The organism is Mesorhizobium sp. B2-5-3 (assembly GCF_006441005.1).
In the GTDB taxonomy this organism is placed as follows: Bacteria; Pseudomonadota; Alphaproteobacteria; order Rhizobiales; family Rhizobiaceae; genus Mesorhizobium.
In genome coordinates this window covers 278,424-332,749 of sequence record NZ_VFUS01000006.1, presented here as the reverse complement: position 1 = coordinate 332,749, position 54,326 = coordinate 278,424, and the positions used below count along the sequence as shown (strand labels likewise).

Genomic DNA, 54,326 nt, shown 5'->3' with positions numbered 1-54,326 from the left:
TCAGGATGACGGTCACCTGGATCTCGCCCGGCAGATTGGGGTCGTCGAACCTGTCGGTGTAGCGCAGGCGCTCACCGGGAACGAGTTCGAGATACTCGCCGCCGAAGGCATGGCTGTCGCCGGTGGTGAAGTTGCGGAACGACATCTTGAACGTGCCGCCCACCTTGCCCTCGAAGTGATGAACCGTGCAGGTGAAGCCGTTCGGCGGCAGCCACTTCGCCAGCGCGTCGGCCTCGACGAAGGCGCGATAGACTTTTTCCGGGCTGGTGGTGAGAACACGGTGCAAACGTACGGTGCCGGGCATATCATATCCTTTCATAATGCCTGTTCGATGCCCCAAGGACGAGCGGGGCCCGGCCAGTCCGACACCGGCTCCCGGAATTTTTTCAGAGCCTCGGCCGCGGCCTGCGCGACTGGCTTACGCCAGTTCAGCCTGGGTTGGGACTCGATTTTGCGGCGGCTGGCCCAATCGTCGAAAATGACGAACCGGATAGCCATTATGAGGAGACTGTTTATAACGGTCGCTGAGATCGCTGTGACCAAGGGGAGACGATGCGCTACATACGTCCACTTTCAATCGAAGATGCCGTTGGCCACTTGGCCGGATCGGCCGGAACGGCGGCCATTCTCGCCGGAGGCAGCGACCTGCTGGTGAGGATGAAGGGCGGCTTCATCGAACCCGAACTGATCGTCGACATCAAGGCGATCGCGGCCTTGAGCGAAATCAGGGAGACGGCCGACGGCTTCAGCATCGGTGCGGCGGTTCCTTGCGCGGTGCTGGGAGAGAACGCGGCCCTGAAGAAGGCCTGGCCCGGCGTCGTCGAGGCGGCCAAGCTGATCGGCTCGAAGCAGGTGCAGGGACGCTGCACCATCGTTGGCAATCTGTGCAACGCCTCGCCGGCGGCCGACAGCGTGCCGGCGCTGGTGGCCGCCGGCGCCAGGGCGGTGATCGTCGGTCCCGCGGGCAGGCGCACCATCGCCGTGGAAGCCGTGCCGACCGGACCGGGCAAGACGTCGCTCGCCAAGGGCGAGATCATCGAGGCGATCCTGCTCGACAGCCAAGCGCCGCGCTCGGGCGACGCGTATCTCAGGTTCATTCCCCGCACCGAGATGGATATCGCGGTGGTCAGCGCCGGCGTGAACCTGACGCTCGACGAGCAAGGTGTCGTCAAGGCGGCCCGCGTGGCGCTGGGCGCCGCCGCGCCCACGGTGCTTCTGGTGCAGGAGGCCGCCGAGGCCCTCATCGGCAGGACGCTGGACGAAGCCGCGCTCGAGCGGCTCGCCAAGGTCTGCTCCGGGGCCTGCCGGCCCATCGACGACAAGCGGGGCACGATCGAGTTCAGACGGAAAGTCGCGGGCGTGCTGGCCAGGCGGGCCGCCACGTCAGCCTACAAGCGTGCAGGAGGCAAGTGATGGCCGGTGTAGCAGTTTCAACCACGATCAACGGCGACAGTGTCGAGTATCTCTGCCAGCCCGACGAGACGCTGCTCGACGTGCTGCGCGACCGGCTCGGGCTGACCGGCGCCAAGGAAGGCTGCGGCACCGGCGATTGCGGCGCCTGCAGCATCATCCTCGACGACCGGCTGGTGTGCTCGTGCCTGGTGCTGGGCGCGGAGGCGCAAGGGCGCCGCGTCGAGACCGTCGAGGGCATGGCGCATGGCGACCAGTTGCATCCGCTGCAGCAGAAGTTCCTGGAGCACGCCGCGCTGCAATGCGGCGTCTGCACGCCGGGCTTCCTGATCGCGGCGAAGGATCTTCTGGCCAAGAACCCCGACCCGACCGAGGAGGAGATCCGCTTCGGGCTGGCCGGGAATCTCTGCCGCTGCACCGGCTATGACAAGATCGTGCGCGCCGTCCAGGACGCCGCAAGCGTGATGAAGGGAGCCTGACGATGAATTTCGATCCGCGTTTTTCCAATCGCAATTTCGCTTCGGTCGGCACGCGTCCCATCCGTCCCGACGGCGTCGACAAGGTGACCGGCCGGGCCCGCTACGGCGCCGACTTCAACATGGCCGGCCAACTGGTCGGGCGTGTGCTGCGCAGCCCGCACGCGCACGCCAAAATCAGGAAGATCGATACCTCGAAGGCGGAAAAGCTCGCCGGCGTGAAGGCGGTGATCACCGCGGCCGACCTGCCGGACCTCACCGACGGCGATGCCGCCATGTACGACATCCTCGACAATTGCATGGCGCGCACCAAGGCGCTCTATGACGGCCATGCGGTGGCCGCTGTCGCCGCGATCGACGCCCGCACCGCCAGGCAGGCGCTGAAGCTGATCGAGGTCGACTACGAGGTGCTGCCGCATGTCACCGATGTCGACCAGGCGATGCAGCACCACGCGCCCCTGATCAACGACGCCATTTTCACCGAGGGGCTGGAGGAAAAGCCGGTCAAGCCGTCCAATGTCACCAAGCGCAGCCAGTTCGGCCATGGCGACGTGCATCAGGGTTTTGGCCAGGCCGACTTCATCGTCGAGCGCTCCTTCAAGACCGAGCAGACGCACCAGGGCTATATCGAGCCGCATGCCTGCGTGGCCAACGTCAGCTCCGACGGCACGGCGGACCTGTGGGTGTGCACTCAAGGGCATTTCGTCTACCGCCAGCATTGCGCCCAGCTGCTGGGCATGGAAGCCTCGAAGCTGCGCGTCACATCCTCCGAGATCGGCGGCGGCTTCGGCGGCAAGACCCATGTCTGGGCCGAGCCGGTGGCACTCGCTCTGTCGCGCAAGGCCGGCCGGCCGGTGAAGCTGGTGATGACCCGCGACGAGGTGTTCCGCGCCTCGGGCCCGACCAGCGCCACCTCGATCGACGTCAAGATCGGCGCCCGCAAGGACGGCACGATCACCGCCGCGGAAGCGACGCTGCGCTACACCAGTGGCCCCTATGCCGGCACCTGGGCCGAGATCGGCGCCATGACGGCGTTCGCCTGCTACAGGCTGGAGAACGTCAAGACCGTCGGCTACGAAGTGCTGGTCAACCGGCCGAAGACCGCGGCCTACCGCGCGCCGTCGGCGCCGATGGCGGCCTTCGCGGTGGAAAGCGCCGTCGACGAGCTCGCCAAGGAGATCGGCATGGACCCGGTCGACTTCCGCATCAGGAACGCGGCGCAGGAAGGCACGCGGTCGTCCTACGGCCCGGTCTACGGCCCGATCGGCATCGGCCCGACGCTGGAGGCGGTGAAGAACCATGCCCACATGAAGGCGCCGCTGGGTAAGAACCAGGGCCGCGGCATGGCCTGCGGCTTCTGGTTCAATTTCGGCGGCCAGACCTGCACCGACCTCAACATCGGCATGGACGGCTCTGTCTCGCTTGCCGTCGGCACGGTCGATGTCGGCGGTTCCCGCGCCTCGCTGTCGCTGGTGGCGGCGGAGGAGCTGGGCATCGATTATTCGCAGGTCAAGGCCGTCGTCGCCGACACGTCCAGCCTCGGCTACAACGACATGACCGACGGCAGCCGCGGCACCTTCTCCTCCTCCATGGCGACCATCTCGGCTGCCCGCAACGCCATCAAGGTGTTGCGCGAGCGCGCCGCGCAGATGTGGGACATTTCCGTCGACGACGTGGTCTGGGAACAGGGCCATGCGGTGGCCAAGGGCGAGAAGCACGGCAATCTCGGCAAGCTGTCGCTGAAGGAGATCGCGGCGCAATCCGGCAAGACCGGCGGGCCGATCGCCGGCCATAGCGAGCTCGTCGCCGACGGCGCCGGCGTCTCCTTCGCCACCCATATATGCGACATCGAGGTCGACCCCGACACCGGCTCGACCAGGGTGATCCGCTACACGGTGGTGCAGGATGCCGGCAAGGCGGTGCACCCGACCTATGTCGAGGGCCAGTACCAGGGCGGTGCCGCGCAAGGCATCGGCTGGGCGCTCAACGAGGAGTATATTTACGGCAAGGACGGGCGGCTGCAGAACGCCGGCTTCCTCGACTACCGCATCCCGGTGTGCTCCGACCTGCCGATGATCGACACGCAGATCCTGGAAATCCCCAACCCCAACCACCCCTATGGCGTGCGCGGCGTCGGCGAAACCTCGATCGTGCCGCCGCTGGCGGCGATCGCCAACGCGGTGTCGAACGCGGCCGGCGTGCGCATGACCCACATCCCGATGTCGCCGCCACGCATCCTCGCGGCGATCGAGGCGGAACGGGAAGGCTGATGGTGCAAGTGACGCTCTGGGGGGCGCTTGCCGCGACCGCCGGAGGCCAGAGCAAGGTCGAGGTCGAGGCCAAGGACATCAGGGAGCTGTTCAGGAAACTGGTTGAACAGTATCCCGGCCTGGAGCCGTTGATCGACCGGGGGATCGCGGTGGCGATCGACGGGGTGATTTATAGGGATACGTGGTCGAAGAAGCTGCCAGAGGACGCGGAGATTTTTTTGTTGCCGCGGTTGGCGGGGGGGTGAGGGGAAGGCGTCTCTTGGCCTTAAGGTCCGAACGTCTTGTTAGGGACCGTAAGCGGATTGGCAGGTTTAGCTGAGGAACTCATGACAGCAGACGTTCAGTGTTCCCAGTCACGGGCCGGTATCGCATGATGGTCTTTGACGGGGCTTCCTACCTACGGGGATTATTCCCACAAACTGGCCTGGTCGACGCCGCGTCTTGCCCGGCGTGCGTGCTCCGTGTAGCTGAGCAGCGAAGGCCAGGCGGCAGGCGCGGGTACGTTGCGTTGCGTATGAAGCATTTCCCTGCGTCCGGCGTGGTGGACCCAGCGGCCCGCCACGGCAACGAAGGTATTGCTGCCGGCTTCGGTCTCCTGCAGGGTCTCCACGTCAAACCATGTCTCCCTACGGCGCGGCTTGACCTTTTCGTATATCGACGCGACCAGAGCCCGGTCGTTCCAGTCCCGGAAATATAGATTGGCATGGCCACGGACCGCCTGCAGGTCTTGAAAGCGGCCACGTCCGAAGCACGGTCGATGACGCCGAGTTCCCCCGACCGTTTCTCGAGGCGGTAGATAGCCGGGTCGAACGACAACAGCAGGAGGCGGGGTGTCAGTGGCATAAGAAGCATGGCACCGGGACTACCAAGGCCCGCCCCGCCCAGCACGCCCTTTTGCAGGTGAAAGCGGTTGGTGTACACTACCGGATCGTCGGACGTGAAAAACGGCATTGGCGTTCGAGTGAGTACAATCCGCGTCTGGAGGTGAGCTGTACTTTGGATGCTGTTCCTGAAGGCGCTTAGTGCCAGCTGAAGGGCCATTTCGTGTGTCACAACCAGGCTTTCCAGCAGTTCCGGTGTGGCCTCGTCGGCTACCATCGCGCGTTCCGCCTCGGCTAGCCGGATTTCGCCCTCGATCCACGCCGCGCTCCTATAGGACTGCAACAGCATGAAGCTGGATAGGGTCGAGATGTCTGTCCTTGTCGCTGCACGAGGATCGTCGACGACGCGCCGCATGATCTCGCCGTATTCACCTTCGGGCTCCTGCAGCGCCCGTTCCAGTTCGCCGTCGCGGCCGTAGAAATAAGGCCTAGCGCACTGTCCCTTCGCCGGTGCCGCCTCTATCTGCAACTCGCGAGCCATGTTGAACACATTGATGGCCGCGCCTTCACCGTCCGCGCAGAAAGCGCGGAGATAACAACGCGGGACGAAGTGCTGAGACTTGTTGGCGGGCATGGCCGCCGGATGATGTGTCGCTTCGGCCAAAGACGCAACGTGTTGTCCCCTGTCGGCGCGTCATACACGACGTCGCGGATATCAGGTCACAAACTTGCAGCAGCGACGAAGCCTTCCTCGGCCTCTCAGGCATAGGTGATGACCTCACGACACAAGCGCTCGTCTGGCTTATTAAAGCGACAAGAGCCAAACATCCTCAAGGTAGCGGCAGCGCATACTTCATGGCGCCTAGGCTGTAGGCTTTTTGAGACGCTCTTAGATTCTTTCATCACCTAGGGGGGTTCGTTCTTTGTTCTTTGCCGAACACACGTTAGAACGCTAAGCTCTGCGGATGAGCGTTATTCCGAAACCCCCTGCAAAGAAAACCAGAGCCATAGCTTCGTCAGGCGCAAGCCAGCGCGACAATTTTTCCGAGCCCACCAAGCGACTGCTGGCCCAGCGTGTCGGTTGGCTATGCTCCAATCCGGATTGCACGAAACCTACAGTGGGACCGCAAAAAGGCGGTCCCGGCACCATGAACATTGGAATTGCTGCACACATAACGGCCGCGTCTGAGGGTTTCGCCCGATATGACGCCCGTCTGACGCGGGAAGAACGAAAAGCGCCGGACAACGGCATATGGCTATGTAGCGACCATGCCCACCAGATTGACCACGACGAAAAGGCATTTCCGGTTGAATTGCTCCACAAATGGAAGAAGGAGGCGGAGGAGCGGGCGTTTGAGCAGCTGCTAACGGGCGGTCGTGCTCGCGTAGAATCTATGGGCGCCGAGCTTGCGGCGGCCCTTGAGTACCTTCGCCAGCAGCTTGGCATTCCGCAGGGTGAAGACTTGCCCGCCCTGGTGGAGAGAGCACGTTCTGCCGCGCTACTTCACATCGAGACGTTTGCCCACCAGGGTCCCGCGCATGCCGTGTCGCTTTCTTTGACGGCCGCCTCATCGCGAGGAAAATCATTCACCCACGTCGAAATGGCGGCAGCGCTCCGATCCTGTGGCATTCTGGATCTTGTGGCCGAACCGGGTCAAGGCAAGTCGACCACATTGATCCAGCTCGGTGCTAAGTTACTGGAAAGCGGTCCTGTGCCGCTGTTGATCCCGCTTGCCGAAGTCAGCCCGAGTGCGGACGACCTCTTTTCATGGATAGCTGGCCGCCAAGCTTTTGCAGGCGTGCGATCCGAGCACCTGAAGTTTCTCGCGGCACACGGCGAGTTGGCATTCCTGTTGGATGGCTGGAACGAGGTGACACCGGCCGCTCGGTTGGCTCTCATCAAAACCCTTCGGGCCCTTCGGCGTGAATTCCCGCTTCTGGTCATTTGCATAACCACGCGCCTCCAAGCCGTAGCGGTACCGTTTGTGGCTCGGACCATTCACATTGAGAGGCTCTCCGACGAGCAGCAGGAAGAACTGGCTTCCCAACATGGAGGTATCGGGCAGAATTTGCTTGATCGCGTCCGCAGAACGTCAGGTGTTCGGGACCTTGCCCGGGTGCCTTTTTATCTTCGGGCGCTGCTGCAGGTGGGAGGCGCCGGTGCCCTGCCTACAACCAAGGAAGGCACGATTTCGCTGCTGGTGGAGCAGCACGAGGATATTCCCGAACGCGCGGAGCAGCTACGACAAAGCATGCTGGGACAACACCGGCGCTATCTGAGTGACTTGGCCGTCTCTATGATGCGGGCGCGGACGACGGCGCTGGATGAGACGGCAGCCCGACAATCCCTGCGGATAACCAATACGAATTTGTCCATGGAAGGGCTGGTTCAGAACGCCCCGGAACCTGCGAGCATCCTCGAGACCCTTGTCGCCACCCACGTCTTGGTTCATGGCGAAGGCGACACGTACTCATTTCAGCACCAACAGTTCCAGGAGTGGTATGCCGCCGGGCATGTCGCGGCAATGATGTGTGGGCTTCCCAAGGAAGCCGGGATCGAAAGCACCTTTGCCCAAGAAATTCTGAACGACCGTATGTGGGAAGAGGCAATTCTGTTCGCCTGTGAGCGGCTGGCTGCAGATGAACCTGGTGTAGCCATCGTGGGACAGGTGGTGAGGCTCGCGATATCGGTGGGACCGATGCTCGCAGCTGAAATCGTGTACCGGTCAGGCGATGCCGTTTGGGACTCGGTGGCACCCGACGTGGAGGCTTTTGCACGTGCATGGCACCAGGCCAATCAGGTGGATTTGGCTGTCGGATTCATGATGAAGACTGGCCGGGGTGCCTTTGCCGACTTGGTTTGGCCGCTAGTTTCCAACTCTAGCGAACAGATCCAAAGCGAGGCCCTCCAAATGGGCGATCGTATCCGGCCATCTGTCTTCGGGACCCACCTGCGGGACGATTACGAGCATCTGGAGGAGCGGGTGCGGGGAAGACTCGTCTCCGGCCTCATCTTCGGCGGCGGCATCGAAGGTCTCGAGGTCGCGTTCGACCTCGCAAAGGGAGACCCTAGCGTGGCCGTAAAATCAGAAGCGGTTGAGGCCCTACTTTTTCGTGGCGCCCCCAGACAGGCGAGTTCAGTACTCGATGGCGCGGGTGTTGAGGTTTGGCGGCGCGTTGCCGAACAGGACTATTTCGATGGGCTAACCTCACCTCATGTCCTTAGCCGCCTGAAAGAGCTGCAGGAAGAGGATGCCAATTCCAACCCTAACCCGGCCCGTACCCTCAATCGAATGACCCGCAGGGCGGAACTATCGGGGGATGTCACGGACCTCGCTGCAATCCTCCGTGACGAAAACCTCGACCTCCGCGCAGACCACACCGCGGCCGCATTCCATCAGGCGAATAACGTGTTTCCCGAAGTCGTTGCGGCGGCGATGAAGGAACGGATTTTGGCCGGCTTGTCGTTGCCCTTCCGGGTCCAAGGATATCTTTCGCCGCAGCCAGTCAGCGAGGAAGCGGTCTTGTCGGAAATGATCGCTGACAGTCAGAAAATCGACGAGCAGACGAGCGGTGCTCTCTTCCTCGTGGGTTCGGGCATTATTACTGGAATGATAGGCGATTTTCTCGCGCTGAAGCCGAAGGTTTATGCGAGCGGCAGGCCTTCGTCAGTCGACTACGCACCTCTGGGGCTACTTCGGGACAAAATCTCCGGAACGCGCCCGGAAGCGTTTGTCGAAGCAATCGTGTCGTTTTCAGCCAACCAAGAACTTCGCGACATCGAGGCCCTCGCCGAGCTCATAACCGCCCACGGCAAACACGGAACGAACGAGGAAATGGACGACGTTTCGGTCAAAAGCCGTCGCAGGCTCGTCGAGACGTTGAACGGGTGGGCGGCTTGTCTGCTGAGTTCCGGCCAGCCTTCTCGGCACCACATGGCCGAAGTCGTGGATGCCATGCGGCGAGTCCCTGACCCATCCCAAATGAAATGGGTCTCGGCATTCCTGCATGAAGACCTTCAGCAGCGGGACGCTCTCAAGGCGTTGGCCAAGGACGGTCGCAACCAAGCGGCGCTTAATGAGTGGGGCACCAGCTATGCCCTGTCGTACCGGCAGGCGCTCTACGAAATTGGTTCGGACGAGGCGTATGAAGTCGCAAAATCGCTCTTGCGGCATCCGGAGTTTGGCCACGACGCAGCTATTGCACTCCGGCTCATCGCAATGCCTGTCCTCCTGGAGCAGAGATCCACTGTCTGGCCTGATCTGGATCGCGCTCAGGCCGCACGTAAAAGGCGGTTAAGCCAGGCCGATCTATCGCTTGATGCCGCAGAGAGCATGCTGCAAGTGACGGAAGAGCTAACAGCGGGCGAACCACCTTTTGGCCGCGCTGTGGCGGTTGCTGCGATCGCGGTGGTGATGCCGCACACAGCTCGGCCAGAGTTGATGGCGAAACTTGCCGGTTTCGAGGTGATGTCACACATCAAGCTTGACCTCTTTAACGGGATGATTGTCGGCGGACTTATTCCCTCGGCCGACTTAGTCCTTCAGGAATTTCGCAAGGTGTTGGCTGACAAGGAGAACAGGTGGTGGGATGACCAGACCTCCTACGCGATGTTCAGCTGGCTGAAAGTGTTTCCGAACACCGATCGTCCGGCCTCCGTTTTTGACGCCTTGTGTCTCATTCCCGAAAGGAACATTTCGAGGTGGCGGATAAGGGATATCCTTTCTCAACTGAGGCTCCTCGACGATGAAACCAGAGCGGGCATGCTGCGTGAGTTTGCCGTGAGATATCCCACGGTGCTGTCGGAGCATGAGTGGTTCGACCAAGTGCGAAAGCTGGGATTCCGCCCAGCAATAGACCTGCTTCTGCAGGGGGTAGAAGGCGATCTCGGCAAGGGCTTTGAACTCAGCGCGGGTCACTTCTTATTACCTGAACAACTTGCCTACGCCATGGCGGACGGCGACCTTCCGTATGCTTTCGAGAAGCTGGCTGCAGCGCGCTCCGAGGGCGCAAAGGCGCTGGTTTTCTCGGTCATTTTGAGGACCTCTTCTGTAGAAGGACTAATCGTCGCCACTGAGTCCCCGATGGGTCGGCAGACCGTACGCCGACAGGGAGAGCCCGGTGTACGGGATATGATTTATGCCAAAGAGCCTCACAACGCTGAGGGCACGTCCTATGAGCTTAGGCCGCGTAATGCTTCTGAGCTTAGGAAGCGACTGTTTGCGTTAACCATCTCTCCCGACAAGGATCAGGCGGCGTTCGCCGTCGATTACCTGACTCGCATAGACGCGCTGCGACACGACGATGGCGCAGCTGAGGATGAGCCTAGGCATCCTGATATCGGGAGTGGGCGGCCGTGGCCATTAAGACGAGGGTGACTGACTCCAATGCAGATCTCGTCATCAGATCAGCGACTGGCAGCTTTCGGGACGAAGCAGTTGGTCGCTGAACAGCGGAATGAGGTGCAAAGAAGCCGTGTAGATTTGATCCCCTTCACACCCCAACCACGGCGCCGTATTCACCTCCAGCGCTTCCTCCGCCGCGCTTTCCTCCCCAAGCACGTCCCCATGCACCGCCAGCGGCCGCCCGATCCAGATCGGGTCGACCAGGTGGTCGCGTTTGGGGTTGGTGGTGTTGGGATGGATGAGGATGCTCAGGCCGCCATGGTTCAGCATCAGCCAGGGAGCCAGCGTGGCGAAGATTTCGGGGGCGAAGGAGATTGGTACATGGCCTGCTGATGCGGGCCGACCGGCTCGTTGCACAGTTGCCCAGACGCACGCGGAACCGTTCGCCTATGCGCAGGCGCAGCCATTCGACCTGCTTGCCGCTCGGTCCGCCTGACATAGTAGATATGGGCGTGATAGTTGGCGATCTCCGAAGTGACTGAAATGGCCGTGTTCTCGCTCAATTGGAATCGACCTGACGGCAGACCTGTGTTCTAACTACCAGACCTTGGGAGGGGGAGCACAATGTATCGGGCTGTCATTTTGACTGCCGCGCTAGCACTTGCTGGCTGCGCAACTACATCCGAAATGCCGCTGGCGCCGAACGTGGTACGGTTGGATACTCACGCAAGCGGCGCCCTTTTTACCGGATCTGCAGGTGCGATCACGTTGAAGAAAGCAGCCGAGGCGACACTGTCTCGCGGCTATACACACTTTCGTTTTGACCAAGCCTCGACTGCCAGCGGTTCTCGGTTTGTCGGTATGTCCAGCAATACATTTGGGAATGCAAATGCAACAATCATGGGCAATACGGCTTACGGTACTTATAGCGGAACAACCATCAACACGCCCATGTATGCTCCGACGGCTGATATCGGTGTCACTGTAATAATGTTCCATGCCGATGAATCCGGCGCCCAAGGCGCGTTTGATGCCGCTGAAGTCCTCAAGAGAGGTGGACGGGTGTGACGGGGGCGATCGAAGACTCCAATAAGAGGCGACGCATCCTGTCCATCCAACCTTCAACTGACGAGGGCAATCACCGGCGCTAATTCACTCAGCTTCGTAGCCATTGCGTGATGCCGCTCGGTGCGCTTCTATCCATGCCGCGTCATCGCGGGGGGTCGTCAATTGTCTGCCAGGAACCAAACGTCCACCGGCCACGAAGCGAGCGAGGCCGGTTGGCTCGACCTTCATTTTGAATCGTCGCGCCCCGAATATGAGGCGGCCTTGCTCGATGCCGGCATCCGCCCGGGCTGGCGCGTGCTCGATGCCGGTTGCGGCAGCGGCGGCTTCCTGCCGCTCATCGCAAGCGCCGTCGGCCCCTCCGGCTTCGTCGCCGCGCTCGACCTCGCGCCCGAAAACATCGCCCGGGTCGAGGCGCTCGCGGGCACGCTGTCCGAGCCGCCGGACATTGCCACGCATGTCGGCAGCATCCTGTCGCTGCCATTCGCCGACGCATCGTTCGATTGTGTCTGGTCCGGCAATGTCATGCAGTATCTGACGCCGGCCGAGTTCGAGCTTGCCGTCGGCGAGGCCAGGCGCGTGCTGAAGCCGGGCGGCATCTTCGCGGTCAAGGATTTCGATTCGACCATCCTGCAGATCCTGCCCATGGACCGGGCGCTGCTGGCGCGCTTCATGGCGGCGAGGCTCCAGGGATTTCGCGAGCGGGGCGTGCTCGGCACCGATTGCGGTTCGACGCTTCCGGCGCGCCTGCGCCAGGCAGGCCTGCAGGTCGTCAGCCGCAAGGGCTGGCTGGTCGAGCGCTGGGCGCCCGCGCCTCGCTTCACGCGCGACTATGTTGCCGACCTGCTGGCCTATTTCGCCAGCGTCGCGCCGAGCTATGCCCTGCCTGATGCCGACCAGGCCTATTGGCGGGAGCTGAAGGAGCGGCCGGATCGCCTGCTCGACGATCCGGATTTCTGCTACCGCGAATTCTTCGTCATGGCGGTTTGCCGCACGTAGCGCTCCTCCGCGACGGCCGAAGCCGCGGCGCGGCGCCAGGCCGCAGGCAAACCCGGTTCCGAGATCGAGACTGAGCCAAGCCGCATTCGCCAGCTCTCCACTCAACTGGCCGGCTTTCGAGCGAATTTCTTCGCGAACCGTTAATTCGGCCGTGCTGTTAATAAGCATCTGCTAATGAACTGGTTCGCGCGGGGGTACGCAATGACCAAGAATCTCGGCAATGCACGCTATGTGCCGCCAAAGGAGCAGCAAGGCTCGGTCCTCGGCAAGGTCGCGCCGGCGCTGTTCCCGCTGGCCGTGGTGGCGCTGGGCTATATGATCGGAAGGCAGTTCTTCGGCCTATAGGCTCCGCCATCAGGCGCCGGTTTCGGCCGCGGCCTCGGGCCTTGCTTCGGCGCGGATGCGGTCGCTTGCCACGAGCACGACGGGGCAGGGGACGGCGGCCAGCACCGCCATGGCGGTGTCGCCGAAGAACAGTTCCTCGCCCGGCCGCTGCGTTACGCCCATCACCACCATCGCCGCCCCCTTGGCCACTTCCCTGGCGATCGCCTTGTCGGGCGTGGCGCGGGCGCGGATCGCGGTATCGACGGCTACGCCGTAGCGGTCGGCGAGATCGACGACGTCCTTGAGCACCGCCTCCTCGCGGCGGTGCGAAACGGTGCCTTGCCGGGCGCCTTTGCGCGCCTGCGAGACATAGAGCACCCTGACCCGCGCCCGGTGCGGCCGTGCCAGCGCCAGGGCGAAATCGGCGGCGCGGCGCGACACTTCCGTGCCGTTGACGGGAACGAGGATGGTGGTTCCGGCGCGCAGCACCGGCATCTTGCCCCCGGCGCCGGCACCGTTCAGCACCAGGCAGAGCGGACCGTCGAAGCCGCTGGTCATGTCGTTCAGCGCTTCGGTGAACGAGCCCTTCTCGGTCAGCATGGCCTCGAGCCCGACCAGCAGCAGGCCGTAGCCCTTGCGCGCCTCCTCGGCGATCGTTCGTGCGGTGGCCTCGCGTTCGCTGCGGGCGGTCAGATGCACCTTCTCGACCGGCGTGTCCTCGGCCTTGCTCACCGCCTTGGCGCTCCGGGCGGCACCCTTCTTGACCTCCTTCAGCGCGCGCTCCGGGCCCTTGTCGCGGGCCGGGCCGGCAAGCCTGCCGTCCTTGAGGTGGAGAAGCGTGGTCGGCATGCCGCTGCCGCCGCCGACCAAGCCGGCGAGATAGGCGGTGAACTTGCCGACCGGGCTGTCGTCGACCAGCAGCAGCAGCCGCTCCAGCTTGGAGACGAAGCCGCGCTCGTCGAGCAGCTCGCGGTCGACGCGCTGCTTCTCGGCATCTTCGACGGGCAGCCGGCCGAGCGCCCAGCGCAGCATGGGCGGCATGGCGAGGGTGGTGATGACCGCCATGGTGACGATCATGGTGAACAGATTGTGGGACAGGATGTTCATCGACAGGCCGATCGAGGCGACGATGACCTCGGTCGAGCCGCGCGCGTTCATGGCGCTGCCGACGGCGGTCGCCTCCTTCAGCGTCATGCCGGCGAAGCGGCCGCCGATGAAGGCGCCGCCGAACTTGCCGATGCTGGCGATGAGCACCAGCGCCAGCGTCAGCAGCGCCAGCGTCGGGTCGGCGAGCACGGTGAGGTCGGCCGAAAGCCCGGCCATGCCGAAGAAGATCGGCATGAAGAGCGCCGTGATGACGCCGCGCAGCTGGCTCTCGATGTGGCTGGACAGGATCGGGGATTCGCCGACCAATATGCCGGCGACGAAGGCGCCCAGCACGGTATGGACGCCGATCAGATTGGTGATCAGCGCCATCACGCCCATGATGATCAGGATGACCGATATGACGGCGTATTCGCTGCGGAAGGAATCGTTGCTCCAGCGGATCAGCGTGAACACCAGCCGGCGGCCGATGGTGAAGGAGAACACCATGAACAGCGCCACTTCGGCCACCGTGACCACCAGCGGCACGATTTGGAGGCTGCCATTGGTGGCGATGCCGAAGGTGACGGCGATGATCAGCCAGCCGATCGTGTCCTCGATGATGGCCGAGGAGATGATGACCTGGCCGAGATTGCGGCGCATGAAGTTCATCTCGCGCACCACCATGGCGACGATCTTGACCGAGGAGATCGACAGGGCCGTGCCGAGGAAAAGCCCGGCGACGACGCGCTCGCTGGGGTCGGGCAGCAGCGTGTCGGGCAGGAACTGCGCCAGCGCGAAACCGCAGGCGAAGGGCACGACGACGCCGGTGACCGAGATCGAAAAACACGCCGCACCTACCCGGCGCACCAGGCGCAGGTCCGTCTCCATGCCGGTGAGCAGCAGAAGCAGCAGGACGCCGAGCTGGGAGACCGCCTCGATCATGCTCTTCTGCGCGGGGTCGGTCGAGAAGATCAGCTGCTGCGCATCCGGCCAGAGCCAGCCGAACAGCGAAGGCCCAAGCAGGATGCCGCCGATCAACTGGCCCATGATCGCCGGCTGGCCGTAGCGCTGGAAGATTTCGCCCAGGCCGCGCCCGACCAGAAGCAGAAGCACGATCTCGGCGACGAAAACGCCCTCCGCCGAGCCGCCCATGCCCGCGGCGTGGCTGCTTGCCTGGGCTGCCCAGGCCGGGCCTGCTAAGGCAAGGACGGCGGAAGGGATGAGAATGGCAGGAAGAAATCTCGTTTGCGGCCAGTGCCTAGTCATCCAACCCCTCAACGCGGATCAAGTCCGCTGCGCATAAACGTGCAATGCCGCGCAAGGTTGCGGCAGGTCGGGCCAATCTGTTCGGGCCAATCTGTCTGGGTAAGTGCCGACATAAAAGACAGCGCTCTTCTCCCCGTCGCTATACGGGGAGGAGGTGCCGGCAGACGGATGAGGGCAGCGCCGACATGGGAAAAATACAGGATCCAGATGGTATTTGCCGAAACCTTGGCGCCGCCCCTCATTGTCCTGCCGGACATTTCTCCCCGTATAGTGACGGGGAGAAAGGCCCATCTACCGGCTGGACGCTGCCCGCGGATTGCTTCGCCAATCGTCGCTGGCCGCGATCGGCGATCTAGCCCGACTTCTTGGCGCCGCCCGGCAAAGCACCTTCAGGCGGCGGCTCCGGGCCGAAGACGCTGCGGCCGCCGAGCAGGTGCGACTGGTCGAACTCGCCGGCGACGATCTCCTTCAGGCTCGGGCCGGTGACGTAGCGCTCCAGTCGCCGCGCCTGGCCGTCGAGCCGCTGCAAGGCGGCAAGCTCCTCCTCGCGGCCGAGCTTGGCCTTGGCGACCGCCGACTTCATGACGGCGATGGTTTCGTCATAGACCTTCAGCGGCACCGGAAAGGGGTGCCGGTCCTTGCCGCCATGCGCCAGCGAGAAGCGCGCCGGGTCGGAAAAGCGGCACGGCGCGCCATGCACCACCTCCGCCACCATCGCCAGCGCCCGCACCGTACGGGCGCCGACGCCCGGCACCAGCAGCAATTCGGGAAAATCTGTCGGGCCGCTCTCGATGGCGGCGGAGATGTTGCCGTGCAGCCGGCGCATGACGATGTCGCTTTCGCGCACGTCATGGTGCGCCGGCATGACCAGATTGGGCAGCATTGGCTGTGCGTTGTCGCGCTTTGCCGAAGCCGTCGCGGGCTCGATGGCGGCGAATTCGTGCACGATCCGGTCGGGACCGAGCTGGCGCAGAAGATCGAGCTGGCCGCTGCGCGAGGCCTCGGCGCGATGGTCGGTGAGGTTGACGATCTCGCCCTGCCGCTCGCCCTCGATGGCCGCGTGCGGCTGGTCGACGAAACTCTTCAGCCCTTCCGACAGCCAGTGGTAACGGCGCGCCTGCCTTCTGTCGCCGTTCATGCCTTGCTGGACGACCACCCAGCGGCTGTCGTCAGTGACGATGAAGCCATGCAGATAGAGATCGAAACCGTCCTGCACGGCGGCGCTGTCGACCTTGGCGACCAGGCGGCTGGCGGTGGCAAGGGCCGCGCCGTCGAAGCCGACACGTTCGCCGATCATCTCCAGCTCGTGCGGCGTCTTGCGCGAATGAGCGCCACGACCGCCGCAGACATGAATGCCGAGCTCGCCCGACAGCGGCGTCAGCCCGCGCTTCAGCGCGCCAATGACGCTGGTGGTGATGCCGGACGAATGCCAGTCCATGCCCATCACCGCACCGAAGGACTGGAACCAGAAGGGATGCGCCAGCCGGCGCAGCAGCTCGTCGCGGCCATAATGGTGGATGATCGCCTGGCACAGCACCGCGCCGAGCCGCGTCATGCGGTCGCCCAGCCACTTTGGGACCCGTCCGCCATGCAGCGGCAGGTCGGCGCTGCCGCTTCGCTGCGTCACTTGTTTCGATGCTCCGTGGCCGGCCGCCCGAGGACCGGATCTGTCCCTCTAGATGGCATCCATGCGGCTATTTTCCAAGCCGGCACACAGGCGCTCATTCGCGGTTTGATTCAGGATGGCGCCTCACCCGGTTGTTCGCAAAGCGTTTTTGTCCATCGCGGACTAGACATGCACGTCGCCGAAGGAGAGTTCGCCGTTGTCGTCGGGCGTCAATAAGGCGACGGCCAGCAGGCCGGCAAAGAGGATGGCGACCAGCGTGACGATGACCAGGCCGGGCACGGGACCCAGGGCGGCGGCGCTGACGGCCTCGCGCAATGTGCCGACGAAACCCACCGGCGCGGCCTTGTCGAGCAGGCTGGGCGTCGATAGTTTGAGGATCCAGGCGAGCAGCAGGATCAGCATCATATGGATGTAGTTGCGGCGCAAACGGCGCGCCAGCGCCACCCGCTGCGAGACCAGGAATTTCGGCGTGCGCAGGCTTTCGCCGACGATCAGCAGCCAGTCCGAGGCGAAGTCCGGCTGCGGCGAGAAGATCTGCGCGAAATAGTGGCGCTCGAACTGGCGCACGCGGGCGCGGTAGACGTCGAAGAAGCGGTAGCGCCGCGCCTCGATCCACAGCAACAGCAGCACCAGCAGCATGGCGAACAGGAGCACGCCGTGATGGGCACTGGCCGTCGACAGCGACACCGACAGCATCGCGGCCACAACGGTGATCGCCCAGTTGCTGGTCCTGTCGATACGGTCGCGCCATCCCGCCATGCGCGCAATCTCGGCGCGATGGAAATGCGACATCACGGTGACCATTTCGCTGGGCGAAAGCGTCCTGCCGACGGGCGTTGCCGGCGCATCGTTCATAGTTCCCTCCCAACCCAATGAAACGCGTGGAAGGCGATCTCGTTCCGCCGACGGCGGATGGCGCCGACCCAGGCGGACTTGCGGCCACTTCTGTCGCGACGGCGGTGCGCCGAGGCTTTTCAAACGCTTAGGCAGGTTCGCTCAGCTTCTGAGTCCGCGTCCGAGTGGCTCTGGCTCTTGAGAATCCCTTTGCCTTGGGCAACATGGCGAACATGAACAAGCCGATTTCCACCGCATCGCCGCGCAAGGCGGCGATGGCGCTGACGGAGGCGCTGGTCGCCCGCACCTTGCGCGCGGTCGAGGATGCCGGGCCGACGCCGGGCATGGTCTACATGACCGATGCCGACTATGCGCGTTTCAGCGACGAAATACTGGGCGATGCGCCGGCCGGGCCGCTGAAACTGTTCGCCTATGGCTCGCTGCTGTGGAAGCCGGCGGGCGAGGTAAGGGGCGGTGAGCGCGCGGTGGCGACTGGCTGGCACCGCTCTTTCTGCTTCACCGTGCAGCGATTTCGCGGCACGATCGAGCAGCCCGGCCTGATGATGGCGCTCGACCGTGGTGGCCAATGCCAGGGCATGGTGTTCGAGATCGCGGAGCCGGTTGCCGACAATCTCGAGGCGCTGCTGCGCCGCGAGATGACCATCCTGCCCGCCGTCAACGTGCCGCGCTGGCTGCGGGTCAGGACCGAGGGCGGCACGTGCCGCGCGCTCGGCTTCGTCGTCGATCCCGCCAATACGCGCTATGTCGGCAGGCTGGACAAACGGGCGATCGCGGCGACGCTGGCCCGGGCCGCCGGCCATTGGGGCTCGGGCGCGCAATATCTGTTCGAGACCATCCGCCACCTCGACGCCTGCGGCATTCGCGATCGCAACCTGTGGCAGTTGCAGGCGCTGGTGGCCGAGGAGATCAACCGCGTCCACGCCACGGTTTAGCGATCGGCGTTCCCAGCGCAGCGCGACCCGAAAGTTTCCGGACGCTTTCCCGCCACTCCAAATCTTCCGCTTGACGAATACATATCCCGACGGTTATACGTCGATCAATAGCCAACGGGTTATCGATTAAATGCCGGATGCTCATGATGCGCTCTTCAGGACGCTCGCCGACCCGACGCGGCGCGCCATCTTCGAACGGCTGTGCCGCCAGGGAGAGCAGACGGTGGGAGCGCTGACGATCCAGTCGGGGGTCTCGCAGCCGGCCGTGTCGAAGCATCTGGGCGTGCTGAAGCAGGCCGGGCTGGTGCGCGACCGCCATGAAGGCCGCCAGACGCATTACAGCGCGCAGCTCGGCGCGCTGGCGCCGCTGATGGACTGGACGCGTGAGATGGCCGGGTTCTGGGAAAGCCGGTTCGACGATCTCGAGGATCTGCTCAAAAGGATGGACCAGTGAACGACACTGCCGCCGAGACCCGCACTGTCGTCGTCGAGCGGCAGATTTCGCATCCGCCGGAAAAACTCTGGCGCGCACTGACGCAACCGCATCTGATTGAGGAGTGGCTGATGAAGAACGATTTAAATCCGGTCGTGGGCCATCGCTTCAACCTCAGCACCGCCTGGGGCGGCGTGCTGGATTGCGAGGTGCTTGCCGTCGAGCCGCACAAGACGCTGTCCTACACCTGGAACCTCGCGCACCAGGACCCGGCCTTCGATCTCAGGAGCGTGGTGACCTTCACGCTCACCCCGACGCCTGCCGGGACCCATCTGCGCATGGAGCAGTCCGGTTTCCGGCCCGAGCAGAGGCGGGCCTATGGCGGCGCCAAGATGGGATGGCCGAAATTCCTGGAGAAGCTGGAAGAGCTCCTGGCACGCACGGACTGAAGTCCGCCGGCCGGGGTTCATGGCAAGGCTGTTCGAAGGCGGCCGCCGCAACAAAACCTATGGAGGACATGCGATGAAGATCAAATTGACCCGCGTCTATGTGGACGACCAGGAGAAGGCGCTTGCCTTCTACACCGACGTGCTGGGCTTCACCAAGAAGGCCGATTTCAGCAACGGGCCGTTTCGCTGGCTGACCGTGGCTTCGCCGGACGAGCCTGAGGGAACCGAGCTGCAGCTTGCGCTGAGCGACAACCCCGCGGCCAAGGCCTACCAGCAGGCCTTGTTCAAGCAGGGCCAGCCGGCGCTGATGCTCTTCACCGACGACATCAAGGCCGATCACGAGCGCATCAAGGCGCGGGGCGCGGCCTTCGCCATGGCGCCGACCGAAGTGACCGGCTCGACCATAGCGCAGCTCAACGACAGCTGCGGCAACCTCATCCAGATCACGCAGCTGGCGCGCTGGTAAGCGGCGTTTCGTTCATTTTCCAGGAGGAGATAGCATGGATTGGAACAAATGGGTCCGGCAAACGCATCGCTGGCTGTCGATCATCTTCACGGGGACTGTCCTCGCCAACTTCGTCGCCATGGGCTTGGGGCAGCCGCCTGCCTGGGTGGTCTATTCGCCGCTGCTGCCGCTTTTCCTGCTGCTGTTCAGCGGCCTCTACATGTTCGTGCTGCCATACGCCGCCAAGCGGCTTGACGGGCGGCAGCGCGCGAGCCAGTAAGGACGGGATGGATGGCGAAGAGGCAGGGGCAATCAGCCAAAGGCGCCGCCAGGCCTGCAACCGCCGGTCCGGTCCTGCTTTCTGGCGGCAACCCGCAGATCGCCAAGGGCGAAGGCAACGCGCCCGTCCAGGCCTATATCGCGGCCATGCCGGGCTGGAAGAGCGAGGCCGGCGGCCGCCTCGACGCGCTCATCGAGCGTGCCGTGCCTGATGTGCGCAAGGCCGTCAAATGGAACTCGCCCTTCTATGGCGTGGAAGGCGAGGGCTGGTTCCTCAGCTTTCATTGCTTCACGAAATACATAAAGGTAGCCTTCTTCCGCGGCATGTCGCTGGACCCGGTGCCGCCTGGCCAGTCCAAAAGCAAGGACACGCGTTACCTTGACATTCATGAGGACGACGAGTTCGACGAGGCCCAGTTCACCGAGTGGGTGAAGCAGGCGAGCCGACTGCCCGGCGAACGGATGTGAGATTTGCGCGCCGGGCCCGGATTTGCCGCGCGCAACAGAGCGCCTATGATCGGGCGGACGGGGCGGTGACCGCCCTCAAGCCTGAAGGAGAACGGACATGACGAAGAGCGGGTCGCCAGAAGGCAGGTCTCCTTCGCAGCTCATAGACGGCAGGATCGAGGAACTCGGCGACTGGCGGGGCGAGATGCTGAGCCGGCTGCGCGGCCTGATCCGGCAGGCCGACCCCGAGATCGTGGAGGAGTGGAAATGGCGCGGGGTCCCGGTGTGGGAGCATGCCGGAATGATCTGCACCGGCGAGACCTACAAGAACGTCGTCAAGCTGACCTTTGCCAAGGGTGCGGCGCTGCCCGATCCGTCGCGCCTGTTCAACTCCAGCCTGGAAGGAAACACCAGGCGCGCCATCGATTTCCAAGAGGGCGAGGAGGTCGACGAGGAAGCGTTCAAGGCGCTTATCCGCGCCGCCGTGGCTCTGAACAAGTCAAAGGCCCGGCGATAAGCTCCGTGTGACTGGCGCCGAAGAACGCGGCGGGCAGAACTAAGCCTGTCGCGCTCCTTCGCGCCCTTCTGGCCTCATCCGTCCCTCAGCCATACCAGCATCTCGCCGGGCTCGCGGTTGTCCCAGGCGAAATAGGGGATGGCGGTCAGCCGCGTCTGTCTGGCAGCGGGCGGGTCGGTGCGGTAAAGCCCGTTTTGCCAGCCCTCATCGGTGTCGGCCAGCGCTGTGGTCGAAAGCGCCACCACGCCGCCCAGCAGGTCCGGCTCGTCATGCGCCTCGATGCTTGCGGTGCGCGGCAATGCGATGCGGTGCAGGCTGCCGTCATTGTCGGTCGCCTCGACGCAGTAGATCAGCGGGCCGCGCGAGAGCGCCACGCGGCCGGCGTCCTGACGCACCTGCGGGTTGGCGTAGAGCCGTTCGATCGGCATTTCGAGATCGAGGCGGACGCTATCGCCCTTCTTCCATGTGCGCCGGATCGCCGCGTAGCCATCGCTGGTGACGTCCTCGAGCTTCACCGTCTCGCCATTGACCTTGAGCGCCGCGCCGGCGCTCCATGCCGGCACGCGCAGATGCAGGGTGAACGCGACCGGCGCCTGCGGCTCGATGGTGATGGCGACCGCACCGTCCCAGGGGTAGCGGCTCGCCTGCGTCAGTGCCACCGGCACGCCCGCTATGTCGAAACGAGCGGTGGAATCGCCATAGAGATGGACGGCAAGCGCGTCGTCCGCCAGGCTGTAGAAATAGCTGCCGATGGAGGCCACCATGCGCCCGATATTGGGCGGGCAGCACGGGCAGCGGTGCCATTTCCATCTGTTGTGCCGGCCCCGGCTTTCCAGCGGGTTTTCGTAGAAGAACAGCGAGCCGTCGAGCGACAGGCCCGAGATCGAGCCGTTGTAGAGCGCCCGCTCCATGATATCGGCGTAGCGGGCGTTCGGCCCCATGCCGAGCATGCGGCTGGCCCAGAACACCAGGCCGACGGCGGCACAGGTCTCGGCGTAGGCGCTCTCATTGGGCAGGTCGAAATCGCTGGTGAAGCCCTCATTGTGCGCCGACGGCCCGAGCCCGCCGGTGATGTAGAGGTTCTTGCTGGTGAGATCGTCCCACAGCCGGTCGAGCGCCACCCGCAAGCTGTCGTCGCCATATTCGGTGGCGATGTCGGCCATGCCGGAATAGAGATACATCGCCCTGACCGCATGACCGACGACCTTGTCCTGCTCGCGCACCGGAATGTGCGACTGGCTGTATTCGTAGGTCTTGAAATGGTAGGCCTTGGGATCGGCGCCGCGGGCGCGCGCCTCCTCATCGAAATAATGCGGTTGCTGCCCACGCTGGTCGATGAAGTATTTCGCCAGCTCCATGTATTTGTTCTCGCCAGTCACCCGCGCCAGCTTCACCAGCGCCAGCTCGATCTCCTCATGGCCGCAATAGCCTTTCTTCTTGCCCGGCTCGGGCCCGAGCACCGAGGCGATATGGTCGGCATAGCGGCACATGACGTCGAGCAGCTTGCGCTTGCCGGTCGCCTGGTAATAGGCGACGGCGCCCTCGATCAGGTGGCCGGCGCAATAGAGCTCGTGGCAATCGCGCAGATTGGTCCAGCGCAGGCCGGGTTGGATGCGCTGGTACCAGCTCGAGAGATAGCCGTCCGGCTGCTGCAGCTTTTCGTAGAGGTCGATGACGGCGTCGATCTTCTTCTCCAGCTCCGGGTTCTTGGCGCGGTAGAGCGAATAGGCCGCCGTCTCGATCGTCTTGCCCCAGTCGGAGTCCCAGAACATCTGCGTCGTCACCGTCGAGCCGGTGAAGCCGGGGGAAGCCGCCTCGTCGGGCGAAGGGGAATGGAACGGGATGACGACGCCGGGCGAGGGCCGGTCCGGATCGATCTGCTCCAGCATGCCCGCCTCGACGCAGCGGTCGTAGAGGATATCGGCGGTGCGCGCGGCGACTGCATCGGCACGGTCGCCCCAGAAGCCGTGCACGTCGACCTGCGGCACCGGTAGCGACCGGAAGGCGAGTTTGGGCCTGGAGGCGCTGGCAGGCCTGGCAGAAGACGATGCGGTCATGAACTTACTCCATTCGATCGATCACTTGACGGCCCCGGCCATCAGGCCGCGGATGTAGAAGCGCTGCAAAGCCAGGAACAGGATCAGGCACGGCACCATCATCACGGTGACGCCCGCCTGCACCGCGCCCCAGTCGATGGCGCCGAAGCGGCCGGACTGGAGTGCGGTCATCATCACCGGCAGCGTGAACTTGGACTGGTCGGTCATCAGCACCAAAGCGGCGAGGAACTCGTTCCAGGCGCCGAGAAAGGCGAACAGCGCGATGGTGACGACGCCCGGCCAGACCAGCGGCAGCATCACCTTCAACAGCATGGTGGCGTTTCCGGCGCCGTCCATGCGCGCGGCCTCCTCGATCTCGCGCGGCACCGCGTCGAAGGCGTTGCGCATCATGAAGATCGAGAACGGCAGTTGCAGCGTCACATAGACGCCGACCAGCCCGGTCAGCGTGTTGTGCAGGCCGAGCTTGGTGAGCACCAGGAAGATCGGCGTCAGGATCGACTGGAACGGGATCATGATCGTCGACAGGATGAGGACGAAGAACAGGTCCTTGAGCGGAAATCGGAAGCGCGAGAAACCATAGCCGGCGAGCACGGAGACGACGACCGAGACCAGCACCGTCATAACGGAGACGTAGATGCTGTTCTGCGCCGAGACCCACAGCCCGTCGCCGAACGTGTTGAGCGTGGCGTAGTTCTCCAGCGAGAAACCCGTCGTCGGCCAGGGCGGTAGCGGTGGCTGGCGCGCCTCCTGCGCCGGCTTGAAAGCCGACAGCGCGGTCCACACGATCGGCGCCACGAACAGCACCGAGGCGATGATGCCGGTGGAGTGCCTGACGACGCTGGCGGCGAGCTTGCCTTGAGCGGACATTGCCTGCGCCATCAGTCGACGCCCTCGGGCTTCCTCAGCAGCCAGAGCTGCACGAGGCTGAGCGCCACCAGGATCACCAGCAGCACCATGGAGAGCGCCGCGCCATAGCCGAGCTTGAACGACACGAAGGACTGGTTGAAAATCCAGTACACCGCCGTCAGCGTCTGGTTGCGCGGGCCGCCGCGCAGGATGATGTAGAACTGGTCGAAGGCGAGGACCGAGCCGGCCACCGACAGGATCAGCGCCAGCGCCAGCGTGCGGCGCATCAGCGGCAAGGTGATGGCCCGGAACCTCGCGAACGGGCCGGCGCCGTCGATGACGGCGGCCTCCTGCAAATCCTGCGGGATCGATTGCAGGCCGGTCATCAGGATGATCATGGTGAAGCCGGCGACCTTCCACACCACCATGGCGATGATCGACCAGAAGGCCGGCTGGAAGGTGGCCAGAAGATTGAATTTCCTGTCGATCAGGCCGAGGTTGTAGGCGGCCGGGCTGAACAGGCCGGAATCGACGTTGAGCAGCCATGACCAGAGCAGGCTCGCCGAGGCGAAACCGACCACCGCCGGCATGAAGAAGGCGGTGCGGTATAGATTGGTGAACGGGCGCGGCCGCTCGATGAAGATGGCCAGCGGGAAGGCGACGGCGAAGATCGCGATGGTGACGATCACAGTGTAGTAGCCGGTGAATTTCAGCGCATTCCAGAACCTGGTGTCGCGCAGGATCGCGACGTAATTGTCGAGGCCGATGAAGGAGTGCCCGCCCATCAGGGGCCAGTTGTGCAGCGACATCCACGCCGTCATGCCGAGCGGGATGACGAAGAACACCATGACCAGCGCCACGGCCGGCGCGACGTAGATGAGACCGATCCATTGCCGGCGACCGGCACCGACGAGTTTTCGGGCGCGGGGCGGGGCGGTGGTTGCTGTGATGGTGGTCATGGCTGGCCCGCTTTTCCTTCTCCCCTTGTGGGGTGAGCGGCCGGTTCGCCGGAGGCGAATTCATCGTGCCAGTGGCACGATGAAAGGCCGGCGAACACCGGGAGGCTGCGAAGCAGCGGGGACCCGGCAGAGTGGATCGGCCACCACCCGGCCCTTCGCAGGCTCAGGGCGTTCGAAGCTCGAAAAGCCAAGCAGTTGGCTTTTCGTCCCCTGCGCGGACTGCTTCTCACCCCACAAGGGGAGAAGGGGAGGCGAAGTGCGCTAGGTCCCAAGCTGTCGATGCTAGTGAGTCTTCTCAACGCGATAGCCCTGTATCTGAACCAAACAATATCCAGCCACCCGCTCAGGGAGACGGCCGGCCGGCAGGCAGGCGCCTATTTCTGCGGCGCCTGGTCTATGATCGACTGCATGGTCTCCTGCGCATTGGCGATGGCGCCGTCGACGTCGTCGCCGAAGAACACCTCGTTGACCATCTGCGTCCACGGGCCGTTGGCGGAGTTGATCAGGTCGTTGAAGACCACCGAATAGGGCGTCTTGCCCTTGGCCATGGCCTCGGCTGCGACCTGGTAGCGCGGGTCGAGGTCCTTCAGCGCGTCCTTGGCGATGTCGCCGCGCACCGGCAGGCTGCCATATTTGGCCAGGATCGTCTGGCCTTCCAGCGAATAAGCGAAGTCGAGGAACTCCTTCACCACATCGATCTTCTTGGTGCCCTTGGTAACGACGAAATTATCGCCGCCGGCAAAGGACGACCAGCCGCCATCCTTGCCCGGCAGGAAGGTGATGCCGTAGTCGATATCGGGATACTGGGTGTTGAGCGCGCCGATAGCGAAGGCACCCGACGGCGAGATGCCGATGTTGCCGCCGGCGAAGGCGGCGAAGAAATTGGCGCCGGTGTCGGTCTGGGCGCCTTCCGGCACCAGGCCCTTCTTGACCATCGAGCGGTAGAGATCGATGGCGCCACGCAGCTGCGGGCTGTCCAGCGTCGCCTTGGAGCCGTCCTGTGAGAGGATATCGCCGCCCGAGGCCCAGACCAGCGGCGTGAAGGTGAAGATGTTGCAGCCGCCGCAATTGCCGGAGAAGTAGAAGCCCTTGATGTTGCCGCCGAGCGCGTTGACTTTTTCGGCGTCGGCTTCGATCTCGGCCCAATTGGCCGGGCCCTTTTCGGGGTCGAGGCCGGCCTGCTTGAACAGCTTCTTGTTCCAGATCAGCACCGAGGCGTCGGCGGAGAAGGGCAGGCCGTAGATGCGGTCCTTGTACGTGCCGGTCTTCACATGAGCCGGCGACAGGCTGGCGAAATAGGGGAGCGACTTGGCCCAGTCGGTGATGTCCTCCAACTGGCCGGCGGCAGCAAAGGAGGGCGTGTAGATCAGGTCGAGCGACAGCGCGTCGGGCGCCGTGCCGCCGGCGGCGGCAGCACCGTATTTCGGAATGATCTCGGCGTTGGGGATGATGTCGAGCTTGATCTGGTTGGTGTGGCCCTTGTTGTAGGCATCGACGATGCGCGGCATGAAGTTCGAGCCGTCGGCGCGCACCCAGATGTTGGCGGTCTCGGCGGCGGCAAATTGCAGCCCGCAGCCGAGTACGGCGGCCGTCAAGGCCAGCCTGGCAATCAAAGTCCTCATATTCTCCTCCTCCACGTTTTGGCCGCGATGCGCGGCTTGCCGCCGATTGCGGCGTTTGGTTCTTCAGCCGTCCGGCAGGCGGCCGCAGGACTGACGCACCACCAGCCGGCACGGCAGTTTCCGGATGCCTGGCGCGGCGGGCTTGCCGCCGACCAGGGAAAGCAAGGTCAGCCCCGCTTCGCGGCCGAGCGCAGCCAGGTTCATGTCGACCGAGGTCAGCGGCGGGCGCGTCGCTTCGGCCACGATCTCCCAATTGTCGAAACCGATGACGCCGACATCGCCGGGCACGTCGAGACCGCGCTCGCGCAAGGCATCGATGACGCCGCGCGCGATCTGGTCGTTGCCGCAGAAGACGGCGTCCGGCCTTTCGCTTGCGCCGTCGGCCGCGCCGTCGAACAGCCTCGCCACGGCTTCGTGTCCCCAGGCCTCCGACCACGAGCCGAGCAGCGGCTCGGTGACCGACAGGCCGTTCTCGGTCAGAACATCGCGATAGGCCTGCGCCCTGGCGTGCACCACGGCAAAGCTCGCCGGTCCCGAGACATGGGCGATGCGCCTGCGGCCGAGCCGACAGAAATGCTCCACTGCCAGCCGCGCGCCGCCAGCGTCGTCGGAGACGAAGGCGACGGCGTCGGGATCGGGCTGGGTGAAGGCATAGATCACCGGAATGCGCAGATTGGACAGGTCGACCGGCAGATGACGGTCGATGCGCTTGCCGGTGGCGATGATGCCGTCGACGCGCTTGTCGAGCATGGCCTCGACATGGAGCTGGCCGAGACGCGGATCCTCCTCGACATTGCACAGGAACACCGAGACGCCGGCGTCGACCAGCGCGTCGGAAATGCCCGACATCAGCGGCAGCGAGAAGCGGCCATAGGTATCGTTGGTGAGCAGGCCGACGGTGAAGGAGCGTCGCCGCAGCAGGCTCTGCGCCAGGCTGTTGGGCCGGAAGCCGAGGCGCTGCGCGGTCTCGCGAATGCGCTCGCGGGTCTCGGCGGTCATGCGGCCCTGGTCGTTGAGCGCCTTCGAGGCGGTGGCGACGCTGACGCCAGCCTCGGCCGCCACGTCACGCAAGGTGACGGGCTTGGGAAAGGCTGGCTGATCGTCCAATGCCATTGCGGCGAAAATCCCGATTGGGAAAAGGTTTTCTCTTACAGGCCGGAATGACCCGGCCAAATGGCCGAGCCCGCTCGGAAATGTTTGGAAAAACCTTTTCTCAACCCAAGCTAGGCCAGATACAGAGGCTGTTCAAGAGGAAAAGTGGCTGGTCCTCCGGTGGTGCGAAGTGGCCGCCGGAGGGCGGGCTCACGGGCTCGGCGCCCGGCGAGTTCATCAGGCGAATTCCTGATCGGCAGCCGTCAGTGCTGCCCACGGCGCGAGCCGGCCAAAGCAGCAATCGGCGACATGTCTACAAACGACTCTTCGGTCTTAACGCTTGCGCAAATATTATCGGTTAGTTCGCTAGTCATGGCCTCGTGGCGGAGCGGCTACGCTGGAGACGGCAAATCTCTGAAGCCTCGGTTCGATCCCGAGGCGAGGCCTCCAAAAAATCATATGACGTAGAGCCTGCGTCGGACCATCAAGGGCGATGGGTCTTGCCAGCTTGCATTTGCGGCCTGGGCCGGACAGGTCCTCGTCTTCGTTGTGACGCTGACGCGCCGGCAAGAAGACTGCTACCCAGCCGACTTGCGCGCTTTCAGCATCTGACGATCGGGGTCACGTGGCATGCGGCCGGCGTTAAAGCAGCCTATTTGCATTTGGCATGCAGGGCACTCGCCAAAAGAGTGCTATGGAAGGGCAAGAGCTTGCCCGCTCCGACTTTCCCCGACATTCGAGGCCATTTTCGTGCGTGAACCGTCGCTGTTGCCCGTCTTTGGAAAATTTGGCGCCAAGGGACCCCGTGTCGTCGCGGTGGAACCGGTCCCGTCGGCAGGTATCGCCCCGCGGCTGCGGGACGCTCTGGCCGCCCATGGCGGCATGGTGCTGAAGCTGTCGGTCGTCGCCTGGACGATATCGGTCCTGGGCATGGTCTTCTTCATGTTGCAGGGCTGAGGCAAATGGCCAACCGCTACGCACTGCGCATGGACTTGCCCCAAAGCTGGGCCATCATCGACGTCTTCACCGGCCAGCCCGTCGTCGTCAGGCAAAGGGCGATGGTCGGCATGAGCCCGCGCGACGCCAACGCCATGGTCGATCAGATGAATGTCCGGGACGTCAAGCGCCGGGAGAAGGCGGAGCGTAAATCCTGATCCAGCGCCGTCCGCCTGTCGTCTCAGCGGAAGTCGTCGGCCGTCAGCACATACATGCTCTTGCGCGTGCGGTCATAGGCCTTTGACGCTACATCGCGGATAACACTGCTCTCGGTGTCGAAGGTGGCGAGATACCCGGCTTCATTGGCTGCCGTCGCCGGCTGCATCCTCGTCATGGCATCGGCGGCGACCGAGAAGGAAATCTGGAACATGCCGTCATAGCCGACGAAACGGATGCGCTTGCCGGCCTCGTCGTAGCTGCGGCTGCGGTTGGGGAAGGTCAGGCTCATGATTTTGCCTCCGTCGTTTTCTTCACCGCGCGTTTCTTCTTCGGCGTCGGGTTCAGGGCCTCGGCCACGCGGTCGGCTTCTTCCTTGGCCAGCCGCAATTGCCTCAGCCTTGCCGTCTTGATCTCCCTGGCCCTCGCTTCGGACATATATTCGGCTGTTGCCTTGTTGCGCTCCGCCGTCTTCTTCTGCTTGTCGACAAAGCGCGCTTCAGCTTTTTCCATGATCGTCTGGTTGCCGTCGGCCATCGAGGAAATCTCCCTTGCGTCTGAAATCGTGAAAATGAACTTGTCCGATAAATAGGTACTCTGCCGGGAAAATTCAAATTTTTGAAATATTTGGTCGTTTTTCCGACCCAATGAAACCGGGCGCCGAAATAATACTATGGTTATTCAATATCCGCTCGGAATAAATTTTGGCACTCCTATCTATCGAGTGCCAAAGAGCCTATAGAAGGGGGCGGCCGCCTATGCCGGCCCCAGAAAGAAGTTCTCATGAAATTTCGGCCACTCCACGACCGCGTCGTCATCCGGCGCGCCGAAGGCGATATCAAATCCAAGGGCGGCATCATCATTCCCGACAATGCCAAGGAAAAGCCGCAGGAAGGCGAAGTGATCGCGGTTGGTCCCGGCGCCCGCGACGAAAACGGCGCACTTGTTCCGCTCGACGTCAAGGCCGGCGACTTGATCCTGTTCGGCAAATGGTCGGGCACGGAGGTCAAGATCGACGGCGAGGATCTTCTGATCATGAAGGAAGCCGACATCATGGGCGTTATCGAAAAGAGCATCGAAGCCAAGAAGGCCGCCTGAAGCGCCGCGCCTCTGCGCGGTGACGGCTCCACTCCAAATGCGAACTGGATAAAATCATGTCTGCCAAGGAAATCAAATTCTCCACCGATGCGCGCGACCGTATGCTGCGCGGCGTCGAGATCCTCACCAATGCGGTCAAGGTCACGCTCGGCCCCAAGGGCCGCAACGTCATCATCGACAAGGCCTATGGCGCGCCGCGCATCACCAAGGACGGCGTCACCGTCGCCAAGGAAATCGAGCTTGCCGACAAGTTCGAGAACATGGGCGCGCAGATGGTGCGCGAAGTGGCCTCGAAGACCAACGACCTCGCCGGCGACGGCACCACCACTGCCACGGTGCTGGCCGCCTCGATCCTGCGCGAAGGCGCCAAGCTGGTGGCCGCCGGCATGAACCCGATGGACCTCAAGCGCGGCATCGACCAGGCCGTCGCGGCCGTCGTCGTGGAAATCAAGGCGAAGGCCAAGAAGGTCAAATCGTCGGCCGAGATCGCGCAGGTCGGCACAATCGCCGCCAATGGCGATGCCAGCGTCGGCGAGATGATCGCCAAGGCGATGGACAAGGTCGGAAATGACGGCGTCATCACCGTCGAGGAAGCCAAGACCGCGAACACCGAACTCGACGTCGTCGAAGGCATGCAGTTCGACCGCGGCTATCTCTCGCCTTATTTCGTCACCAATGCCGACAAGATGCGCGCGGAGCTGGAAGACCCCTATATTCTCATCCACGAGAAGAAGCTCGGCAATCTGCAGGCAATGCTGCCGATCCTCGAAGCGGTGGTGCAGAGCGGCAGGCCGCTGCTGATCATCTCCGAGGACGTCGAAGGCGAGGCTCTGGCGACGCTGGTCGTCAACAAGCTGCGCGGCGGCCTCAAGGTCGCGGCCGTCAAGGCGCCGGGCTTCGGCGACCGCCGCAAGGCGATGCTGGAAGACATCGCGGTGCTCACATCCGGCCAGATGATCTCCGAGGATCTCGGCATCAAGCTGGAGAACGTCACCATCGAGATGCTCGGTCGCGCCAAGCGCGTGCTGATCGAAAAGGACACCACCACGATCATCGACGGCGCCGGCACCAAGGCGACCATCCAGGCGCGCGTCGCCCAGATCAAGGGCCAGATCGAGGAAACCACCTCCGACTATGACAAGGAGAAGCTGCAGGAGCGGCTGGCCAAGCTCTCCGGCGGCGTTGCCGTCATCCGCGTCGGCGGCGCCACCGAGTCGGAAGTCAAGGAAAAGAAGGATCGCATCGACGACGCGCTGAACGCCACGCGCGCGGCGGTCGAGGAAGGCATCGTGCCAGGCGGCGGCGTGGCTCTGCTGCGTGCCAGGACGGCGCTTGCCGGCCTGGGCGGCGCCAACGCCGATGTCACCGCCGGCATCTCGATCGTGCTCAGGGCACTCGAAGCGCCGCTCCGCCAGATCGCCGAGAATTCGGGCGTTGAAGGCTCTGTTGTCGTCGGCAAGCTCTCCGACAGCAAGGACCACAACCAGGGTTTCGATGCCCAGAACGAGGCGTATGTCGACATGATCAAGGCGGGCATCGTCGATCCGGCGAAAGTGGTGCGCACCGCGTTGCAAGATGCCGGCTCGATCGCCGCGCTTTTGATCACCGCCGAAGCGATGATCTCGGACATTCCGGCCAAGGATGCCGCGCCTGCGGGCAGCGGTGGCGGCATGGGCGGCTACTAGGATTCGACCGGCTCGCGAAGATGGTTTCATAAAAGCCGTCTTTCAGGCCTGATCCGTATCTCGCCGAACCGGCCTTTGCCGCAGGCGAGACGACTATCGCCGGGGGATTCTCCCCCGGCGCGCAGGCCTCTGGCCCAGGAGATCGATCCATGATCGTGTTCGTGCAGAAGCCACAGACGGTCGTCACGACCGAAACGACAGAGGAAAGCCGCTTCGACCGCATCCGCAGGATTGCCGCCGACAAGCACAAGAAATCCGAGCCCGATCCGGCAACGCCACAAAAGGGCGAACCCAAGCGTCCGATGTAATAGCGGCGCCGCCGCCGCTACATTCCGCTCAACCTCAGCACCACATCGCGCGTCAGCGGCGCAAGTTCGACGGAATTGGTCGAGCCGGGCTCCAGCCAGATGATCTCCTCGATCTCGGCGGCGGCTATCGGCTGGCCGTCGATGGAGAGCGCGAACAATTCCGCCTCGACCGTGCTGTCCGGCTCGTTGGCGGCCGTGGCCGAGAACAGGCCGAGCCAGGAGGTGGTGGCGGGGTCGATCACCAATCCGAGTTCCTCGCGCAGTTCGCGCATCAGGGTGTCGAGCGGGGCCTCGCGCGGCTCGATCTTGCCGCCGGGCTGCATGAAGGCGCTGGTGCCGCGCTTGCGCACCAAAAGCAGCCGGCCCGACGCATCCGCGATGACGCCGGCAGCGATCCTGATCTTGCGGCTTTCGTGGCGGGTAGGATTCACGGTAGACTGTTCCGGTGGTCGTTTGGTGCAGAGCGCCTGCGGAAAACGGAACCGCGATTCTCAGTTCGGAGACAAGCCATGTTCGCAGCCAAGGCCATCGACACTTCGGACAAGGCCGCGTTCTACCGCGATCTTGCCGCGCAACTGAAGGCGCTGCTCGAGGGCGAGGGCGACTCGATCGCCAATGCCGCCAACACCGCGGCGCTGATCTTCCAGATGGTGCCCGATCTCAACTGGGCGGGCTTCTATTTCCTGGCCTCGGACGAGGAATTGGTGCTGGGTCCGTTCCAGGGCAAGCCGGCCTGCGTGCGCATCGCCGTAGGCAAGGGCGTATGCGGCACGGCGGTCGACCTCGGCACCTCGATGCTTATCAAGGACGTGCACGATTTCCCCGGCCACATCGCCTGCGACGCCGATTCGCGTTCGGAACTGGTCGTGCTTCTCGAAGACGATGAAGGCGTCTTCGGCGTGCTCGATCTCGACAGCCCGCTGCCCGGCCGCTTCGACAAGGCGGACCAGGCCGGCATCGAAACGCTGGCCGCGATCTATGTCGCGGCCAGTTCGTTCGAGGATTAGGCGCTTTCCTGCCGGACAGAAGGGGGCGCCGTAGAGCGCTACCTTTGGGGCCTAGGCCAACTTCACCAGCATCAGACTGAAGCCGCCGATGAATAGGAAGGCGGAGAAGGCGAGCGCCAGCGGGCGCAGGCCGCGCGAGCGCAGCTGCGAGATATCGGCCTGCAGGCCCATGGCGGCCAGCCCCATGGTCAGCATGATGGTGGTGGCGAGCGCCATCGCCGATTTCACTTCGGCGGGTATCGTGACAAGGCTGTTCAGAGCCACGACGGCGACGAAGGCGGCGACGAACCATGGCATGGGCGGGCGCGCCGCCTGCTGGTCGCTGCTGCTCTTGCGGCGCGCCATCAGGCCCAGCGCGATGACCATCGGCGCCAGCATGGCGACGCGGGTGAGCTTGGCGACGGTGGCGATCTCGCCCGATTGGGTGCCGTTCTGGAAGCCGGCGCCGATGACCTGCGCCACCTCATGGATCGAGGCGCCCGCCCACAGGCCGAAAGCATGCTGGTCGAGGCCGAGCAGCGGCGCCAGCAGCGGGAAGCCGAGCATGGCGACGGTGCCGAACAAGGTGATCGAGGCGACGGCGTAGGTGACGTCCTCGTCGCGCGCGTCGGTGACGATGTTGGTGGCCACGATTGCCGAGGCACCGCAGATCGAGGTGCCGGCGGCGATCAGCTGCGCCAGTTTCGCGTCGACGCCGATCAGCCGGCCGAGCGTGATGGTGAAGACGAAGGTGGCGCCAAGGGTGGCTGCCACGATGCCGACACCGCCGGCGCCGATCGACACCACCTGGCCGAGCGTCAGCTGGAAACCGAGCAGCACTATGGCGAAGCGCAGCAGCCGGCGCTGCGAAAACGCGATGCCGGCCTTGGCGTGCCCCGGCGTGCCGAGCACGTTGGAGTAGATCATGCCGGCGACGACGGCTATTATCATCGGGCTGAACAGGGCAAAGCCGGAGACGTTGCGAGCCGAGAAGGCCACCGCAGTGATCATCGCGACCAATATCATACCGGGCACGGGTCCGGCCTTGGTCGAGTCGAGCGCCTTGCGGCGCTGCGCGGGTTCGGCGGAAATCAGGCTTTTTGGAATGTCGTTCGCAATGTGGGATAAGGAAGACAACGTCATGCTCCAGGCGACTTCGCCCGGGGAATGCCATTCCCCGACTAATCTTTCCAATGAATTATTTTCGTTAGAATGATCGATTTTCCAGGACGGTTTTCCGGCTTACGTGACCAAAATGCGGTCGTCGGCCAAGGGCCGATACGGCATGCCTCTAATCAGGGTTGGTGAGGCAGCGCGGTAAAGAGGCTGGGGCACCGCCAGAAGGTGGCTTGGCGTTGGCTTGACGGGCCACTCATGCTGCGCCAGCTTGGCGCCATGTTCGTTCTTCCCCGCGCCAATGTCATGCGACGCCGAACCTGTACACTGCGAGGCGGCATGATTGCGCGACGACGAGGAGTGGCCCGTTAATTCCGGTTCGTTCTTCCCAGCCCCGCCCGCGAAACCGCCGGCGGGCTTTTCATGTCTGGAGCCTCTCAATGAGCATCAATCCTTCCATCCAGTTCCGGCAGGCCGGGCCGGCGGACGCCGCAGCCATCCGGGACATCGTGCGCTTGGCCTATGCCAAATGGGTGCCGCTGATCGGCCGCGAACCGCTGCCCATGCGTGCCGCCTATGACATAGCCGTTGCCGAGCATGAGTTCGACCTTGCGACCGAGCAGGGCGAAATCGTCGGCGTGATCGAAACCATGCCGGCCGACGATCATGTCTGGATCGAGAATGTCTGCGTGGCGCCGCATGCGCAGGGAAGGGGGATCGGCCGGCTGTTGCTGGAGCGGGCTGAACGCAAGGCGGCCGAAGCGGGCCGCAACGAACTTCGCCTGCTGACCAATGGCGCCTTCGCGGCCAATGTGTCGCTTTACAAGAGGCACGGCTATAGGATCGACCGGGAGGAGCCGTTCATGAACGGTACGACTGTTTATATGAGCAAGAGGCTCGCTGGATAGACCGCAATCGGAATTCGACAATGGCTGCCAAAATCAGGCTGAAGCAACTGCCCGGGCTGTACGCGATTTCGCGGCTCGAGCCTGGAGCGAGCATTCCCGGTTGGGCGGACGGGCCAGGCTTCGTCAGCATCACCAGAACCGAGGATGAACTTTCGATCGTCTGTCTGCAGGATCGCGTTCCAGATGCCGTCAAGCGGGATGACGAGTGGGTCGCCTTCAAGCTCCAAGGGCCTTTCGCTTTCGATGAAACCGGCATCGTGTTGTCGGTCATCAGGCCGCTGTCGGAAAACGAGCTGGGCATTTTCGTGGTTTCGACTTTCGACGGCGATCACCTGCTGGTGAAAGCCGCCGATCGGGTCGCGGCGACACGGCTTCTAGGCGAAGCCGGGCATACTCTGCTGTAATTCGTTCTGCTCCAGCTATCGCCCGCCCGGCTGGTTCAACCGCTCGCGGCTCGCTCACCAGTTCGGAGTTGCGTTTGACAGTGCCGGTCGCGCATCGTTATTTCTAGCCAGATATCACGCCGGACGGCTGTGCGGCGCCCCTCAGGAGAAATCATGTCACACAATCTGCAGTTCTACATCGATGGCGCGTGGGTCGATCCTGTCGTGCCCAACACGATCGATGTCATCGATCCGTCGAACGAAGATGCCTTCGCGCAGATTTCGCTGGGCTCCAGGGCCGACGTCGACAAGGCGGTGGCCGCCGCGAAGCGCGCCTTCGGCACATTCGGCTTCACCTCGGTCGAGGAACGGCTCGACATCCTCAACCGCGTCATCGAGGTCTACAAGAAGCGCAGCCCGGACCTGGCGCTCGCCGTGTCGCGCGAGATGGGCGCGCCGCGCCGGATGGCGCTCGACAGCCAGGTCGGCATCGGGCTCGCGCATCTGGCCAAGATGGCGGAAGTGCTGAAGAGCTTCCAGTTCCGGCAGGTCAAGGGCTCCTCGCTGATCGTCAAGGAGCCGATCGGCATCGTCGGCCTGATCACGCCATGGAACTGGCCGCTGAACCAGATCACCTGCAAGGTGGGTCCGGCACTCGCCGCCGGTTGCACCATGGTGCTGAAGCCGTCCGAGATCGCGCCGCTCGACGCCATCATCTTCGCCGAGATACTCGATGAGGCCGGCGTGCCGAAGGGTGTGTTCAACCTCGTCAATGGCGACGGCCCCGGCGTCGGCCAGGCGCTGTCCAGCCATCCCGACATCGACATGATGTCGTTCACCGGCTCCACCCGGGCCGGCATATTGGTGGCCAAGGCCGCCGCCGACACGGTCAAGCGCGTGCACCAGGAACTTGGCGGCAAGTCGGCCAACATCCTGTTCCCGGATGTCGACCTCGCCACCGCCGTGACCAAGGGCGTCGCCGGCTGCTTCAGCAACAGCGGCCAGTCCTGCAACGCGCCAACGCGCATGTTCGTGCCGCGCGACCGTCATGACGAGGCAGCTTCCTACGCCAAGGCGGCGGCGGAAAAGTTCGTGGTCGGTCCGGCCGACGCTCCCGGCACCAAGCTCGGCCCTGTCGTCAGCCAGGCCCAGTTCGACAAGATCCAGGACATGATCCAGAGCGGCATCGACGAGGGCGCCACGCTGGTCGCGGGCGGCCCCGGCCGTCCGGCCGAACTCAACCGCGGCTACTATGTCAGGCCGACCGTGTTCGCCGACGTCACCCACGACATGCGCATCGCGCGCGAGGAGATTTTCGGGCCGGTGCTGGCCATCATGCCCTACGACACGGTCGAGCAGGCGGTCGAGCAGGCCAACGATACCGTCTACGGCCTTGCCTCCTATATCCAGGCCAAGGATATCCAGAAGGCGCGCGACGTCGCAGCGCGCATGCGCTCCGGCAACGTCTACATCAACTATCCCCAATGGGACGCCGGCCTGCCCTTCGGCGGCTACAAACAATCCGGCAACGGCCGCGAATACGCTGAATACGGATTGGAGGATTTTCTGGAGATCAAGGGCATCGGCGGGTATGAGGCGGCGGAATAGGCGGACAAGAGCCGCCCACACAGAACGTGGGTTCCTCGCCCCCGCAAAGCGGGGAGAGGAACCCTGGTTCTATTATGCCGCGCCACCTTTTAGGTGGCCGGTCTGGTCCTGTTTCCTTGCCAATTGGCAAATACATGCTATATGTCTGCCAATAGCGGGAGCAGAGAATGCAGCTTCAGTCCATCGTCACCACGCCGGCCGCGGTCGGCAGCGCCATCTCGGATGAAGAGGCGGGCGCCCTGGCGCGCACCACGGTCAATCTGTTCAAGGCGTGGGGCCTCACCGACCTCGAGGCCTGCATCCTGCTCGGCGGCATGTCGGCGCGCACCTGGGCGCGCTGGAAGGAAGGCGGCATCGGTCGGATCGACCGCGACCTGCGCACCCGCATGGCGCATCTGATGGGCATCCACAAGGGTTTGCGCTATCTCTTCACCGAGCCGGCGCGCGGCTATGCCTGGATCCGCAAGCCCAATGCCACGTTCGGCGGCCAATCGGCGCTCGACCTGATGCTGCGCGGCGAAATCTCCGACCTTGCCGCGATGCGTGAATGGCTCGACGCGGAGCGTGGTGCATGGTGAGTGGGCTCGCGGTCCGGCGCCGCGTCCACTGGCCCCAGACCTTCCGCATCATCCGCTCCATCCATCCGCCTATCGACCTCTTCGAGGACATTGCCGACCCGCGCGATTGGGAAGCGCTGGCCGCCGTCGAGGAGAAGACCAATCCACGCATCCGGCTGGAACTCGGCGACCTCGGCAAGGTTCCTGCCGAAAGGCGGGTGTCCGGACCCGGCGCAAGTTTCGTGATGGCGCCCTTCGTGCATTGCTCGACCTTGCGGCCCGGGCGGTTTTCCGATGGCAGCTACGGCATCTACTATGCCGGCGACAGCGAGGAGGTGGCGCTGGCCGAAACCATCCACCACCACCAGAATTTTATGCGCGCCACCAAGGAGGAGCCGGGCTGGACCGCGGATTTCCGCGTGCTGATCGGCAGCGTCGATCGCGACCTCGATGACGTCAACGCGGTGCCCGGCGCGCTCGACCCGGACGACTACACCGCCTCGCAGGCCGAAGGCCGCGCCTTGCGCGCGGCCGGCAGCGACGGGCTGGTGTGGAGCAGCGTGCGCATGCCGAGCGGGCAGTGCATCGGCATCTTCTGGCCGGATGCAATAACTGTTCCCGTCCAGGGGAGGCACTACAGCTACCACTGGGACGGCCGCCACGTGGATTTCGTGCGCCAGCACGATACGGGCAAGGTGCTGGCGGTCACTTGAGGCGGCGGCGCCGGTCAGTGCCGCAGGATCTTGCTCAGGAAGGCGCGGCTGCGATCGGTCCTGGGGTGCGAGAAGAACTCGTCGGGCGTGCCGCTTTCGACGATGGCGCCGGCATCCATGAACACCACGCGCTGGGCGACCTTGCGGGCAAAGCCCATCTCATGCGTCACCACCATCATGGTCATGCCTTCCTCGGCAACCGCGACCATGACGTCGAGCACTTCCGAAATCATCTCGGGGTCGAGGGCGGAGGTCGGCTCGTCGAACAGCATGATCTTGGGGCGCATGCCGAGGCAGCGGGCGATCGCCACACGCTGTTGCTGGCCGCCTGAAAGCTGCGCAGGATAGGCGTTGACCTTGTCGGCAAGCCCGACCTTGGCCAGCAGTTCGCGGCCGGCCTGCTCGGCCTCGGCGCGCGGGATCTTGCGGACATGGATCGGCGCCAGCGTGACGTTTTCGAGCGCGGTCTTGTGCGGGTAGAGGTTGAAGGACTGGAAGACGAAGCCGATCTCGGTGCGCAGCTTCGTCATGTTGGTGGCGGGGTCGCCGAGCCGCTGGCCGTCGACGACAAGGTCGCCGTCCTTGATCGTCTCCAGCCCGTTGATGCAGCGGATAAGCGTGCTCTTGCCCGACCCGCTCGGGCCGCAGACGACGACCACTTCGCGCGGCTCGACGCTGAGCGTGATGTCCCTCAGCACGTTGAGCGGGCCGAACCATTTGTTGACGCCGCGAAAATCGATCATGCCCGTTTTGGTCATGTGGTCAGAACCTTTGGGTTCGATGTCATATCTGCACCTCGCCATGGGCGGCACCCATGCGCCGTTCGAGCCGGCGGGCGAGCATGATCAGCGGATAGCAGACGATGAAATAGCCGACGCCGACGAGGAAGAACACCAGCAGGCCGTTCGGCACGCGCTGCACCACCAGCCAGCCGACGCGGGTGAGGTCGGTCAGGCCGATCGCCGACACGACCGAAGAATCCTTGATCAGCAGCACATATTGCCCGACCAGCGGCGGCAGCACGATGCGCATCGCCTGGGGCAGCACCACCTGGCGCATGCGCTGCCAGCGCGACAGGCCGGACGCCAGTGCCGCCTCGACCTGGCCCGTCGGAACCGAACGAATGCCGGCGGCGACGATCTCGCAGATGAAGCAGGCGGCGAGGTTGGTCAGCGCGATGATGCCGGCGGTGAAGGCGTCGAGCTCGATGCCCAGCTCCGGCAAGATGAAGAAGATCAGGAATATCTGCACCAGGAACGGGGTGCCCCGGATGAGGTCTACCCAGGCACCGATCACGCCGGAGATCAACCGGTTGCCGCCGGTCCGCAAGATGCCCAGGCCGAAGCCGAGCAGGGTGCCCAGCACCAGGCTGATCAGCGACAGCACCACGGTCATGCCGAGGCCGCGCAGCGCCAGCGGATAGCTGCCCGCAAGGCTTTGCAACTGCTGCCAGATCATATGCGCGCTCCCGCCGAGCCGAGCCAGCGGCCGGAGAGAACCGCCAGCCCTTTGAGGCCGTAATAGAGCATGAGGTAGAAGGCGGCGATGGTGAGAAATCCTTCCGCCGGCATGAAACGGTCGGAGGCGAGCAACTGGCCGGCGCGCGTCAGCTCGGCAACCGAGATCAGCGACAGGAGCGCCGAATCCTTGACCAGCACGATCGCTTGTCCCAGCAGCGGCGGGATCGTCACCTTGAACGCCTGCGGCAAGACCACCAGGCGCATGCGCTGGACATAGGTCATGCCCGAAGCAACACTGGCCTCAACCTGGCCGCGCGGGATCGACAGGATGCCGGCGCGAATGATTTCAGCGACATAGGCGCCGCTGTTCAGTGACAACGCGAGGATGCCGACGACGAGTTCGGGCAGCACGAAACCGAGGCGCGGCAGGCCGAAATAGAGAAAATAGAGCTGCGCCAGCAAGGGCGTGGCGCGTACGGCGTCGATATAGGCCTTGGCCGGCACCCGAAACAGCCAGCCGCGCTGCAGGTTCATCGCGCACAGCAGGATGCCGACCGCGAGCGCGCCGAAAAAGGACAGCGCCGACAGCCACACGGTCGTGACCAGGCCCTGCCCGAACAGGGGCAGGTATTCGACGATGGTGCGGAAGCTGAAATTCTCGAGCATGGGCGTGAATGGTGGGTAGGGAATAGTGAGTAGTGAGTAGTGAGTAGGCAGGCGGATCCGGAATTCCCTATCCACTACTCACTAATTCGCTACTCACTAATCCCTAATTCCTAATCAGTGATCTTTCTTCCAGTCTTCCGAATTGACCCAGTAGTCGAGGTTCTTCTGCAGGCGGCCGTCGATGGTGACCTGGTTGAGGAACAGGTTCATCCAGATCAGGAGATCCGGCTCGTCATAGCGGGTGGCGAAGGCAAGCGGCTCCTTCGAGAGGAGGTCCGGCATGATTGTGAAGGTCCCGGCCGGATAGGCCGTCGACTGGCCCTTGACCGCCGAGACGTCGTTGACGCCGCAATCGGCCTGGCCGTTGTTGACGGCGTCGAGCAGCAGCGGACCGCCGCCCTTGTAGCTCTTGATGTCGGCATCGGGGAAGGCTGCCTTGGCTTCCTTCTCGCCGGTGGCGCCGAGCAGCACGGCGATCTTGGTGCCCTTGGCCTTGCAGTCGTCGGCGGTCTTGAACTTGCCGTCGGCCTTGGTGAAGACGGTGCTGCCCGTATACATGTAAGGCGTGGTGAAGGCGACCTTCATGCCGCGTGCCAGCGTCGGCGTCATGTCGGCGACCAGAAGGTCGGCCTTGCCCGAAAGCAGCGCCGGGATCAGGCCGTCCCAGTCGAAGTCGAGGAAGGTGATCTTGACGCCCATTTCCTTGGCCATCAGTTCGGCCAGTTCCACGGAACTGCCGGTGCGTTCGCCATTGGCGCCGACCAGCGAGAAGGGCGGTCCCTGCGTCTGCACGGCGACACGCAGTTCGCCGCGCTTGGTGATGTCGTCGAGCGATCCGGCGCTGGCGGCGGCGGTGAGACCGGCCAGTGCGAGGCCGGCGATGAAAAGCTTGGCAATCTTCATTGGTTTCATTGGGCATTCCTCCTTTTGTCGTCTTGTTGTCTACCCTACAGGGTGCTTTTTGAGCGGCGGCGCCTTTGCCAGCGGCGGCCACCGTTCGAAAATCCGTCTCCTCAGTGCCGGGCCGCCGTTTCGGCGACCGCGATGCCGCGCCTGGGCAACGCGCCGAAGAAAGGCGCGTCCGGCACATGCAGCAGCGGGTTGAGCAGGCCGAGGCCCCCGAGAACCGCTATCCTCATGCCGGCTCCTTGCGAATGCTGTCGTCGGACCAGCAGCCTTCCGGCAGGCTGACCCATTTGTTGCAGGACGCCATGACGACGAAGGTCTCGCTGCGCACGACCTCGCCCGGCTCGCCGGCGCCCGGGATCAACTCGCTGGTGACGCGGTAGAGATCGGCGACGTCGCCGGCCACCGTCACGTCGACGATGATGTCGAAGCGCCCGGTGACGACCGAGGCCGAGTTGACGAAGGGCAGTTCGGAAATGCGCTGCGCCAGCTCGCGGGCGCGGCCGCGCCCTTGCGCGTTGATGCCGACGATGGCCGAGATCAGTTCGGGCCGCTCCGTCAGGTTCAGGAGCCCGACGATCTTGAGCAGGTTGCGGTCGAGCAGGTTGCGCAGCCGCGTGCGCACCGTCGGCACCGAGATCGCCAGAATCTCGGCAAGGCGGTTGATGCCCGGCTGCGCGTCCTGCGACAGCTGTTTGACCAGCCGCCGATCGGTCAGATCGAGATGTTCCCGCAAGTCCCCCGTCTTTCATAAAACGAAAAAAGCTAGGCGATTTTTTTGCCTATGTGCAAACAAGCTATTTCATGGATTCCTCAAAGGCAAGGCATGATTCCACGCGAATTCAGCATGTGGCGGCGGCTTCACACCAGCGCGGTCACCAACAGCTTGGCCTGCGGCGTCAACGTGTCGAAGCGGCGGGCGCAGAGATTGAGCTGGCGGGTTCCCCAGTCGTCCGTCAGCCGCAGGCTGCGCAGGCTGGGCGCCGAGCGGCGCACCGTGCTTTCCGGCACGATGGCGACGCCCGCGCCCTGCGCCACCAGCCTGCAGACATTGTCGAGGCCGGGCACGCGGATGCGAAAATGCAGATGACCGCCCAGGCGCGCGGCTTGGCGGGAGATGTGCTCCTGCAAGGGATGGCCGGCGCTCAGGCCGACAAAGGTTTCACCGAGAATGTCGGCGAGGCCGGTCGCGCGGCCTTCGAGGCCGGGGCGGTTGCGCGCGGCGATCACCACCAGCCGGTCAACGAAGAACGGTTTCTGTTCGAGATGGGAAAGGCCGGCCCAGGTCGCGGCAATGCCAAGATCGGCGGCGCCGCTCGCCACCGCCTCGGCGATCTCGTGGCTGGGGCGCTCATCGAGCTCTATGTCGATGCCGGGATGCGCGACCAGAAAGGCCGGCAGCTTGTCGCGCAGAAGCTCGCTGGTGGCGGCCGTGTTGGCGAGCAGGCGGACCCGCGCGCGCAGTCCGGTGGCATAGGCGCCGAGCTCGCCGGCCATCGCCTCGATCTGGTTCTGCACCGCGCGCGCGTGGTGCAGCAGTGCCTGGCCGGCGGCGGTCGGCACCACGCCGCGCCGGCGGCGCTCCAGCAGCGGCGCGCCGAGCCTGTCCTCCATGCCCTTGATGCGGGCGCTGGCCGAGGCCAGCGCGAGGCCCGCGAGCTCGGCGCCATGGGTGATGCTGCCGCGCTCGGCAACCAGCAGGAACAGCCGGAGATCGACGAGGTCGAAGCGCATTTTTTCCTCCCGCAAGACAGCCCGGGCGCACGCGATCGACGGCGCATCCGGCCGACCGCTTCCGGCCCCAGCCTTCGCCTCGGGCGAAGGCTGGGGCCGTAAATTCCACATTGTGGGTGACGGCGAATTTCGTCAAACAGTTTCGGTGGAGGTCCATGATGAGAAAACCAGCATCGAACCGGCAAGGGCTCGGCATTGCTGAAAGCGCGGCGATGCTGCTGGCGGTTGCCGTCGCCCTTCTGGCCGTGGCGCGCTCGGATTCCGGCATGCCAGGATGCGCCATGACATCCGCCTCTGTCAGCAGCGCCGCCGCCGGACCGGCGGGGCCGGCAGCGGGGATCGAGGCTGCCGACATGCTGCTCCATGATTGAGCCGCTGCCGGACACGCCATCATGCTGAGCGCCGCCGCCGTCGCCTGGATCTGCGCCGTCTTCCTTGCCGCCGGCTTCGTCAAGGGCGTGGTAGGGATGGGCCTGCCGACGGTGGCGATGGGCCTGCTGGCGGTGACCATCGCGCCGGCCGAGGCGGCCACGCTTCTGCTGATCCCGTCGCTGGCTACCAACCTGTGGCAATTATTCACCGGTCCTTCGTTCGGCGGGCTCGTCAGGCGGCTATGGACGATGATGGCCGGCGTGGTGATCGGCACCGTTGCCGGCGCCGGCCTGCTCACCGGCGCGCATACGGTGGCCGCGTCCGGCGCGCTCGGCGTGGCACTGATGCTCTATGCCGTTCTCGGCCTCGCCAAGGCCGGCTTCTCAACGCCGCCACGCCACGAGGCCTTGCTATCGCCGCTGGTCGGGGTGGCAACTGGCCTGGTCACCGGCGCCACCGGCGTCTTCGTCATTCCGGCGGTGCCCTACCTGCAATCGCTGCGGCTGGGCAGGGAAGAGCTGATCCAGGCGCTCGGCCTGTCCTTCACCGTGTCGACGGCGGCGCTGGCCATCGGGCTGTTCAGGGCCGGCGCCCTGGCCTCGCCGACGGCCGGGCTGGCGGGTTCGGTCGCGGTGCTGGCGCCCGCGCTCGCCGGCATGGCTGTCGGCCAGGCGCTGCGCCAGCGCATGGGCGTCGAGACTTTTCGCAAAGTGTTCTTCGCCGGGCTCTTGGCGCTGGGATTTTATCTGGTGGCCGAAGCGGCGTTTTGAGCACCGCTTGCCGAACGCCGACTGGCCGGACCGGCCTACCGCACCACCAGGACCGGGATTTCGCTGTAGGAAACGACTTCCGCTGTTTGGCTTCCCAGAAGCAGCCTGCCCAATCCGCGGCGGCCGTGCGAGGCCATGACGATCAGGTCGCAGCGTTCGGTCTGCGACAGCTCCAGGATCGCCTCGGCGGGCCTTCTGTCCTCGATGTGCACGACCTTGGCCGACACGCCCAGCCCCTCGGCGGAAGCCTTGCATTTGTCGAGCACCTCCTTGCCGTATTTGCGGGCTTCTTCCTGATAGGCGGCCAGCCCATCGCCCGCGGCGTAGCCGGCCATGGCGCCGCCCCAGGCGAAGATCGGGAATTGTTCCGAGACGGTGACGAAGGTCACGGCGGCGCCGAGGCCCTTTGCCAGCCCGAGGCCGTGGGCAACGCCCTTGTCGGCCAGTTCCGACCCGTCGGTGGCGATGAGCAGATGTTTGTACATGATGATCGTGACCTATCGTGCTTGGTGAACTATGGACCACACATAGTTATGCCCGGCGCCCAGTCATTGTGCCAATGCGGCGGGGATCAGGGCCAGGGAATGTGGTGGGCATCGCGTGGACCGCGCCCAAACGAGCGTTCCACCCCCGGACTTTCGCGCCAGCCGGATTTCCCTTCGCCGCATCGTCCTCTAAGGTGCGGCAACTTCGAAAGGCCCATCATGAGCAGCGCGTTTCCTCAAATCCATCTGGTCCGGCATGGCGAGACGGCGTGGAGCCTTTCGGGCCAGCACACCGGCCGCACCGACATGCCGCTGACGGCGGTCGGCGAGGCCGCCGCGCGGGGTGTGGCGGATCGGCTGAAAGGCCTGCCGTTTTCGGCCGTGTGGTCGAGCCCCTCGCAACGCGCCTACAACACCAGCGTGCTTGCCGGCTTCGGGGCGCAAAGCGTCAAGATAGACGACCTGCAGGAATGGGACTACGGCGCCTATGAGGGGCGTACCACCAGGGAAATCCTGGCCGAACGGCCGGGCTGGAACGTCTTTCGCGACGGCTGCCCGCAAGGCGAAACGGCGGCCGATGTGGGCGCCCGCGCCGACAGGATCATCGATCGCCTGCGCGAGGCCAACGCCGACACGCTGATCTTTTCCAGCGCGCACTTCCTGCGCGTGCTCACCGCCCGCTGGCTCGGCTTGCCGCCGCAGGACGGCGCGCTGTTCGTGCTCGATACGGCCAGCATCAGCGTGCTCGGCTACGAGCATGACCTCGGCGAGCCGGTGGTGCGCAAATGGAACGGGAAGTAGGACGGCCTAGCTGTCGAACTTCCGGATCGCCTCGGCGGTTACAGGCGTGAAGAAATTCACCAGATTGCAGTCCGGGTCGCGGAACAGCAGCGAGCGGTTGCCCCAAGGCATGGTGGCAGGCTCCTGGACAATTGCGCCCTTGATGGTTTCCGCCAGCCTGGCAAATTCTGCATCGACGTCGCCGACTCGGAATTCGATTATGGCCGTGCGGTTGTCGGCTGGGCGGGCGATGTCGCTGCCGAACAGCATCAGGGTGCGCGTGCTGCCGATCCCCAACGTGCAGGCCGGCGTCGCCAGTTCGGCGAAGTCCTCCGTGTACATCGTCACCGGCATGCCGGTGATCTCGCCATAGAAGCGCACGAGGCGCTGGACATCGGACGTGATGATGCGGACAGAGACGAAATTCATCGCATTGGCTCCTTGATCGTCGAAGCCGCGGCTGGGCTCCCGGCCTTCTATAGGCCGGGGCTCCTGACAGCTTTCCGTCAGGAGACGGAAGTGCCGGCGCGATTTTCAGATATGCCGAACGACAGTGCCAACCCTGCGCCTATTCACCCCGCCAGCAGCGCCAATTCATCGGGCGTCAAATGCCTTGCCGTACCCTTGGCGAGATCGCCGAGCGGCAAGCGGCCAATGGCCACGCGGATCAGGCGCTTGACCTCGATGCCGTGGGCGGCGAGCAGGCGCCGGATGTGGCGATTGCGGCCCTCGTCGAGCACGATCTCCAGCCAGGCGGTGCGGCCGCCGCTGCGCAGCAGCTCGATCGAGTTGGCGCTCAAGGTCTCGCCGTCGATACGCGCGCCGGCGCGCAGCGCTTCCAGCACCGCCGCGTCGGGCACCGTGGCGATCTGAACATGATAGGTCTTGGGCAGGTGCGAGGCCGGGTCCATCAGCCGGTTGGCGAAGCGCGTGTCGTTGGTCATCAGCAGCAGGCCTTCGCTCGCCTTGTCCAGCCGGCCGACCGGCGAGACGAAAGGCAGGTCAAGCCCTTCAAGACAGGCATAGACGGTGTCGCGCTCGAGCGGGTCGTCGCGGGTCGTGACCAGCCCGCGCGGCTTGTTGAGCATGAGATAGACCTTGCGCTCGGCAACGATTTTTTCGCCGTCGACGGCGATGCGGTCGCGATTCATATCGACGCGCAGGGAAGCATCGCGCGCGACCTTGCCACCGACGCGCACGCGGCCCTCGGCGATCAGCCGCTCGGCCTGCGTGCGCGAGCACAGGCCGAGCTTCGACAGCGCGCGGTTGAGGCTGACGCCGGGTCGTGGTGGTCGTGGAGCCATGCTGCTTCGGATCGATCCGTTGTACCGGACCAGATGCCATGGCCGGCGACGGCTGCGCAAGCCGCCGCCGAGGTCGGGATCTTGCCGGACAGCGGTGCCGCCCGGCAAGCGCTAGTCGCGCCGGCTTAGGCTGCTTGCTCGGTCTCGTCCGCGATCCCGTTCAGCACGGAAAGCGCGTCGGCTGGCAGCTCCAGCTCCGCCGCCGCGATGTTTTGCCTGAGATGCGCAATGGACGAGGTGCCGGGGATGAGCAGGATGTTGGGCGCGCGACGCAGGAGCCAGGCGAGCGCCACCTGCATGGGCGTGGCGCCGAGTCTTTGCGCGACATCGGCCAGCGTGCTGGATTGCAGCGGCGTGAAGCCGCCGAGCGGGAAGAACGGCACATAGGCGATGCCGGCCGCGGCAAGCTCGTCGATCAGTGCGTCATCCTCGCGATGCGCGATGTTGTACTGGTTCTGCACGCAAACAATGTCGACGATGCCGCGCCCCTGTGCGATCTGGGTTGATGTGACGTTGCTCAAGCCGATATGGCGCACCAGACCCTGACGCTGCAGTTCGGCGAGCGTATTCAGTTGGGGTTCGAGCGAGCCTTCGGCCGGGCCGTGTATGCCGTGCATGGAGCGCAGGTTGACGACCTCCATCGTGTCGAGTCCCAGATTGCGGAGATTGTCGTGCACGGCCTGCGTCAGTTCCTGCGGCGACATTGCGGGGATCCACGATGCATCGGCGCCGCGCCGGGCACTGACCTTGGTGACGATGGTGAGGTTGGCGGGGTAGGGGTGCAGCGCCTCGCGGATGATCAGGTTGGTGACGTGCGGACCGTAGAAATCGCTGGTGTCGATATGGTCGATACCGCTCGCCACCGCCTCGCGCAGCACGGCGAGTGCACCGTCATGGTCTTTCGGCGGGCCGAACACGCCGGGTCCGGCCAATTGCATGGCGCCGTAGCCCATGCGCTTCACGATGCGGTCGCCAAGCTTGAATGTTCCGGCCTTGCTGATGTCAGTCATGGTCTCAATCTCCTGTGGATCGGCCAGATATAGACAATGCACGCTTGCGCGATAATATGGCGCAATCGGCACAGGCTGTGCGAAAAGGCGAACAATGGCGGATCTGGGCGACCTCCAGGCATTCATGGCGGTGGCGCGCGCCGGCGGCTTTCGCGAGGCGGCCAGGGTCAGCGGCGTCAGCGCCTCCAGCCTCAGCGAAACGGTGCGGCGGCTGGAGGCGGGGCTCGGCGTGCGGCTCCTCAACCGCACCACGCGCAGCGTCGCACCGACCGAGGCCGGCGCACGCCTGCTGGAGCGGCTGGGCCCCGCGCTCGGCGAGGTCGAGGCAGCACTCGATGTCGTCAACGGCTTTCGCGGCCGCCCGGCCGGCACGCTGCGGCTCAACGTGCCTGTCGTGGCGGCGAAACTGGTTCTGCCGCGCCTTCTGCCGCCCTTCCTTGCCGCCTATCCCGACATAAGACTGGAGGTGACCGCCGAGGACAGTTTTGTCGACATACTGGCGAGCGGCTGCGATGCCGGCATCCGCTATGACGAGCGGCTGGAGCAGGACATGATCGCCGTACCGATCGGCCCGCGCCGGCAGCGCTTCGCCACCGCTGCCGCAACGGCCTATCTCGACAGGCGTGGCCGGCCCGACCATCCGCGCGACCTGCTCGATCACGCATGCCTGCGCGGCCGCTTCGCCAGCGGCCTGACGCCGCCCTGGGAGTTCGAGCGCGACGGCGAGATAGTGAGCGTCGAGCCGACCGGGCCGCTGCTGGTCAGCACCGGCACGGCTATGGCGCTTGCGCTCGATGTGGCCGTCGCCGGCGGCGGCATCGTCTCGCTGTTCGAGGACTGGCTGCGCCCCTATTTCGACGATGGCCGGCTCGAACCGGTACTGGAGCCCTGGTGGCAGGAGTTTTCCGGCCCGTTCCTTTATTACCCGGGCCGCCGGCTCATCCCGGCGCCGCTGCGGGCATTCATCGACTTTGTCGGCGGGATGCGGTGGTAAGGCGCCCCGATGACGGTTTCATGGGACGCATGGCAGGACGCAACCCGCTGCGCATTTCTGGAATGTTCCAGGAACGAGCAGGGATCATCGCGGCGGGTCCAATGACACCTTGGCGCGCTTCGCCAGCTCGCGAATCCGCTCCGCGACCGCGCTGTCGACCGGATTGTAGACGGTCAGGCTCAGATCCGGGCGGCCGTCGACCGCGAATCCCGAATATTCCAGCTCGATGTCGCCGAGCACCGGGTGCTTCAGCCGCTTGGTTCCGTCGCCATGGCTGAGCACGTCGTTCTCGCGCCACAGGGCGGCGAATTCGGGGCTGGCGCTGCACAGTTCGTCAACGAGTTCGCGTACCTCGGACACCGCGCCGGCACGCGCCGCGTCGGCGCGGAAGGCGCCCACCACGAAACGGGCGAGGTTTTCCCAGTCGTGCTGCTTTTCGCGGATGGCCGGGCTGCGGAACATGAAGCGCAAAATGTTGCGCTGGTCTGCGGGCAGGGCGCTGTAATCGGTCAGCACGACCTGGGCGGCGCGGTTCCAGGCAACGACATCCCAGGTAGCGGTCCTGACCAAGGCGGGGCTCGCTTCAAGCGTGTCGAGGAGGCGCTGCAGCCGGGGGCTGATGCCTTCCGCGCCGATATAGCGAACCTCGGGCGGGCGTCCGAGCCCGAGCATGAAAAGGTGCTCGCGCTCGGCCTCGGTCAGCATCAGCCCCTTGGCGATGCGGTTCAGCACATCGGCCGAAGGCGCGCCGCCACGACCCTGCTCCAGCCATGTGTACCAGGTCGGGCTGATGTTGGCGCGCTGGGCCACTTCCTCCCGGCGCAGCCCCGGCGTGCGCCGGCGCCCTGAAAATCCGAACGAGGCCGGATCGAGCCGGGTGCGCCGGTCTCTCAGAAACGCCGCGAGCGAACCGGCGGAATTGGTGGGCATCCTGTTAGCCATTATACCACGATAAGATCACTACTTTAATGGAATAATAGACCGGCGATACTGCGCAGGCAATCGTGCAGGAGAATTCGCATGCGTATCTTTTTGACCGGCGCGACCGGTTTCATCGGCTCGGCGCTCGTTGCCGAGCTCATCAAGGCGGGCCATCAGGTGGTCGGCGTCACTCGCTCCGAAGCGGGGGCCGAAGCGCTGACGGCGGCGGGCGCCGAAGTGCATCGGGGAACGCTCGATGATCCCGAGGGCCTGCGCGACGGCGCGGCAAAGGCGGAAGCGGTGATCCACACGGCGTTCGACCATGATTTTTCGCGGTTTGCCGAGAATTGCGAGAAGGATAGCCGTGTCATCGCGGCACTCGGCCAGGCATTGGCCGGATCCGACCGGCCGCTGGTGATCACTTCCGGCGTCGGCGTGGGCAGCCCCGGACATGGCGAGCTTGCCAGCGAGGACGTCTTCAACGCCAGCCATCCCAATCCGCGCATCGCCTCGGAGCTCGCCGGCAATGCCTTGCTGGAAGCCGGCGTCAACGTCTCGGTGGTGCGGCTGCCGCAGGTTCACAACCCGGTCAAGCAAGGGCTCATCACGCCGCTCATCGAAATCGTGCGCCAGAAAGGCGTTTCGGCCTATGTCGGCGAGGGCCGCAACCGCTATGCGGCGGGCCATCTCCTGGACGCGGCGCGCCTCTACCGGCTGGCGGTGGAAAAGCGGCAGCCCGGCGCGCGCTATAACGCGGTCGGCGAGGAAGGCGTCGAAGTGCGCGCGATCGCCGAGGTGATCGGGCGGGGCCTCAACGTGCCGGTCGTTTCGATCGCTCCGGAACAGGCGGCGGAGCATTTCGGCTGGATGGCAATGTTCGCCCCGATGGATCTACCGGCCTCCAGCGCGCTGACCCGGGCGCGGCTCGGCTGGCAGCCGACCGGCCCGACGCTGATCGCCGATCTCGAGGCCATGCGGTACGACGCATGATGCGCCGATAAAGCGTCGTCAGCCGACGGCGTAGCGCAAATGGACGAGCCCGTGGGCGAGGGCTTCGCAGCTTTTGAGCGACAGTTGCATCTTGCCCGCGAGGCCGGATTCGCCGAATTCGACGAAACCCTGGTTCGCCGCCCGCCCGTCAAGGGCGGGAGCGACGAGAAGGCTGAGCTCATCGACAAGGCCGGCCGCGAAGAAGGAACCGTTGATGCCGGCGCCGCCCTCAAGCAGCAGCCGGCGAATGGCGAATTCGCGGTTCAGAACTTCGAGCATCCGGCCGAGATCCATGTCGGCCGTCTCCGCCACGATATAGGACACGCCGTCGGCGGCGAGCTCGGCCAGGTGGCTGTCGGCGACATCGTGCCCAAGCAGCACCACGACATGGTCGCCGCCAATGTCGGGTTTGGAAAAGTGGAGCTTGCCCGATGGATCGAGCGCCACCGCGTAGCTTCCCGTACCGGTTTGCGCGGCATGATAGGGTCGGTCGACCTTGCCCGCATCGGCCGGCGGGTGCGCGCCGGCCTTGCTCATCTCGGCCATGGTGACGCGGCCGACGATCCAGCCGTCGCCCGCAAAATCATTATGGATATGCTCGTAGAGGCTCGACCATTCGGCCCGGGTTCCGTCCGGGCTGGCCGTGTAGCGGCTCGGGTGGAGACTGCCGTCCAGCGACGCGATCATATGGCAGATGATGTGCGGTTTCATGCGGGTGTCTCCAGGGAATGGGCTCAGGCGCGGTTCAAACTAGGGCCAGCGCCGGAGAATGGAAGCTGGGCACCCGGCTCATCCAAATTCCGACCATTGCCGTCTGGCCCTGTTATATCGATGTTGCACAAATGGTTGAGCCTGGGCTAGCATCCGTTTGCTGGTGCCGACGGGAGGCAGTTTTTGCAACGGCGATCAGCTGGAGCGGCATGCGTTAGCAAACGCAAGGAGGATGCTCCAACACTTTGAACCGACGCATGATCCTTCCTGAAACCGTCCCGGTTTCCGGGGCCGTGCGTTCTTGTGGAGGAGGATCCCATGAACAGACGTGAATTCCTGATGACGTCCGTGGCCGCGGGCGCCATGGTGCTTGCCGCGCCCTCGGCATTTGCGCAGGACAAGCTCACCATTCTCGGCTCGGTGCCCAGTCTCGGCTTTCCGTTCTTCGTGCACATGCTGAACGAGATCAAGGCGGAAGCCGCCACGCAAGGCGTCAACCTGACCGAGAGCGATGGCCAGAACTCGGCCACCAAGCAGACCGCCGACATCGAGGCGGCCCTGGTGCAAAAGGTCAACGCCATCGTGATCTCGCCGCTCGACGTCAATGCGCTGGCGCCGGCCATCGAGGAAGCGGTCAAGGCGGGCGTTCCCGTGGTCACGATCGACCGCCGCGTCGACGGCGTCGAGGGCATTCTCGCCCATGTCGGCGCCGACAACGTCAAGGGCGGCGAGGCGGAAGCGCAGGCCGTGGTGGCGGCATTCCCCAACGGCGCGAAACTGTTCCATCTGCAGGGCCAGCCCGGCGCCGGGCCGGCGATTGACCGCAACAAGGGCGTGCACAATGTGCTCGATCCCTTGAAGGACAAGTACCAGATCGTCTTCGAGCAGACCGCCAATTTCGCCCGCGCCGAGGCGCTGTCGGTGACGGAAGCCGGCCTTGCCGCCAACGGCAAGCCGGACGCGATCGTCTGTGCCAATGACGACATGGCGCTGGGCGCGCTCGAAGCCTGCGCGGCGCGCAACTTCACCGACGTCAAGATCTACGGCTTCGATGCGCTGCCGGAAGCGCTGGTCGCGGTCCGCGACGGCAAGCTCGCCGGCACGGTCGAACAGTTCCCCGGCCAGCAGTCGCGCACCGCCGTGCAGATCGCCGTCGCCTACGCTAGGGACAAGACGGAGCCGAAGGAGAAGCTGGTGCTGTTGACGCCGATCGTCATCGGCAAGGACAATCTCGACAAGGCCGAGAGGCTAAACGAGACGAAGTGAGCTCGCATGGAGAGGTCGGCGGGGCAGCACCCCCTCTGGCCTGCCGGCCATCTCCCCCGCAAGGGGGAGATCGGCAGTGTCGATGTCCGCATTCTCATTGCGGCGTTGAAAATTGGAGAATGCGGAACAGACAGCCAATCTCCCCCCTTGCGGGGGAGATGTCCGGCAGGACAGGGGGGGTGTTCACGCGCCGACGGGTCCGGAAACTGCATCGAGGGAAGCACCCATTCCATGGCTGAAGCCGCACCCGTCCTGCTCGCCGTCGAGGGCGTCACCAAGCGTTTCGCCGGCGTCACCGCGCTGAACGATGTCTCGCTCGACGTCAGGCCCGGCGAAATCCTCGGCCTGCTCGGCGAAAACGGCGCCGGCAAATCGACGCTGCTGAAAATCCTGTCGGGCGTCATGCCGCCTTCCAGCGGGCATGTCATTTTCGACGGGGCCGACTACCGGCCGTCGAGCCCGCAGGATGCCAAGCGGCTAGGTATCGTCACCATCTACCAGGAACTCAGCCTGATCCCGACGCTGACGGTGGCGGAGAACATCTTCATCGGCCGCGCCCCGACCGGTCCGCTCGGCCTCGTCTCCTGGCGCAAGATGGAGCAGGACTCCCGCATCATCATCGCCCGCGTCGGCCTCACGATCGATCCGATGACGCCGGTCTCGGCGCTTTCGGTGGCCGAGCAGCAGCTCGTCGAGATTGCACGGGCGCTGTCGCTGAAGAGCCGGCTGATCATCATGGACGAGCCGACATCAGCGCTAACCGAGACAGAGGTGCAGCGGCTGCTGTCGATCATGGACAGGCTGCGCAAGGACCATGTCGCCATCATGTTCGTCACCCATCGGCTGGAGGAGGCCGCCGCCATCTGCGACCGCATGACGGTGCTCCGGGACGGCAGGTTGGCCGGCAATCTCGACCGCGAAGGCGGGCCGATCCGATTGCCGCGCATCATCGATAAAATGGTCGGCCGCGCGGCGTCCGAGCTCTATGCGCGGCCGGCGCAGCGCACGGTGGCCGGCGACGTCGTGCTGTCGGTGCGCGGGTTGCGCACGGTGCGCGATCCCGAAGCGCCGCACGCCATCGTGCTCGACGGCGTCGATATCGACCTCAAGGCCGGCGAGATCCTGGGTGTCGCCGGCCTCGTCGGCTCGGGTCGCACGGAGCTGGCGCGCGCCATCTTCGGCGCCGACCGGATCGCGGGCGGCACGATCACGCTCAACGGCAGGCCCATCGCGCCGGCCTCGCCGGCGGATGCCATAGCGCTCGGCATCGGCCTGGTGCCTGAGGATCGCAAGCATCAGGCGATCTTCGCCGCGCTCGGCATCCTGCCGAATTTCTCCGTCGCCTCGCTCGGGCGGTTCAGCAATGGCTTCGGCTTCATGGCCGAGCGGCGCGAGCGTGATGCGCTGGCGGGGTTCCGGAAAATGCTATCGATCCGCATGGCGTCGGCCGAGCAGGCGATCGAGGGCCTATCAGGCGGCAACCAGCAGAAGGTGATCCTGGCGCGCTGGCTGGCGCGCGACCCCAAGGTGCTGATCGTCGACGAGCCGACGCGCGGCGTTGATGTCGGCGCCAAGGCCGAGGTGCACCAGATCCTGGTGCAATTGGCAGCGCGCGGCATAGCGGTGATGATGATTTCGTCCGAGCTGCCCGAAGTGCTGGCTGTGTCGGACCGGATCGTGACCATGCGCAAGGGGCGCATCACCGGGCAGATGCCGGGCATCGAGGCAAGCGAGGAAAAACTGATGGAACTGATGGCACTCGACCAGCCGGGAGCGGTTGAGGAGGAGGCACGATGAGCGTGGCCGAGGAGCAGAGCCGGC

The 54,326-nt window shown here is 64.5% G+C and carries 61 protein-coding genes and 1 pseudogene (2 of these 62 cut by a window edge); 34 read left to right on the top strand and 28 right to left on the bottom strand.

From position 1 onward, the window contains the following. Window positions 1-304, bottom strand: the 5' portion of a protein-coding gene (locus tag FJ867_RS16840) for an SRPBCC family protein (RefSeq protein WP_140674402.1). The gene continues 140 nt to the left of window position 1, outside the view; 304 of the gene's 444 nt are visible here — the first part of the coding sequence; it begins with the start codon at window positions 302-304; its stop codon lies beyond the left edge, outside the window. A 248-nt stretch (window positions 305-552) separates the two neighbouring features. Here FJ867_RS16840 and FJ867_RS16835 point away from each other — a divergent pair, with 248 nt between their 5' ends. Genes FJ867_RS16835 through FJ867_RS16820 form a run of 4 tightly spaced genes read left to right on the top strand, consistent with a single transcriptional unit; the run spans window position 553 to window position 4,401 of the window. After that, a complete protein-coding gene (locus FJ867_RS16835; RefSeq protein WP_140499232.1) occupies window positions 553-1,413 on the top strand; it encodes a xanthine dehydrogenase family protein subunit M in 861 nt (286 codons plus the stop codon). After that, window positions 1,413-1,889: a (2Fe-2S)-binding protein gene (locus FJ867_RS16830; RefSeq protein ID WP_140556297.1), complete on the top strand. Its 477-nt coding sequence runs from the start codon at window positions 1,413-1,415 to the stop codon at window positions 1,887-1,889. The genes FJ867_RS16835 and FJ867_RS16830 overlap by 1 nt, the downstream gene beginning before the upstream one ends. Window positions 1,890-1,891: 2 nt before the next feature. Then, window positions 1,892-4,156 (top strand): xanthine dehydrogenase family protein molybdopterin-binding subunit, encoded by a 2,265-nt coding sequence (locus FJ867_RS16825; RefSeq protein WP_140817981.1) that lies wholly within the window; start codon window positions 1,892-1,894, stop codon window positions 4,154-4,156. Next, entirely contained in the window at window positions 4,156-4,401 is a 246-nt protein-coding gene (locus FJ867_RS16820) for a MoaD/ThiS family protein (protein WP_140817979.1), read from the top strand. The genes FJ867_RS16825 and FJ867_RS16820 overlap by 1 nt, the downstream gene beginning before the upstream one ends. A 161-nt stretch (window positions 4,402-4,562) precedes the next feature. Here the strand turns inward: FJ867_RS16820 and FJ867_RS29005 are convergent, their stop codons facing one another. Continuing rightward, the gene (locus FJ867_RS29005; protein ID WP_246675067.1) at window positions 4,563-4,766 is read right to left on the bottom strand and encodes a hypothetical protein; all 204 of its coding nucleotides are present in this window, start codon (window positions 4,764-4,766) and stop codon (window positions 4,563-4,565) included. Window positions 4,767-6,125: 1,359 nt separating this feature from the next. Here FJ867_RS29005 and FJ867_RS16810 point away from each other — a divergent pair. Further along, complete coding sequence (locus tag FJ867_RS16810; RefSeq protein ID WP_246675066.1) at window positions 6,126-10,355, top strand: HNH endonuclease; 4,230 nt, start codon at window positions 6,126-6,128, stop codon at window positions 10,353-10,355. A 24-nt stretch (window positions 10,356-10,379) separates the two neighbouring features. On the opposite strand, the pseudogene FJ867_RS16805 reads toward FJ867_RS16810, so the two are convergent. After that, window positions 10,380-10,789, bottom strand: a pseudogene (locus tag FJ867_RS16805) (DOPA 4,5-dioxygenase family protein). 157 nt (window positions 10,790-10,946) lie between these two features. On the opposite strand from FJ867_RS16805, the gene FJ867_RS16800 reads away from it, so the two are divergent. The 3 genes from FJ867_RS16800 (at window position 10,947) to FJ867_RS28785 (ending at window position 12,731) form a co-directional block, all read left to right on the top strand. Then, complete coding sequence (locus tag FJ867_RS16800; RefSeq protein ID WP_140817974.1) at window positions 10,947-11,390, top strand: hypothetical protein; 444 nt, start codon at window positions 10,947-10,949, stop codon at window positions 11,388-11,390. Window positions 11,391-11,552: 162 nt separating this feature from the next. Further along, on the top strand, window positions 11,553-12,386 hold the full coding sequence (locus FJ867_RS16795) for a class I SAM-dependent methyltransferase (RefSeq protein ID WP_246675065.1): 834 nt from the start codon (window positions 11,553-11,555) through the stop codon (window positions 12,384-12,386). A 201-nt stretch (window positions 12,387-12,587) separates the two neighbouring features. After that, window positions 12,588-12,731: a hypothetical protein gene (locus tag FJ867_RS28785; RefSeq protein ID WP_181165259.1), complete on the top strand. Its 144-nt coding sequence runs from the start codon at window positions 12,588-12,590 to the stop codon at window positions 12,729-12,731. A 9-nt stretch (window positions 12,732-12,740) separates the two neighbouring features. On the opposite strand, the gene FJ867_RS16790 is transcribed toward FJ867_RS28785, so the two are convergent. The 3 genes from FJ867_RS16790 to FJ867_RS16780 all read right to left on the bottom strand — a co-directional run bounded on the left by FJ867_RS16790 (window position 12,741) and on the right by FJ867_RS16780 (window position 17,544). Beyond that, window positions 12,741-14,948 carry a cation:proton antiporter gene (locus FJ867_RS16790; RefSeq protein ID WP_246675064.1) on the bottom strand — a complete coding sequence of 736 codons (2,208 nt, stop codon included), beginning with the start codon at window positions 14,946-14,948 and terminating at the stop codon, window positions 12,741-12,743. 466 nt (window positions 14,949-15,414) lie between these two features. Then, entirely contained in the window at window positions 15,415-16,689 is a 1,275-nt protein-coding gene (locus FJ867_RS16785; protein ID WP_140657470.1) for a DUF763 domain-containing protein, read from the bottom strand. 162 nt (window positions 16,690-16,851) lie between these two features. Beyond that, window positions 16,852-17,544 carry a DUF2270 domain-containing protein gene (locus FJ867_RS16780; RefSeq protein WP_140663560.1) on the bottom strand — a complete coding sequence of 231 codons (693 nt, stop codon included), beginning with the start codon at window positions 17,542-17,544 and terminating at the stop codon, window positions 16,852-16,854. A gap of 212 nt (window positions 17,545-17,756) precedes the next feature. On the opposite strand from FJ867_RS16780, the gene FJ867_RS16775 reads away from it, so the two are divergent. From FJ867_RS16775 to FJ867_RS16745, 7 genes are all read left to right on the top strand, one after another. Next, a complete protein-coding gene (locus tag FJ867_RS16775) occupies window positions 17,757-18,476 on the top strand; it encodes a gamma-glutamylcyclotransferase (protein ID WP_140817971.1) in 720 nt (239 codons plus the stop codon). Between the two features lie 130 nt (window positions 18,477-18,606). Next, entirely contained in the window at window positions 18,607-18,930 is a 324-nt protein-coding gene (locus tag FJ867_RS16770; RefSeq protein WP_140499215.1) for a metalloregulator ArsR/SmtB family transcription factor, read from the top strand. Beyond that, window positions 18,927-19,358 (top strand): SRPBCC domain-containing protein, encoded by a 432-nt coding sequence (locus FJ867_RS16765; RefSeq protein WP_140728396.1) that lies wholly within the window; start codon window positions 18,927-18,929, stop codon window positions 19,356-19,358. The genes FJ867_RS16770 and FJ867_RS16765 overlap by 4 nt, the downstream gene beginning before the upstream one ends. Before the next feature lie 73 nt (window positions 19,359-19,431). Continuing rightward, window positions 19,432-19,824 (top strand): VOC family protein, encoded by a 393-nt coding sequence (locus FJ867_RS16760; protein ID WP_140559866.1) that lies wholly within the window; start codon window positions 19,432-19,434, stop codon window positions 19,822-19,824. Between the two features lie 34 nt (window positions 19,825-19,858). Continuing rightward, on the top strand, window positions 19,859-20,083 hold the full coding sequence (locus FJ867_RS16755) for a hypothetical protein (RefSeq protein ID WP_140516265.1): 225 nt from the start codon (window positions 19,859-19,861) through the stop codon (window positions 20,081-20,083). Window positions 20,084-20,094: 11 nt separating this feature from the next. Then, window positions 20,095-20,550, top strand: a complete 456-nt coding sequence (locus FJ867_RS16750) for a DUF1801 domain-containing protein (protein ID WP_140817969.1) — start codon at window positions 20,095-20,097, stop codon at window positions 20,548-20,550. Window positions 20,551-20,647: 97 nt separating this feature from the next. After that, window positions 20,648-21,046: a DUF1801 domain-containing protein gene (locus FJ867_RS16745; protein WP_140674385.1), complete on the top strand. Its 399-nt coding sequence runs from the start codon at window positions 20,648-20,650 to the stop codon at window positions 21,044-21,046. A gap of 74 nt (window positions 21,047-21,120) precedes the next feature. On the opposite strand, the gene FJ867_RS16740 is transcribed toward FJ867_RS16745, so the two are convergent. The 5 genes from FJ867_RS16740 to FJ867_RS16720 form a co-directional block, all read right to left on the bottom strand. Continuing rightward, complete coding sequence (locus FJ867_RS16740) at window positions 21,121-23,103, bottom strand: glycoside hydrolase family 127 protein (RefSeq protein WP_140817967.1); 1,983 nt, start codon at window positions 23,101-23,103, stop codon at window positions 21,121-21,123. Window positions 23,104-23,124: 21 nt separating this feature from the next. Continuing rightward, complete coding sequence (locus FJ867_RS16735) at window positions 23,125-23,982, bottom strand: carbohydrate ABC transporter permease (RefSeq protein WP_140663568.1); 858 nt, start codon at window positions 23,980-23,982, stop codon at window positions 23,125-23,127. After that, window positions 23,982-24,908, bottom strand: coding sequence for a sugar ABC transporter permease (locus FJ867_RS16730; RefSeq protein ID WP_140817965.1), 927 nt, complete (start codon window positions 24,906-24,908; stop codon window positions 23,982-23,984). Before FJ867_RS16730 ends, FJ867_RS16735 begins: the two co-directional genes overlap by 1 nt. A 374-nt stretch (window positions 24,909-25,282) precedes the next feature. Then, window positions 25,283-26,530, bottom strand: coding sequence for a sugar ABC transporter substrate-binding protein (locus tag FJ867_RS16725; protein ID WP_140582616.1), 1,248 nt, complete (start codon window positions 26,528-26,530; stop codon window positions 25,283-25,285). Window positions 26,531-26,593: 63 nt separating this feature from the next. After that, entirely contained in the window at window positions 26,594-27,643 is a 1,050-nt protein-coding gene (locus tag FJ867_RS16720) for a LacI family DNA-binding transcriptional regulator (RefSeq protein ID WP_140565487.1), read from the bottom strand. A 729-nt stretch (window positions 27,644-28,372) separates the two neighbouring features. On the opposite strand from FJ867_RS16720, the gene FJ867_RS16715 reads away from it, so the two are divergent. After that, window positions 28,373-28,579, top strand: a complete 207-nt coding sequence (locus tag FJ867_RS16715; protein WP_140685639.1) for a hypothetical protein — start codon at window positions 28,373-28,375, stop codon at window positions 28,577-28,579. A 5-nt stretch (window positions 28,580-28,584) separates the two neighbouring features. Continuing rightward, window positions 28,585-28,776: a hypothetical protein gene (locus tag FJ867_RS16710; RefSeq protein WP_140521391.1), complete on the top strand. Its 192-nt coding sequence runs from the start codon at window positions 28,585-28,587 to the stop codon at window positions 28,774-28,776. Window positions 28,777-28,799: 23 nt separating this feature from the next. Here FJ867_RS16710 and FJ867_RS16705 read toward each other — a convergent pair whose 3' ends face one another. Next, complete coding sequence (locus tag FJ867_RS16705; RefSeq protein ID WP_140499190.1) at window positions 28,800-29,066, bottom strand: DUF1488 domain-containing protein; 267 nt, start codon at window positions 29,064-29,066, stop codon at window positions 28,800-28,802. Beyond that, the gene (locus FJ867_RS16700) at window positions 29,063-29,311 is read right to left on the bottom strand and encodes a hypothetical protein (RefSeq protein ID WP_140499188.1); all 249 of its coding nucleotides are present in this window, start codon (window positions 29,309-29,311) and stop codon (window positions 29,063-29,065) included. The genes FJ867_RS16705 and FJ867_RS16700 overlap by 4 nt, the downstream gene beginning before the upstream one ends. A gap of 246 nt (window positions 29,312-29,557) precedes the next feature. On the opposite strand from FJ867_RS16700, the gene FJ867_RS16695 reads away from it, so the two are divergent. The 3 genes from FJ867_RS16695 to FJ867_RS28780 all read left to right on the top strand — a co-directional run bounded on the left by FJ867_RS16695 (window position 29,558) and on the right by FJ867_RS28780 (window position 31,865). Then, window positions 29,558-29,872, top strand: a complete 315-nt coding sequence (locus FJ867_RS16695) for a co-chaperone GroES (protein ID WP_140499186.1) — start codon at window positions 29,558-29,560, stop codon at window positions 29,870-29,872. Between the two features lie 56 nt (window positions 29,873-29,928). After that, the gene (gene groL, locus FJ867_RS16690; RefSeq protein WP_140516244.1) at window positions 29,929-31,557 is read left to right on the top strand and encodes a chaperonin GroEL; all 1,629 of its coding nucleotides are present in this window, start codon (window positions 29,929-29,931) and stop codon (window positions 31,555-31,557) included. A 149-nt stretch (window positions 31,558-31,706) separates the two neighbouring features. After that, a complete protein-coding gene (locus FJ867_RS28780) occupies window positions 31,707-31,865 on the top strand; it encodes a hypothetical protein (RefSeq protein WP_181167670.1) in 159 nt (52 codons plus the stop codon). Between the two features lie 17 nt (window positions 31,866-31,882). Here FJ867_RS28780 and FJ867_RS16685 read toward each other — a convergent pair whose 3' ends face one another. After that, a complete protein-coding gene (locus FJ867_RS16685; protein WP_140559861.1) occupies window positions 31,883-32,296 on the bottom strand; it encodes an NUDIX domain-containing protein in 414 nt (137 codons plus the stop codon). A gap of 78 nt (window positions 32,297-32,374) precedes the next feature. On the opposite strand from FJ867_RS16685, the gene FJ867_RS16680 reads away from it, so the two are divergent. Continuing rightward, a complete protein-coding gene (locus FJ867_RS16680) occupies window positions 32,375-32,872 on the top strand; it encodes a GAF domain-containing protein (RefSeq protein ID WP_140516241.1) in 498 nt (165 codons plus the stop codon). Between the two features lie 51 nt (window positions 32,873-32,923). On the opposite strand, the gene FJ867_RS16675 is transcribed toward FJ867_RS16680, so the two are convergent. Further along, window positions 32,924-33,988, bottom strand: a complete 1,065-nt coding sequence (locus FJ867_RS16675; RefSeq protein WP_140559860.1) for a YeiH family protein — start codon at window positions 33,986-33,988, stop codon at window positions 32,924-32,926. A 419-nt stretch (window positions 33,989-34,407) separates the two neighbouring features. Between FJ867_RS16675 and FJ867_RS16670 the strand changes: the two genes are divergently transcribed. The 5 genes from FJ867_RS16670 to FJ867_RS16650 all read left to right on the top strand — a co-directional run bounded on the left by FJ867_RS16670 (window position 34,408) and on the right by FJ867_RS16650 (window position 38,136). Continuing rightward, window positions 34,408-34,875, top strand: coding sequence for a GNAT family N-acetyltransferase (locus tag FJ867_RS16670; RefSeq protein WP_140817963.1), 468 nt, complete (start codon window positions 34,408-34,410; stop codon window positions 34,873-34,875). A 20-nt stretch (window positions 34,876-34,895) separates the two neighbouring features. Then, on the top strand, window positions 34,896-35,279 hold the full coding sequence (locus FJ867_RS16665; RefSeq protein ID WP_140582600.1) for an ACT domain-containing protein: 384 nt from the start codon (window positions 34,896-34,898) through the stop codon (window positions 35,277-35,279). Window positions 35,280-35,432: 153 nt separating this feature from the next. Next, window positions 35,433-36,866, top strand: a complete 1,434-nt coding sequence (locus FJ867_RS16660; protein WP_140817961.1) for an aldehyde dehydrogenase family protein — start codon at window positions 35,433-35,435, stop codon at window positions 36,864-36,866. 167 nt (window positions 36,867-37,033) lie between these two features. After that, the gene (locus FJ867_RS16655; protein ID WP_140499170.1) at window positions 37,034-37,444 is read left to right on the top strand and encodes an MbcA/ParS/Xre antitoxin family protein; all 411 of its coding nucleotides are present in this window, start codon (window positions 37,034-37,036) and stop codon (window positions 37,442-37,444) included. After that, complete coding sequence (locus FJ867_RS16650; RefSeq protein ID WP_140663588.1) at window positions 37,438-38,136, top strand: RES family NAD+ phosphorylase; 699 nt, start codon at window positions 37,438-37,440, stop codon at window positions 38,134-38,136. The genes FJ867_RS16655 and FJ867_RS16650 overlap by 7 nt, the downstream gene beginning before the upstream one ends. Window positions 38,137-38,150: 14 nt before the next feature. Here FJ867_RS16650 and FJ867_RS16645 read toward each other — a convergent pair whose 3' ends face one another. From FJ867_RS16645 to FJ867_RS16620, 7 genes are all read right to left on the bottom strand, one after another. Beyond that, window positions 38,151-38,894, bottom strand: coding sequence for an amino acid ABC transporter ATP-binding protein (locus tag FJ867_RS16645; protein ID WP_140499166.1), 744 nt, complete (start codon window positions 38,892-38,894; stop codon window positions 38,151-38,153). A gap of 25 nt (window positions 38,895-38,919) precedes the next feature. Continuing rightward, the gene (locus tag FJ867_RS16640; protein ID WP_140630521.1) at window positions 38,920-39,594 is read right to left on the bottom strand and encodes an amino acid ABC transporter permease; all 675 of its coding nucleotides are present in this window, start codon (window positions 39,592-39,594) and stop codon (window positions 38,920-38,922) included. After that, entirely contained in the window at window positions 39,591-40,262 is a 672-nt protein-coding gene (locus tag FJ867_RS16635; protein WP_140499162.1) for an amino acid ABC transporter permease, read from the bottom strand. Before FJ867_RS16635 ends, FJ867_RS16640 begins: the two co-directional genes overlap by 4 nt. 114 nt (window positions 40,263-40,376) lie before the next feature. Continuing rightward, a complete protein-coding gene (locus FJ867_RS16630) occupies window positions 40,377-41,165 on the bottom strand; it encodes an ABC transporter substrate-binding protein (protein ID WP_140623470.1) in 789 nt (262 codons plus the stop codon). 110 nt (window positions 41,166-41,275) lie between these two features. Beyond that, a complete protein-coding gene (locus FJ867_RS29315) occupies window positions 41,276-41,401 on the bottom strand; it encodes a hypothetical protein (protein WP_263483102.1) in 126 nt (41 codons plus the stop codon). Continuing rightward, window positions 41,398-41,904: an Lrp/AsnC family transcriptional regulator gene (locus tag FJ867_RS16625; protein ID WP_140499160.1), complete on the bottom strand. Its 507-nt coding sequence runs from the start codon at window positions 41,902-41,904 to the stop codon at window positions 41,398-41,400. The genes FJ867_RS29315 and FJ867_RS16625 overlap by 4 nt, the downstream gene beginning before the upstream one ends. Window positions 41,905-42,029: 125 nt before the next feature. Beyond that, window positions 42,030-42,902, bottom strand: coding sequence for a LysR substrate-binding domain-containing protein (locus FJ867_RS16620; protein ID WP_140622853.1), 873 nt, complete (start codon window positions 42,900-42,902; stop codon window positions 42,030-42,032). Between the two features lie 158 nt (window positions 42,903-43,060). Between FJ867_RS16620 and FJ867_RS16615 the strand changes: the two genes are divergently transcribed. Together FJ867_RS16615 and FJ867_RS16610 are read left to right on the top strand one after the other, a co-directional pair. Then, window positions 43,061-43,273 (top strand): hypothetical protein, encoded by a 213-nt coding sequence (locus FJ867_RS16615; RefSeq protein ID WP_140622855.1) that lies wholly within the window; start codon window positions 43,061-43,063, stop codon window positions 43,271-43,273. A gap of 21 nt (window positions 43,274-43,294) precedes the next feature. Then, window positions 43,295-44,044 carry a sulfite exporter TauE/SafE family protein gene (locus FJ867_RS16610; protein WP_140622856.1) on the top strand — a complete coding sequence of 250 codons (750 nt, stop codon included), beginning with the start codon at window positions 43,295-43,297 and terminating at the stop codon, window positions 44,042-44,044. A gap of 35 nt (window positions 44,045-44,079) precedes the next feature. Here the strand turns inward: FJ867_RS16610 and FJ867_RS16605 are convergent, their stop codons facing one another. Then, window positions 44,080-44,529 carry a universal stress protein gene (locus FJ867_RS16605; protein ID WP_140622858.1) on the bottom strand — a complete coding sequence of 150 codons (450 nt, stop codon included), beginning with the start codon at window positions 44,527-44,529 and terminating at the stop codon, window positions 44,080-44,082. A 219-nt stretch (window positions 44,530-44,748) separates the two neighbouring features. On the opposite strand from FJ867_RS16605, the gene FJ867_RS16600 reads away from it, so the two are divergent. Next, window positions 44,749-45,330, top strand: coding sequence for a histidine phosphatase family protein (locus FJ867_RS16600; protein ID WP_140817959.1), 582 nt, complete (start codon window positions 44,749-44,751; stop codon window positions 45,328-45,330). Between the two features lie 6 nt (window positions 45,331-45,336). Here FJ867_RS16600 and FJ867_RS16595 read toward each other — a convergent pair whose 3' ends face one another. The 3 genes from FJ867_RS16595 to FJ867_RS16585 form a co-directional block, all read right to left on the bottom strand. After that, the gene (locus tag FJ867_RS16595) at window positions 45,337-45,738 is read right to left on the bottom strand and encodes a VOC family protein (RefSeq protein ID WP_140674365.1); all 402 of its coding nucleotides are present in this window, start codon (window positions 45,736-45,738) and stop codon (window positions 45,337-45,339) included. Window positions 45,739-45,881: 143 nt separating this feature from the next. Beyond that, entirely contained in the window at window positions 45,882-46,613 is a 732-nt protein-coding gene (locus FJ867_RS16590; RefSeq protein ID WP_140516215.1) for a pseudouridine synthase, read from the bottom strand. 125 nt (window positions 46,614-46,738) lie between these two features. Further along, entirely contained in the window at window positions 46,739-47,623 is an 885-nt protein-coding gene (locus FJ867_RS16585; RefSeq protein ID WP_140728400.1) for an aldo/keto reductase family oxidoreductase, read from the bottom strand. A gap of 94 nt (window positions 47,624-47,717) precedes the next feature. On the opposite strand from FJ867_RS16585, the gene FJ867_RS16580 reads away from it, so the two are divergent. Beyond that, window positions 47,718-48,617, top strand: coding sequence for a LysR family transcriptional regulator (locus tag FJ867_RS16580; RefSeq protein ID WP_140642047.1), 900 nt, complete (start codon window positions 47,718-47,720; stop codon window positions 48,615-48,617). An 84-nt stretch (window positions 48,618-48,701) separates the two neighbouring features. On the opposite strand, the gene FJ867_RS16575 is transcribed toward FJ867_RS16580, so the two are convergent. Beyond that, a complete protein-coding gene (locus FJ867_RS16575; protein WP_181165261.1) occupies window positions 48,702-49,547 on the bottom strand; it encodes a helix-turn-helix transcriptional regulator in 846 nt (281 codons plus the stop codon). Window positions 49,548-49,637: 90 nt separating this feature from the next. Here FJ867_RS16575 and FJ867_RS16570 point away from each other — a divergent pair, with 90 nt between their 5' ends. Beyond that, window positions 49,638-50,528, top strand: a complete 891-nt coding sequence (locus FJ867_RS16570; RefSeq protein WP_140817957.1) for an SDR family oxidoreductase — start codon at window positions 49,638-49,640, stop codon at window positions 50,526-50,528. An 18-nt stretch (window positions 50,529-50,546) separates the two neighbouring features. On the opposite strand, the gene FJ867_RS16565 is transcribed toward FJ867_RS16570, so the two are convergent. After that, complete coding sequence (locus FJ867_RS16565) at window positions 50,547-51,239, bottom strand: RibD family protein (RefSeq protein ID WP_140817955.1); 693 nt, start codon at window positions 51,237-51,239, stop codon at window positions 50,547-50,549. 318 nt (window positions 51,240-51,557) lie between these two features. Between FJ867_RS16565 and FJ867_RS16560 the strand changes: the two genes are divergently transcribed. The 3 genes from FJ867_RS16560 to FJ867_RS16545 all read left to right on the top strand — a co-directional run. Further along, entirely contained in the window at window positions 51,558-52,505 is a 948-nt protein-coding gene (locus tag FJ867_RS16560; protein ID WP_140516203.1) for a substrate-binding domain-containing protein, read from the top strand. 231 nt (window positions 52,506-52,736) lie between these two features. Further along, a complete protein-coding gene (locus tag FJ867_RS16550; protein ID WP_140817951.1) occupies window positions 52,737-54,302 on the top strand; it encodes a sugar ABC transporter ATP-binding protein in 1,566 nt (521 codons plus the stop codon). Then, window positions 54,299-54,326 carry the start of an ABC transporter permease gene (locus FJ867_RS16545; protein ID WP_140516199.1) on the top strand. It continues 989 nt past the right edge of the window, so only the first 28 of its 1,017 coding nucleotides appear in the window; its start codon is at window positions 54,299-54,301; its stop codon lies off the right edge, out of view. Before FJ867_RS16550 ends, FJ867_RS16545 begins: the two co-directional genes overlap by 4 nt.

Coding starts and splice junctions, on each gene's coding strand:
- FJ867_RS16740 (WP_140817967.1), bottom strand. CDS start 23,103: ATGACCGCATCGTCTTCTGCCAGGCCTGCCAGCGCCTCCAGGCCCAAA.
- FJ867_RS16825 (WP_140817981.1), top strand. CDS start 1,892: ATGAATTTCGATCCGCGTTTTTCCAATCGCAATTTCGCTTCGGTCGGC.
- FJ867_RS16665 (WP_140582600.1), top strand. CDS start 34,896: ATGGCTGCCAAAATCAGGCTGAAGCAACTGCCCGGGCTGTACGCGATT.
- FJ867_RS16605 (WP_140622858.1), bottom strand. CDS start 44,529: ATGTACAAACATCTGCTCATCGCCACCGACGGGTCGGAACTGGCCGAC.
- FJ867_RS16800 (WP_140817974.1), top strand. CDS start 10,947: ATGTATCGGGCTGTCATTTTGACTGCCGCGCTAGCACTTGCTGGCTGC.
- FJ867_RS16830 (WP_140556297.1), top strand. CDS start 1,413: ATGGCCGGTGTAGCAGTTTCAACCACGATCAACGGCGACAGTGTCGAG.
- FJ867_RS28785 (WP_181165259.1), top strand. CDS start 12,588: ATGACCAAGAATCTCGGCAATGCACGCTATGTGCCGCCAAAGGAGCAG.
- FJ867_RS16735 (WP_140663568.1), bottom strand. CDS start 23,982: ATGGCGCAGGCAATGTCCGCTCAAGGCAAGCTCGCCGCCAGCGTCGTC.
- FJ867_RS16630 (WP_140623470.1), bottom strand. CDS start 41,165: ATGAAGATTGCCAAGCTTTTCATCGCCGGCCTCGCACTGGCCGGTCTC.
- FJ867_RS16655 (WP_140499170.1), top strand. CDS start 37,034: ATGCAGCTTCAGTCCATCGTCACCACGCCGGCCGCGGTCGGCAGCGCC.
- FJ867_RS16680 (WP_140516241.1), top strand. CDS start 32,375: ATGTTCGCAGCCAAGGCCATCGACACTTCGGACAAGGCCGCGTTCTAC.
- FJ867_RS16835 (WP_140499232.1), top strand. CDS start 553: ATGCGCTACATACGTCCACTTTCAATCGAAGATGCCGTTGGCCACTTG.
- FJ867_RS16710 (WP_140521391.1), top strand. CDS start 28,585: ATGGCCAACCGCTACGCACTGCGCATGGACTTGCCCCAAAGCTGGGCC.
- FJ867_RS16600 (WP_140817959.1), top strand. CDS start 44,749: ATGAGCAGCGCGTTTCCTCAAATCCATCTGGTCCGGCATGGCGAGACG.
- FJ867_RS16695 (WP_140499186.1), top strand. CDS start 29,558: ATGAAATTTCGGCCACTCCACGACCGCGTCGTCATCCGGCGCGCCGAA.
- FJ867_RS16750 (WP_140817969.1), top strand. CDS start 20,095: ATGGCGAAGAGGCAGGGGCAATCAGCCAAAGGCGCCGCCAGGCCTGCA.
- FJ867_RS29315 (WP_263483102.1), bottom strand. CDS start 41,401: ATGAGGATAGCGGTTCTCGGGGGCCTCGGCCTGCTCAACCCGCTGCTG.
- FJ867_RS16620 (WP_140622853.1), bottom strand. CDS start 42,902: ATGCGCTTCGACCTCGTCGATCTCCGGCTGTTCCTGCTGGTTGCCGAG.
- FJ867_RS16780 (WP_140663560.1), bottom strand. CDS start 17,544: ATGAACGATGCGCCGGCAACGCCCGTCGGCAGGACGCTTTCGCCCAGC.
- FJ867_RS16730 (WP_140817965.1), bottom strand. CDS start 24,908: ATGACCACCATCACAGCAACCACCGCCCCGCCCCGCGCCCGAAAACTC.
- FJ867_RS16645 (WP_140499166.1), bottom strand. CDS start 38,894: ATGACCAAAACGGGCATGATCGATTTTCGCGGCGTCAACAAATGGTTC.
- FJ867_RS16700 (WP_140499188.1), bottom strand. CDS start 29,311: ATGGCCGACGGCAACCAGACGATCATGGAAAAAGCTGAAGCGCGCTTT.
- FJ867_RS16790 (WP_246675064.1), bottom strand. CDS start 14,948: ATGGGCGGCTCGGCGGAGGGCGTTTTCGTCGCCGAGATCGTGCTTCTG.
- FJ867_RS16660 (WP_140817961.1), top strand. CDS start 35,433: ATGTCACACAATCTGCAGTTCTACATCGATGGCGCGTGGGTCGATCCT.
- FJ867_RS16760 (WP_140559866.1), top strand. CDS start 19,432: ATGAAGATCAAATTGACCCGCGTCTATGTGGACGACCAGGAGAAGGCG.
- FJ867_RS16705 (WP_140499190.1), bottom strand. CDS start 29,066: ATGAGCCTGACCTTCCCCAACCGCAGCCGCAGCTACGACGAGGCCGGC.
- FJ867_RS16640 (WP_140630521.1), bottom strand. CDS start 39,594: ATGATCTGGCAGCAGTTGCAAAGCCTTGCGGGCAGCTATCCGCTGGCG.
- FJ867_RS16580 (WP_140642047.1), top strand. CDS start 47,718: ATGGCGGATCTGGGCGACCTCCAGGCATTCATGGCGGTGGCGCGCGCC.
- FJ867_RS16635 (WP_140499162.1), bottom strand. CDS start 40,262: ATGCTCGAGAATTTCAGCTTCCGCACCATCGTCGAATACCTGCCCCTG.
- FJ867_RS16670 (WP_140817963.1), top strand. CDS start 34,408: ATGAGCATCAATCCTTCCATCCAGTTCCGGCAGGCCGGGCCGGCGGAC.
- groL (WP_140516244.1), top strand. CDS start 29,929: ATGTCTGCCAAGGAAATCAAATTCTCCACCGATGCGCGCGACCGTATG.
- FJ867_RS16575 (WP_181165261.1), bottom strand. CDS start 49,547: ATGCCCACCAATTCCGCCGGTTCGCTCGCGGCGTTTCTGAGAGACCGG.
- FJ867_RS16720 (WP_140565487.1), bottom strand. CDS start 27,643: ATGGCATTGGACGATCAGCCAGCCTTTCCCAAGCCCGTCACCTTGCGT.
- FJ867_RS16650 (WP_140663588.1), top strand. CDS start 37,438: ATGGTGAGTGGGCTCGCGGTCCGGCGCCGCGTCCACTGGCCCCAGACC.
- FJ867_RS16755 (WP_140516265.1), top strand. CDS start 19,859: ATGGATTGGAACAAATGGGTCCGGCAAACGCATCGCTGGCTGTCGATC.
- FJ867_RS16595 (WP_140674365.1), bottom strand. CDS start 45,738: ATGAATTTCGTCTCTGTCCGCATCATCACGTCCGATGTCCAGCGCCTC.
- FJ867_RS16550 (WP_140817951.1), top strand. CDS start 52,737: ATGGCTGAAGCCGCACCCGTCCTGCTCGCCGTCGAGGGCGTCACCAAG.
- FJ867_RS16590 (WP_140516215.1), bottom strand. CDS start 46,613: ATGGCTCCACGACCACCACGACCCGGCGTCAGCCTCAACCGCGCGCTG.
- FJ867_RS16820 (WP_140817979.1), top strand. CDS start 4,156: ATGGTGCAAGTGACGCTCTGGGGGGCGCTTGCCGCGACCGCCGGAGGC.
- FJ867_RS16585 (WP_140728400.1), bottom strand. CDS start 47,623: ATGACTGACATCAGCAAGGCCGGAACATTCAAGCTTGGCGACCGCATC.
- FJ867_RS16745 (WP_140674385.1), top strand. CDS start 20,648: ATGACGAAGAGCGGGTCGCCAGAAGGCAGGTCTCCTTCGCAGCTCATA.
- FJ867_RS16570 (WP_140817957.1), top strand. CDS start 49,638: ATGCGTATCTTTTTGACCGGCGCGACCGGTTTCATCGGCTCGGCGCTC.
- FJ867_RS16725 (WP_140582616.1), bottom strand. CDS start 26,530: ATGAGGACTTTGATTGCCAGGCTGGCCTTGACGGCCGCCGTACTCGGC.
- FJ867_RS16775 (WP_140817971.1), top strand. CDS start 17,757: ATGAACAAGCCGATTTCCACCGCATCGCCGCGCAAGGCGGCGATGGCG.
- FJ867_RS16615 (WP_140622855.1), top strand. CDS start 43,061: ATGAGAAAACCAGCATCGAACCGGCAAGGGCTCGGCATTGCTGAAAGC.
- FJ867_RS16810 (WP_246675066.1), top strand. CDS start 6,126: ATGAACATTGGAATTGCTGCACACATAACGGCCGCGTCTGAGGGTTTC.
- FJ867_RS28780 (WP_181167670.1), top strand. CDS start 31,707: ATGATCGTGTTCGTGCAGAAGCCACAGACGGTCGTCACGACCGAAACG.
- FJ867_RS16770 (WP_140499215.1), top strand. CDS start 18,607: ATGCCGGATGCTCATGATGCGCTCTTCAGGACGCTCGCCGACCCGACG.
- FJ867_RS16560 (WP_140516203.1), top strand. CDS start 51,558: ATGAACAGACGTGAATTCCTGATGACGTCCGTGGCCGCGGGCGCCATG.
- FJ867_RS16565 (WP_140817955.1), bottom strand. CDS start 51,239: ATGAAACCGCACATCATCTGCCATATGATCGCGTCGCTGGACGGCAGT.
- FJ867_RS16610 (WP_140622856.1), top strand. CDS start 43,295: ATGCTGAGCGCCGCCGCCGTCGCCTGGATCTGCGCCGTCTTCCTTGCC.